The 57,475-nt window shown below is 55.5% G+C and carries 54 protein-coding genes and 1 riboswitch (2 of these 55 only partly in view); of the genes, 21 read left to right on the top strand and 33 right to left on the bottom strand.

The window, feature by feature from the left end; all coding sequences use genetic code 11:
* Together ABIE64_RS15565 and ABIE64_RS15570 are read left to right on the top strand one after the other, a co-directional pair.
* A protein-coding gene (locus ABIE64_RS15565; RefSeq protein WP_354377908.1) for an aldo/keto reductase crosses the window boundary here: on the top strand, positions 1–853 show its 3' portion. It extends 86 nt beyond the left edge of the window; only the last 853 of its 939 coding nucleotides appear in the window; its start codon lies beyond the left edge, outside the window; its stop codon occupies positions 851–853.
* Entirely contained in the window at positions 853–1,560 is a 708-nt protein-coding gene (locus ABIE64_RS15570) for a DUF6064 family protein (RefSeq protein ID WP_354377909.1), read from the top strand. The genes ABIE64_RS15565 and ABIE64_RS15570 overlap by 1 nt, the downstream gene beginning before the upstream one ends.
* Here ABIE64_RS15570 and ABIE64_RS15575 read toward each other — a convergent pair.
* From ABIE64_RS15575 to ABIE64_RS15585, 3 genes are all read right to left on the bottom strand, one after another.
* On the bottom strand, positions 1,557–2,210 hold the full coding sequence (locus tag ABIE64_RS15575) for a LysE family translocator (RefSeq protein WP_354377910.1): 654 nt from the start codon (positions 2,208–2,210) through the stop codon (positions 1,557–1,559). The two genes, ABIE64_RS15570 and ABIE64_RS15575, sit on opposite strands and share 4 nt — an antisense overlap.
* Before the next feature lie 146 nt (positions 2,211–2,356).
* A complete protein-coding gene (locus ABIE64_RS15580; protein WP_037989480.1) occupies positions 2,357–3,043 on the bottom strand; it encodes a DsbA family oxidoreductase in 687 nt (228 codons plus the stop codon).
* A gap of 228 nt (positions 3,044–3,271) precedes the next feature.
* Positions 3,272–3,532 (bottom strand): hypothetical protein, encoded by a 261-nt coding sequence (locus ABIE64_RS15585; protein ID WP_037989561.1) that lies wholly within the window; start codon positions 3,530–3,532, stop codon positions 3,272–3,274.
* Between the two features lie 281 nt (positions 3,533–3,813).
* On the opposite strand from ABIE64_RS15585, the gene cimA reads away from it, so the two are divergent.
* Entirely contained in the window at positions 3,814–5,427 is a 1,614-nt protein-coding gene (cimA, locus tag ABIE64_RS15590) for a citramalate synthase (protein ID WP_503012854.1), read from the top strand.
* Between the two features lie 58 nt (positions 5,428–5,485).
* On the opposite strand, the gene ABIE64_RS15595 is transcribed toward cimA, so the two are convergent.
* The 5 genes from ABIE64_RS15595 to ABIE64_RS15615 all read right to left on the bottom strand — a co-directional run bounded on the left by ABIE64_RS15595 (position 5,486) and on the right by ABIE64_RS15615 (position 10,166).
* On the bottom strand, positions 5,486–5,992 hold the full coding sequence (locus ABIE64_RS15595) for a hypothetical protein (protein WP_071239394.1): 507 nt from the start codon (positions 5,990–5,992) through the stop codon (positions 5,486–5,488).
* A 4-nt stretch (positions 5,993–5,996) separates the two neighbouring features.
* Positions 5,997–7,235, bottom strand: coding sequence for an agmatinase family protein (locus tag ABIE64_RS15600; RefSeq protein WP_071239393.1), 1,239 nt, complete (start codon positions 7,233–7,235; stop codon positions 5,997–5,999).
* 55 nt (positions 7,236–7,290) lie between these two features.
* Positions 7,291–8,109, bottom strand: coding sequence for an ABC transporter ATP-binding protein (locus ABIE64_RS15605; RefSeq protein WP_354377912.1), 819 nt, complete (start codon positions 8,107–8,109; stop codon positions 7,291–7,293).
* Positions 8,109–8,930 (bottom strand): ABC transporter permease, encoded by an 822-nt coding sequence (locus ABIE64_RS15610; protein ID WP_071239391.1) that lies wholly within the window; start codon positions 8,928–8,930, stop codon positions 8,109–8,111. Before ABIE64_RS15610 ends, ABIE64_RS15605 begins: the two co-directional genes overlap by 1 nt.
* Before the next feature lie 165 nt (positions 8,931–9,095).
* Positions 9,096–10,166, bottom strand: coding sequence for a putative urea ABC transporter substrate-binding protein (locus ABIE64_RS15615; protein WP_354377913.1), 1,071 nt, complete (start codon positions 10,164–10,166; stop codon positions 9,096–9,098).
* 106 nt (positions 10,167–10,272) lie between these two features.
* A riboswitch (guanidine-I (ykkC/yxkD leader) is annotated at positions 10,273–10,380 on the bottom strand.
* A 298-nt stretch (positions 10,381–10,678) separates the two neighbouring features.
* Between ABIE64_RS15615 and ABIE64_RS15620 the strand changes: the two genes are divergently transcribed.
* The 3 genes from ABIE64_RS15620 to rpsD all read left to right on the top strand — a co-directional run bounded on the left by ABIE64_RS15620 (position 10,679) and on the right by rpsD (position 14,717).
* Positions 10,679–11,470, top strand: coding sequence for an RNA methyltransferase (locus ABIE64_RS15620; RefSeq protein ID WP_083379280.1), 792 nt, complete (start codon positions 10,679–10,681; stop codon positions 11,468–11,470).
* A 313-nt stretch (positions 11,471–11,783) separates the two neighbouring features.
* Positions 11,784–13,883 (top strand): methyl-accepting chemotaxis protein, encoded by a 2,100-nt coding sequence (locus ABIE64_RS15625; protein ID WP_007091301.1) that lies wholly within the window; start codon positions 11,784–11,786, stop codon positions 13,881–13,883.
* 216 nt (positions 13,884–14,099) lie between these two features.
* Positions 14,100–14,717 carry a 30S ribosomal protein S4 gene (gene rpsD / locus ABIE64_RS15630; protein WP_007091302.1) on the top strand — a complete coding sequence of 206 codons (618 nt, stop codon included), beginning with the start codon at positions 14,100–14,102 and terminating at the stop codon, positions 14,715–14,717.
* 143 nt (positions 14,718–14,860) lie between these two features.
* Here rpsD and ABIE64_RS15635 read toward each other — a convergent pair whose 3' ends face one another.
* The 4 genes from ABIE64_RS15635 to ABIE64_RS15650 form a co-directional block, all read right to left on the bottom strand.
* A complete protein-coding gene (locus ABIE64_RS15635; RefSeq protein WP_354377914.1) occupies positions 14,861–17,065 on the bottom strand; it encodes a mechanosensitive ion channel family protein in 2,205 nt (734 codons plus the stop codon).
* A gap of 206 nt (positions 17,066–17,271) precedes the next feature.
* A complete protein-coding gene (gene grxD, locus ABIE64_RS15640; RefSeq protein ID WP_007091305.1) occupies positions 17,272–17,607 on the bottom strand; it encodes a Grx4 family monothiol glutaredoxin in 336 nt (111 codons plus the stop codon).
* A gap of 97 nt (positions 17,608–17,704) precedes the next feature.
* A complete protein-coding gene (gene rarD, locus ABIE64_RS15645; protein WP_063094773.1) occupies positions 17,705–18,613 on the bottom strand; it encodes an EamA family transporter RarD in 909 nt (302 codons plus the stop codon).
* Between the two features lie 235 nt (positions 18,614–18,848).
* Complete coding sequence (locus ABIE64_RS15650; protein WP_354377915.1) at positions 18,849–19,082, bottom strand: BolA family protein; 234 nt, start codon at positions 19,080–19,082, stop codon at positions 18,849–18,851.
* A 329-nt stretch (positions 19,083–19,411) separates the two neighbouring features.
* Between ABIE64_RS15650 and ABIE64_RS15655 the strand changes: the two genes are divergently transcribed.
* Both ABIE64_RS15655 and ABIE64_RS15660 read left to right on the top strand, forming a co-directional pair.
* The gene (locus tag ABIE64_RS15655) at positions 19,412–19,624 is read left to right on the top strand and encodes a hypothetical protein (protein WP_354377916.1); all 213 of its coding nucleotides are present in this window, start codon (positions 19,412–19,414) and stop codon (positions 19,622–19,624) included.
* A 90-nt stretch (positions 19,625–19,714) separates the two neighbouring features.
* Entirely contained in the window at positions 19,715–20,104 is a 390-nt protein-coding gene (locus ABIE64_RS15660; RefSeq protein ID WP_354377917.1) for a GIY-YIG nuclease family protein, read from the top strand.
* Here the strand turns inward: ABIE64_RS15660 and ABIE64_RS15665 are convergent.
* From ABIE64_RS15665 to ABIE64_RS15680, 4 genes are all read right to left on the bottom strand, one after another.
* On the bottom strand, positions 20,101–21,237 hold the full coding sequence (locus tag ABIE64_RS15665; RefSeq protein ID WP_354377918.1) for an FAD-dependent monooxygenase: 1,137 nt from the start codon (positions 21,235–21,237) through the stop codon (positions 20,101–20,103). The two genes, ABIE64_RS15660 and ABIE64_RS15665, sit on opposite strands and share 4 nt — an antisense overlap.
* A 35-nt stretch (positions 21,238–21,272) precedes the next feature.
* A complete protein-coding gene (moaA, locus tag ABIE64_RS15670; protein ID WP_007091311.1) occupies positions 21,273–22,271 on the bottom strand; it encodes a GTP 3',8-cyclase MoaA in 999 nt (332 codons plus the stop codon).
* 200 nt (positions 22,272–22,471) lie between these two features.
* On the bottom strand, positions 22,472–23,305 hold the full coding sequence (locus tag ABIE64_RS15675; RefSeq protein ID WP_063094765.1) for a hypothetical protein: 834 nt from the start codon (positions 23,303–23,305) through the stop codon (positions 22,472–22,474).
* Positions 23,306–23,455: 150 nt separating this feature from the next.
* Entirely contained in the window at positions 23,456–23,641 is a 186-nt protein-coding gene (locus ABIE64_RS15680) for a DUF3553 domain-containing protein (RefSeq protein ID WP_007091313.1), read from the bottom strand.
* Positions 23,642–23,957: 316 nt separating this feature from the next.
* On the opposite strand from ABIE64_RS15680, the gene ABIE64_RS15685 reads away from it, so the two are divergent.
* The 6 genes from ABIE64_RS15685 (at position 23,958) to ABIE64_RS15710 (ending at position 31,506) form a co-directional block, all read left to right on the top strand.
* The gene (locus ABIE64_RS15685; RefSeq protein WP_110252634.1) at positions 23,958–24,572 is read left to right on the top strand and encodes a histidine phosphotransferase family protein; all 615 of its coding nucleotides are present in this window, start codon (positions 23,958–23,960) and stop codon (positions 24,570–24,572) included.
* Between the two features lie 143 nt (positions 24,573–24,715).
* Positions 24,716–27,409 (top strand): hybrid sensor histidine kinase/response regulator, encoded by a 2,694-nt coding sequence (locus tag ABIE64_RS15690; protein ID WP_354377919.1) that lies wholly within the window; start codon positions 24,716–24,718, stop codon positions 27,407–27,409.
* Between the two features lie 16 nt (positions 27,410–27,425).
* Positions 27,426–27,932: a chemotaxis protein CheW gene (locus ABIE64_RS15695; RefSeq protein WP_007091316.1), complete on the top strand. Its 507-nt coding sequence runs from the start codon at positions 27,426–27,428 to the stop codon at positions 27,930–27,932.
* An 84-nt stretch (positions 27,933–28,016) separates the two neighbouring features.
* Positions 28,017–28,382 carry a response regulator gene (locus tag ABIE64_RS15700; protein WP_007091317.1) on the top strand — a complete coding sequence of 122 codons (366 nt, stop codon included), beginning with the start codon at positions 28,017–28,019 and terminating at the stop codon, positions 28,380–28,382.
* Between the two features lie 70 nt (positions 28,383–28,452).
* The gene (locus ABIE64_RS15705; protein WP_354377920.1) at positions 28,453–30,174 is read left to right on the top strand and encodes a chemotaxis protein CheB; all 1,722 of its coding nucleotides are present in this window, start codon (positions 28,453–28,455) and stop codon (positions 30,172–30,174) included.
* Positions 30,175–30,183: 9 nt separating this feature from the next.
* Positions 30,184–31,506 (top strand): CheR family methyltransferase, encoded by a 1,323-nt coding sequence (locus tag ABIE64_RS15710; RefSeq protein ID WP_354377930.1) that lies wholly within the window; start codon positions 30,184–30,186, stop codon positions 31,504–31,506.
* 112 nt (positions 31,507–31,618) lie between these two features.
* Here the strand turns inward: ABIE64_RS15710 and ctrA are convergent, their stop codons facing one another.
* Positions 31,619–32,317 carry a response regulator transcription factor CtrA gene (gene ctrA, locus ABIE64_RS15715; protein WP_007091320.1) on the bottom strand — a complete coding sequence of 233 codons (699 nt, stop codon included), beginning with the start codon at positions 32,315–32,317 and terminating at the stop codon, positions 31,619–31,621.
* Between the two features lie 401 nt (positions 32,318–32,718).
* On the opposite strand from ctrA, the gene fliI reads away from it, so the two are divergent.
* Positions 32,719–34,218, top strand: coding sequence for a flagellar protein export ATPase FliI (fliI, locus tag ABIE64_RS15720; RefSeq protein WP_071241101.1), 1,500 nt, complete (start codon positions 32,719–32,721; stop codon positions 34,216–34,218).
* A 52-nt stretch (positions 34,219–34,270) separates the two neighbouring features.
* On the top strand, positions 34,271–34,699 hold the full coding sequence (locus tag ABIE64_RS15725) for a flagellar FliJ family protein (protein ID WP_037989518.1): 429 nt from the start codon (positions 34,271–34,273) through the stop codon (positions 34,697–34,699).
* A gap of 6 nt (positions 34,700–34,705) precedes the next feature.
* Here the strand turns inward: ABIE64_RS15725 and ABIE64_RS15730 are convergent, their stop codons facing one another.
* Together ABIE64_RS15730 and ABIE64_RS15735 are read right to left on the bottom strand one after the other, a co-directional pair.
* Positions 34,706–35,185, bottom strand: coding sequence for a YbaK/EbsC family protein (locus tag ABIE64_RS15730; protein WP_071241100.1), 480 nt, complete (start codon positions 35,183–35,185; stop codon positions 34,706–34,708).
* Positions 35,182–35,919, bottom strand: coding sequence for a TerC family protein (locus tag ABIE64_RS15735; RefSeq protein ID WP_071241099.1), 738 nt, complete (start codon positions 35,917–35,919; stop codon positions 35,182–35,184). Before ABIE64_RS15735 ends, ABIE64_RS15730 begins: the two co-directional genes overlap by 4 nt.
* A 206-nt stretch (positions 35,920–36,125) precedes the next feature.
* Here ABIE64_RS15735 and ABIE64_RS15740 point away from each other — a divergent pair, with 206 nt between their 5' ends.
* The 4 genes from ABIE64_RS15740 (at position 36,126) to ABIE64_RS15755 (ending at position 40,434) form a co-directional block, all read left to right on the top strand.
* On the top strand, positions 36,126–37,355 hold the full coding sequence (locus ABIE64_RS15740) for an ABC transporter substrate-binding protein (protein ID WP_071241098.1): 1,230 nt from the start codon (positions 36,126–36,128) through the stop codon (positions 37,353–37,355).
* 6 nt (positions 37,356–37,361) lie between these two features.
* A complete protein-coding gene (locus ABIE64_RS15745) occupies positions 37,362–39,047 on the top strand; it encodes an ABC transporter permease (RefSeq protein ID WP_354377921.1) in 1,686 nt (561 codons plus the stop codon).
* 7 nt (positions 39,048–39,054) lie between these two features.
* Positions 39,055–39,744, top strand: a complete 690-nt coding sequence (locus tag ABIE64_RS15750; RefSeq protein WP_007091327.1) for an ATP-binding cassette domain-containing protein — start codon at positions 39,055–39,057, stop codon at positions 39,742–39,744.
* Positions 39,745–39,879: 135 nt separating this feature from the next.
* Positions 39,880–40,434, top strand: coding sequence for a prolyl hydroxylase family protein (locus tag ABIE64_RS15755; RefSeq protein ID WP_007091328.1), 555 nt, complete (start codon positions 39,880–39,882; stop codon positions 40,432–40,434).
* A 47-nt stretch (positions 40,435–40,481) separates the two neighbouring features.
* Here the strand turns inward: ABIE64_RS15755 and ABIE64_RS15760 are convergent, their stop codons facing one another.
* Positions 40,482–41,000 carry an Lrp/AsnC family transcriptional regulator gene (locus tag ABIE64_RS15760; RefSeq protein WP_007091329.1) on the bottom strand — a complete coding sequence of 173 codons (519 nt, stop codon included), beginning with the start codon at positions 40,998–41,000 and terminating at the stop codon, positions 40,482–40,484.
* Between the two features lie 86 nt (positions 41,001–41,086).
* Here ABIE64_RS15760 and ABIE64_RS15765 point away from each other — a divergent pair, with 86 nt between their 5' ends.
* Positions 41,087–41,473, top strand: coding sequence for a RidA family protein (locus ABIE64_RS15765; protein WP_007091330.1), 387 nt, complete (start codon positions 41,087–41,089; stop codon positions 41,471–41,473).
* 8 nt (positions 41,474–41,481) lie between these two features.
* Here the strand turns inward: ABIE64_RS15765 and ABIE64_RS15770 are convergent, their stop codons facing one another.
* The 13 genes from ABIE64_RS15770 to ABIE64_RS15830 all read right to left on the bottom strand — a co-directional run.
* The gene (locus tag ABIE64_RS15770) at positions 41,482–41,883 is read right to left on the bottom strand and encodes a hypothetical protein (protein ID WP_007091331.1); all 402 of its coding nucleotides are present in this window, start codon (positions 41,881–41,883) and stop codon (positions 41,482–41,484) included.
* 98 nt (positions 41,884–41,981) lie between these two features.
* Complete coding sequence (locus tag ABIE64_RS15775) at positions 41,982–43,592, bottom strand: hypothetical protein (RefSeq protein ID WP_354377922.1); 1,611 nt, start codon at positions 43,590–43,592, stop codon at positions 41,982–41,984.
* A 4-nt stretch (positions 43,593–43,596) separates the two neighbouring features.
* Positions 43,597–44,385, bottom strand: a complete 789-nt coding sequence (locus ABIE64_RS15780) for a MinD/ParA family protein (RefSeq protein ID WP_037989531.1) — start codon at positions 44,383–44,385, stop codon at positions 43,597–43,599.
* A complete protein-coding gene (locus ABIE64_RS15785) occupies positions 44,382–45,368 on the bottom strand; it encodes a flagellar biosynthesis protein FlhF (protein ID WP_354377923.1) in 987 nt (328 codons plus the stop codon). Before ABIE64_RS15785 ends, ABIE64_RS15780 begins: the two co-directional genes overlap by 4 nt.
* Positions 45,369–45,392: 24 nt before the next feature.
* On the bottom strand, positions 45,393–47,549 hold the full coding sequence (flhA, locus tag ABIE64_RS15790; RefSeq protein WP_007091335.1) for a flagellar biosynthesis protein FlhA: 2,157 nt from the start codon (positions 47,547–47,549) through the stop codon (positions 45,393–45,395).
* An 85-nt stretch (positions 47,550–47,634) separates the two neighbouring features.
* Positions 47,635–49,218: a sigma-54-dependent transcriptional regulator gene (locus ABIE64_RS15795; protein WP_354377924.1), complete on the bottom strand. Its 1,584-nt coding sequence runs from the start codon at positions 49,216–49,218 to the stop codon at positions 47,635–47,637.
* Positions 49,219–49,276: 58 nt separating this feature from the next.
* Complete coding sequence (locus ABIE64_RS15800) at positions 49,277–50,071, bottom strand: motility protein A (RefSeq protein WP_007091337.1); 795 nt, start codon at positions 50,069–50,071, stop codon at positions 49,277–49,279.
* A 22-nt stretch (positions 50,072–50,093) separates the two neighbouring features.
* Positions 50,094–50,456 carry a flagellar motor switch protein FliN gene (fliN, locus tag ABIE64_RS15805; RefSeq protein WP_007091338.1) on the bottom strand — a complete coding sequence of 121 codons (363 nt, stop codon included), beginning with the start codon at positions 50,454–50,456 and terminating at the stop codon, positions 50,094–50,096.
* A complete protein-coding gene (locus tag ABIE64_RS15810; RefSeq protein WP_071241093.1) occupies positions 50,446–51,636 on the bottom strand; it encodes a FliH/SctL family protein in 1,191 nt (396 codons plus the stop codon). Before ABIE64_RS15810 ends, fliN begins: the two co-directional genes overlap by 11 nt.
* An 81-nt stretch (positions 51,637–51,717) precedes the next feature.
* Positions 51,718–53,370: a flagellar basal-body MS-ring/collar protein FliF gene (fliF, locus tag ABIE64_RS15815; protein ID WP_083379450.1), complete on the bottom strand. Its 1,653-nt coding sequence runs from the start codon at positions 53,368–53,370 to the stop codon at positions 51,718–51,720.
* A 311-nt stretch (positions 53,371–53,681) separates the two neighbouring features.
* Complete coding sequence (locus ABIE64_RS15820; RefSeq protein WP_071241092.1) at positions 53,682–55,394, bottom strand: flagellar hook protein FlgE; 1,713 nt, start codon at positions 55,392–55,394, stop codon at positions 53,682–53,684.
* A gap of 51 nt (positions 55,395–55,445) precedes the next feature.
* Complete coding sequence (locus ABIE64_RS15825) at positions 55,446–56,219, bottom strand: flagellar hook assembly protein FlgD (protein ID WP_063095162.1); 774 nt, start codon at positions 56,217–56,219, stop codon at positions 55,446–55,448.
* Positions 56,220–56,240: 21 nt separating this feature from the next.
* Positions 56,241–57,475: the 3' portion of a flagellar hook-length control protein FliK gene (locus tag ABIE64_RS15830; RefSeq protein ID WP_071241091.1), read on the bottom strand. 382 nt of this gene lie beyond the right edge of the window; the window shows 1,235 of its 1,617 coding nt (coding positions 383–1,617); the start codon falls outside the window, past its right edge — the gene reads right to left on this strand; its stop codon occupies positions 56,241–56,243.

Below are 57,475 nucleotides of genomic sequence, written 5' to 3' on the forward strand. Positions count from 1 at the left end.
GGCGCAAACGCTTGATAATCGCAAGATCCCCGATGTGATCAAAAAGCCGATCCCGTCCAGTGGTGAAATGATCCCGGCGGTCGGTCTGGGCAGCTGGATCACGTTTAATGTCGGGAATGATCCGGTTTTGCGCGATCAGTGCGCCAATGTCATGCAGGCGTTTTTTGACGGGGGCGGACGCATGATCGACAGCTCGCCGATGTATGGATCATCCCAGGAGGTGATCGGTTACGGGCTTGATAAACTGGGCGCGCGCGACCGGGTATTTTCCACCGACAAGGTCTGGACTTCAGATGATGGTGCCGAACAGATCGCGCAAACATCCGAGCACTGGAACATCGAAAAATTTGACCTGTTGCAGGTTCATAATCTGGTGGGGATCAACGACAACCTGCCGCTTCTGTTTGATATGAAGGATGCCGGACGGCTGCGTTATGTCGGGGTGACGACATCGCATGGCAGGCGGACCGATGATTTGATGGCGTTGATGAAAAACACGCCGCTTGATTTCGTACAGGTCACCTATAACCCGGCGGATCGCAAGGTCGAGGATTACCTTTTACCGCTGGCCGAGGAACGCGGCATTGCCGTGATCGTCAATCGACCGTTTCGCGGTGGCAGTCTGATTGACCGCTTAGAAGGTGAAAAGCTTCCCGATTTTGCCGTCGAGATCGCAGCAAAAAGCTGGGCGCAGCTGATCCTGAAATATCTGATATCTCACCCGGCGGTAACCTGCCCGATCCCGGCAACCACGCAACCGATGCACGCCATGGAAAACATGCAGGCGGCCACCGGCCCGATGCCCGATGACGACATGCGCCAACGTATTGCTGCCGTGATCGGGGTCCTGTGATGAGCGAATGGTGGAGCTACAGTCTGGCAGATTTTCTGCTGTTTTCGCCGCGCGTTTATTACCGGCTGTTTGAAACGCTGAATACCACGTGGTGGCTGGCTGTGAGTGCCGCACTGGTCGCGGGGATGATAACATTTGGTCTTTCCATCCGGCATGGCAATCGCGGCAACCGGGTGGCGCTTGTTCTGCTGGCGATGATCTGGGGCTGGGTGAGTGCAGGTTTCCTTTGGTATTATTACCAGCCGATCAACTGGCTAATCCCGTATTCCATTCCGGCCTTTATTACCGAGGCATTGTTGATGGTGATGTTTGCCGCGCGCCGGATGCCTTTGCGGTTTGGCTGGCGCGGTGATTTTTCCTGCATTGCCGGGGTAGTGATGATCGCGATTGCGATTTTCGTCTATCCCTTTGTCGGCTTGATCGAAGGACGCGACCTGATACAGGCGGAACTGTTTGGCAGTGCTGCCGATCCGACGGCCATCGGGACGCTTGGCTTTATCCTGCTGGCGCGCGGGTCGTGGCGCTGGATTTTATTGCCTGTGCCGATGGCGTGGTGTGTACTGGCGAGCGGCACATTGTGGGTGATGGATCAGGATATCGCGCTGCTGCCATTGATTGCGGTTTGGCTGGCAGTGCTTGCTGGCTGGATGGATCAGAAGAACGGTGTCACCCGCCGGTCATTGCTTGATGCTGGCGCGGATCACTAGCGCCCGGCAAGCAGGCGAATGCCAACCGCGGCAAAGAACACGCCAAGCAAACCATTGATCCAGCGCGCCGCGCGGCGATAAAGCGAAATGGCCGGTGCGGTCGAAAAGGCGGTGGCATAGGCGAAATGCACAAGTGTTGAAATCGTGCCGCAGCCGATTACGATCACCCAGCCCACCCAAATCGGTGTGCCATCGGCAAAGCCGATGGAGATGATGGCAATCCATGTCAGGATTGCCTTGGGATTGGTCAGGTGAAGACCGAGTCCCCGGCCGAAATACCCAACCGACGAGATGGCTTTATCGTCGCGCGCAATGGCATCACTGGCCGGTTGCACAGGGCGGAATGCAGAACGAAAGGCTTTGAAAGCCATCCACAAAAGATAAATCCCGCCGGCAATACGAATGACGGTCATGGCATCAGCCCAGCTTGCCAGAAGGGCAGAAAGGCCGGTCAGGGTCAGAATGCCAATGCAAAGCGATCCGGCCCCGATCCCGATGGCAAAGCAATGACCGGCACGGCGCCCGCGTTCAAGTGAGACCCCCATCAGACCCAGCAAGGCAGGGCCGGGGCTGATCAGGCCCATCAGAAGGGCCGCGTAGGCCAGAAATATTCCCGGCAGATAAGGGGCGATATCGGCAAAGTCGATCATAGGGCGATCCTTTGTCAAACATGGTGGCAAACATGCCGTGGTGGCGGCATGAAAACTGTACGCCCCGGTTGTAGTTCTGTCGAGAATGCAAAAGCCCCGGTGCTAGAGGCAACCGGGACTTTGGATGATCATATCCGATGACGGTATCAGTCGTCAAAAATGACTTCGTCGTCGGCAACCTCGACCTGACGGGCGATTTCGGACAAGGCCTGTTCGAAAACCTCGGGCGGATGGCCGCCGGAAATGGCGTATTTACCGTTCACGACATAGGTTGGAACCGATGAAATACCGGCATTGCGGAATTCTTCTTCTTCGGCGCGGACTTCCTTGGCGAACATATCGCTGCCAAGAATTTCGTCTGCCTTTTCCGGTGAAAGGCCAACTTCCTCGGCGGCGCGTTTAAGAACACCGTGTTCGCCGGGGTTTTCGCCCTCCTGAAAATAGGCGCGGAACAGGGCCAGTTTCAGTTCGGTCTGTTTGCCTTCTTTGCCCGCCCAATAGAGCATCCGGTGCGCATCAAAGGTATTGTAGATGCGGCTGTCGGAGCTAAAGCGGATGTCAAAGCCGACATTCTCGCCCATCATCGAAATACGGTCGCGGTTTTCCGCACTTTGATCCGGGGTCAGACCGTATTTTTCCTTGATATGTTCTGACAGGTTCTGCCCTTCCGGACCCATATCCGGATTCAGTTCAAACGGGTGCCAGCGCAGCTTGATGTCGACCTGACCGTCAAGGCGTTCCATCGCCTGTTCAAGGTTTTTATAGCCGATGATGCACCAGGGGCAGACAACGTCGGAGACGATATCGATCTGCATCGGGATGCCGTTGCTCATGAATTGTGCCTTGTCTTATGAATATCTGGATGGCCCAGACATAAGCGCTATGGAGCCAAACGCAAGGACAGATATGCAGGGCGGCAAAAGAAACGGCCTGTCCGGGGGAGACAGGCCGTCATATGTGCAACAACTCGGCGGGGGGAGGTCGATCAACGATCTAATCCGAGTTTCGGGGTGTGCACGTGGGACGCTTCTGATGGCAGCGCGGCCAACAGGGTGCGAATTTCAATCCATGCCTTCGATATTCTGGCGACGGGCGTTGTCGACCATATATTCGGCAAAGGTTTCAAGAGTGGGACAGGACCAGTCAGCCGCCATTTTCTCGCCGTCGCGTTCCCATTGACCGTACCACCGGTCATCAGGTTCGAGAAAAATCGTATAGGCGGCGAAACGGTCAGACGCCGTCCAGCTGTTTTTGCCTGCACGGTGCCATGTCAGACCCGCAAGCAGCATAACGTCAAAATCTTCGGCGGCTTTTAGTGCCATTTTGGTGTCCCCATCCATGTGAAGCCCGAAGAAATGGGGGGTGTATTCCCGGTCGCCTCACAATGTATGGTAGAGTTAATCACTACTACCATACCTTTACAACCATTCAGGGGGACAGGTTTGCTATCCTAAAGGTGGGTAATTACGCGATTTCGGGCAAAAAGCAGCGCATAATTGGCATGTCTTGTAATGCGGTTGCGTAAATGACGGTTTTGCGGCAATTTGCCAGACCGCCCGGCAACCGCCGGAACAAGACAAGATCGATCAGTTTTGGAATGAATATGTCAGACAAGCGCGTCTATCTATACGACAGTACCTTGCGCGACGGGCAGCAGACCCAGGGCGTGGATTTTTCGGCAGCGGACAAAACCGCAATTGCCAAGGCGCTGGACGAGCTGTCGATTGACTATATTGAAGGCGGCTGGCCAGGCGCAAACCCCACCGATGACGCATTCTTTGCCAATCCGCCGAAACTTAAAAATTCGAAACTGACCGCCTTTGGCATGACACGGCGCGCAGGGCGTTCGGCATCCAATGATCCGGGGCTGACAACGTTGGCCCAAAGCGCGCCAATTGTTTGCATGGTCGGAAAAAGCTGGGATTTTCAGGTGACCGAGGCGCTCGGGATCGAGCTTTCGGAGAACCTTGCGATGATTTCGGAATCCATCGCACATCTCAAAAGCCAGGTTTCCGAGGTCATGTTCGATGCCGAGCATTTCTTTGACGGTTACAAGGCCAATCGCGATTATGCCCTTGCCGCGATCAACGCCGCCTATGAGGCCGGTGCGCGCTGGGTTGTCCTTTGCGATACCAATGGCGGCACCCTGCCCGACGAGATTTTCGACATTGTCACCGATGTTTGTTCCCATGTTCCGGGCGGAAATGTCGGTATTCACTGCCATAACGACACCGAGAATGCGGTGGCGAACTCGTTGGCGGCGGTCCGGGCCGGTGTGCGCCAGGTGCAGGGTACGTTGAATGGTCTGGGCGAGCGGTGCGGCAATGCCAACCTGATTTCGATCATCCCGACCCTGATGCTGAAGATGGGATATGACGTCGGCATTTCGCATGAACAACTGACCCATCTGCGCCGTATTTCGCACATTCTTGATGAACGCCTTAACCGCGAACCGACCCGCCAAGCGGCCTATGTCGGGGATAGCGCCTTTGCGCACAAGGGTGGGTTGCATGTTTCAGCCGTGGAAAAGAACCCGGCCTGTTACGAGCATATCGAGCCGGAGCTTGTAGGAAACCAGCGTCATATCCTTGTTTCGGATCAGGCGGGGCGTTCAAATATTCTGGCCCGGTTCCGAGAAATCGGGGTTGAGGTCGATCCAAAATCCGATGCGGTCGGCAAGCTTGTCGAAGCGGTCAAGCAGCGCGAATTTGATGGTTATGCCTATGACGGTGCCGAGGCCAGTTTTGAACTTCTGGCGCGCAAGGCACTGGGAGAACTTGACCGTTATTTCCGTGTGACATCCTTCCGCGTGATTGACGAACGCCGCTGGGTGGATGAGCAGGACGAACAGGTCATCACCATGTCCGAGGCCACTGTCAAGGTTGTGGTCGGTGATGGACAGTTCATGTCCGTGGCCGAGGGCAACGGTCCGGTCAACGCGCTTGATGCCGCATTGCGCAAGGTGCTTCTGACCGTGCCGGAATATGTCGAAGCCGTGCAGCAGATCGAACTGATCGACTATAAGGTCCGCATCATAACGCGTGGCGATGGTACGCGCGCGGTCACCCGCGTCATGATCGAAAGCCGCGATGCGGATGGCAATAGTTGGTCAACGGTGGGGGTTTCCACCAACATTATCGAGGCGTCCTACAACGCGCTTCGGGATTCGATCACCTATAAACTGTTCAAGTCCGGTGTGCGCAGCCAGCATGCGTGACGGTTGGTTCAGGCGATAAAATGGCAAAGGGCGCGTTTTGATCCGCGCCCTTTGACGTTTAGCTATGACGGTGATGCGGGTGGTCATGACTTTGATCGTGATGATCGTGTCCATGTTTGTGCCCATGCCCAAAGCGTGCGGCCATGAAGCTTAGCAGGTCGATATCGGCCCGTTCGGTCATCGACACATAGGTGAATGTCATGGTTTCGCGTTCCTTGATCATGCTGCCGGGGAACGGCAGATAGGCCAGTTCGCGGGTAGCAAAGGCCGGGCAGGCGGTGCCGATTTGCCAGTTGGTTGTGATTTTGGCATCGACCAGATGCATGGTCAGGCCATCCTTGCCGATCTTTTGAAACGGGATATCGGCAAGGCGAAGGTAGCTTGCCTTGTCATCGGCTTTGCGGAAGCCTTCGACGAAGCTTGAGGACAGGACCTGTAATTCCTCGGCATGATCGGCGTCGCTTTGGCCGTGGACATGGGAATGCAGGTGATCGTGGTCCGGGGCGTGATTATGCCCCGGTCCGTGAGAATGGTTGTGGCCGTTATCGTGATGATCATGGGGCATCTGGTTACTCCACGTCCGGGCCGGCGGGGATGGTGACCGGTTTGTCGATGATGCCGCGATGCGATCCCATTTTGCCATGTGACACCAGTGTACCCAGCACATCGACAATCACGCGCGTTGCCAGCAGGGCGGTAATGTCCGAGCAATCATAGGGCGGCGAAACTTCAACGACTTCAAGGCCGCAAATTCCCTCTGCCGCGACAAGCGATACAAGCTCCAATGCCTCGCGCGGCAGGAAACCGCCAGGTTCGGGCCAGCCGGTGCCCGGAACGAAACCGCAATCGACACTGTCGATATCAAACGAGATATAGACAGCATCCGCATCCTTCCATGCCAGTTCAAGCGCGCGCGCGGCGGTTTCGGCCAGTCCAAGTTCCTCGACATCGCGCATGGTGAAGATGTTGGTATTGCGATTGCGTGCAACTTCGACCCCTTCGCGCGGCACCTGCCAGCCGCCAATGCCGACCTGCACAAGGTTCACCGCTGGAACATTTACCAGATCGGTGGCATGGAACCACGGCGTGGTGTGCATGCGTTCATCAAGGTCTTTTTCCTGAATGTCGATATGGCGGTCGAAATGCACGATGCCGATACGTTTGGATGTGCATTGCGCAATGCCACGCACGCACGGGAAGCCGATGGAATGATCGCCGCCGATCATGATCGGAAGTGCGCCGCTGGATGCAACGTGGCTGACGGCGCGCGTAATCTGATCAAAGGTCTTTTCGATATTGGCCGGGATGGTGAAAACATCACCTACATCGCAAAGCGTCATCTGTTCGCGAAGATCGACCCCCATTTCATAGTTATAGGGCGTGTAAAGGGCGGATATTTTGCGAACCCCCTGCGGGCCGAAACGCGTACCGGGGCGGTATGTGGTTCCGCCATCAAACGGGATGCCGATGACCGCCGCGTCGTAGGCACCGACCTTGGTGACGTCTTCGATATAGGGTGCCTTCAGAAACGTGTTGATCCCGGCATAATGGGGCAGTTCGCCCCGGGCAAAGGTCGGAATTGATTTATCTGTCAGGCAATCGGACCCGGTCAAACCCATGCGAAGCGCCCACTGCTTTTCCTTTTCCCAAGCGGCTGATGGCAGCAGGGCTTCTTTTTCCGCCGATTTCCAACCACGCAATTGCAGCTTGTCGAAATTCGGGTGGTGGTGACGGGTTGTGGCGGGGGCGGGCAATGTTCCGGCCACGCGATGTCGGCGGACATTTTGGGGGGCAAAGAAATCGCGCATGGTTGTTTCCTTTGGGTTGCGTCAGTCTTTGTTGGGTTGGCTTTCGGGTTTGAAATCAGGGAACCGGCGCGGTCGCCATCAGGGCGGCCGAGAAATTCATGCCGTCGGTTTCATCGGTTTCGCCATTGGCACCGGGAAGCGGTGCGGCAGGCAGGTCAATCGGCAGGTCGTATGTGATGGTCGCGCCATAGGCCTCTGGCGCGTGCGGATCATCGCGCAGCTTGTCAAATACCAGCATCCGGCTGCCGAGTTTGAAGGCCTCGTGGATGTCGTGCGTGACCATGAAGATCGTCATGTCATGCGCCTTCCAGAGGTCCAGCAGCAATTCATGCATGTCATTGCGAATACCCGGATCAAGCGCGCCAAATGGCTCGTCCAGCAACAGCACGCTGGGTTTCATTGTCAGGGCCTGAGCAATGGCAAGGCGTTGCTGCATGCCGCCCGAAAGCTGACTTGGATATTTGTTGGCCGCTGGTGACAGGCCGATGGTTTCAAGCAGTTCGGCAACATCATCGCGGGCCTTTTTGCGCGCGCGGCCAAACAGGCGCCCGGTCAGTTTGCGGGCGGCAAATTCCGCGCCGATGATCAGGTTTTCAGCAACGGTCAGATGCGGAAAAACCGAATAGCGTTGAAAGACAATGCCGCGATCAGGGGTGGGTTGTTGCGGCAGTGGTGCGCCATCCATCAGGATATCGCCGCTGCTTGGCATTTCCTGGGACAGCAGCATGCGTAAAAAGGTCGATTTGCCACAGCCCGATGCCCCGACCAGCGTGCAAAACGCCCCGGCTTCGATATCCAGATTGATGCGTTCAAGTACCGGATATTCGCCGTAAGACTTGGTCAGGTTGCGGATCATGAATTTCGGGTCGCGCATCACAGGCTATCCCCCGAAAGGTGGTTCCAAGGGAAAGCCTTGCGCGATGCCATCAACAGCAACCGGTCAAGAATAAAGGCCAGAAGCGTGATCCAGGCGACATAAGGCAGGATTACATCCATCGCGAGGTAACGACGCACCAGAAAGATGCGATAGCCAAGGCCGCTGGTTGATGCGATGGCCTCGGCCGAAATCAGAAAAATCCATGCCGGGACAAGGCCAAGCCGGATGGCGGTGATCAGTTTTGGCATGACTTGCGGCAAAACCACACGCGAGATCATTTGCCAGGTCGAGGCGCCCAGCGTTTCGGCCTTGATGATCAGTTCGCGCGGGATATCCATCACCGCCTGCGCGATGGTCCTGATCATGACCGGGGCGGTGCCAATCGCGATCAGCATTACCTTGGAAGTCTCGCCCAATCCGAAAATGATGAACAGGATCGGCAGGATGGTGATTGGAGGGATCAGGGACAGGGTGGCGACAAAGGGTGCCAGACCGCGCCTGATATGCGGAATGAAGCCGATGGAAATGCCAAGCCCGATGGCAAGCAGGGTGGAAATGAAAATGCCGACCGCAAGGCGCGACAGGCTATCGATCGTATCAAGCCACAGAAGGTAATCGCCCGACCGTTTGTCGGCCTCGAACCCCATGCGCCAGATCGCATCCCCCATGCTGCCAAGCGACGGCAAAAGCTTGTCGGCCGGATTATCGATCCGGCGCAGATGGCTTGCGATGGCATAGGCCCCGATCAAAAGCGCAAACGGGATCGAGCCCAGCAATATGGCTGCGCGCCGGGAAAGGGTGCGATTGATGATACGCATGGCCGTCACCTTGCAATTGCAAAAACGGGGCAGTGGTCAAGACGGGTAAAAATCTGAAAGGTCGGCCATCCGAACCTGATGCAACTGGTGCAACGAATGTTACAAGGCCGGATGGCCGACAGAGTTAATCAGCGAAGCGCTTGGTGGCGTGGCTAATACACGGTTTCAAAGCTCGCCCTTGGCGGCCATCTCCATATAGGTCGTGTCAAATTTCAGCTTCACATTGGCGCTATCGCCATAGATGCTGCCATCCGGGAAGCTGACGCCGACGAATTCCGGGCTTGGTGCGCCTTCACCAAGGATGCCCTTGTCGAACAGGAATTCGGCGACGAATTTCATGGTTTCGGGAAGCTCGGCTGATTTGGTGAATTCAACGGCCTTGTCCGGGGTAAAGAACATCGCCGTGCTGGCAAGCTGGGCATCGTATCCGGCAAGATCGGTGCCTGATGCTTCGGCCATGGCAGTTCGCGCGGCAATGCCTTCGTCGGTGTCGGATGCCATGATGCCCATCAATTCATACCATGCGCCAACCAGTGCCTTGCCGAATGCTGGATTGTCGGCAAGGGTTTCGGTGTTGACCATCATGATATCGATGATTTCGCCGGGGATACCCGCACTATCAAAGACGAGTGTCGCGTTATCGTTGGCGGCAATTTCCGACAGAAGCGGGTTCCATGTCACCACCGATGTCACATCGTCGGTGGCATAGGTCGCGATCATGTCGGCGTCGGATGTATTCACGACCGTGACGTCCTGTTCGGACAGGCCGACCTTTTCAAGCGCACGCGCCAGCAGGTAATGGGAAACGGAAAGTTCAACCAGATTGACGTTTTGCCCCTTGATGGCGGCAAGGTCAGTTGCGTTTTTCAGGATGATGCCGTCATTGCCGTTGGAATAATCGCCAACAATCAGGGCGGTGGTATCAATCCCGCCACCGGCCGGGATCGAAAGCGCGTCCATATTGGTCATTGAGCAGCCGTCATATTCGCCAGCGGTGTATTGGTTGATCGATTCAACGTAATCGTTGATCTGCACGATATCGACCGAGATGTCGTATTTGTCGGCCCATTTTTTCATGATGCCGCTATCTTGCAGATACCCCCACGGCATCCAACCGACATAGATCGACCAGCAGACTTTGAAATCGGACTTTTGTTCAGCGTGGGCGGGTAGGGAGGCCAAAGAGGCAGAAAGGACGGCGGCAAACGAAAGTGTTTTGAAAAACGTCTTTAACATGTGTGCGCTCCTGCTTGTTTTGCGGATCACTTCGGATCAGTCAATTCAAGAAAGGCTCTTGCACACAAACCGGGAGAAGGCTTGTGCGCGACAAACCTGTGCAGTTGTCTCCCGGGATTTTGGCCCGCCGTGTCACCGGCCTATGAAACGTTGACCGGTTTGCGCCTCTTGGACCAGCATTCCTTTCGGAACCGGAACCCTAGGCGCGCTGCACACTCAAACAGAAGCAATGCATATGCCAGTCACCTGAAATACGTCTTTGGATGTTGGTAATGCTATGGAAATAAAGGATAATGCTGATGTTCGTGACGCTGCCTGTTGCGCGAAATGCGTATATGCAGTGCACAAATTTTGATTAAAAAATGACCATAAAAATAAATATGATCAAAAATAATGCATCTTCCGTGCGTGTAATGTGTGCTGGCATCGTGCATTGGCTTTTGGTAAAGAAACGCCAATATTGACGGGCATGCCCGCACTTTACCCCATGCAAAGACCGGAGAATTCAAGCGATGAGCGACGTCGCAGACGCGGCTATGCCGGATGGCGCAAGACCCGAAACCGGCGGTATCGCCAATCCGCCTGTCATCATCCTGATCGAACCGCAGCTTGGCGACAATATCGGCAAGGCGGCGCGCGCCATGCTCAATTGCGGTTTGGTTGACTTGCGCCTTGTGCGGCCGCGTGATGGCTGGCCCAATGAACGGGCGACGGCCAATGCATCGGGTGCCGATATTGTCATCGACAATACCAAGGTGTTCGAGCGCGAAGAAGACGCGCTGGCGGATCTGAACCGGGTTTATGTGACGACCGCGCGGACGCGCGACGCGATCAAGCCGGTTTTTACCCCAAAGGGACTGGCACCTGAAATGCGCGCCAATGTCGCGCAGGGGGAAAAGGTCGGCGTGATGTTCGGGCCGGAACGCACCGGTGTGCGCAACGAACATATTTCGATGGCCGATGCGGTCGTGACCGTGCCGCTGAACCCGGGCTTCACATCGCTTAACCTTGCGCAGGCTGTGCTGCTGATCGGGTATGAATGGTGGCAGGCCGGTGTCGATGTGCCCGATTACCAGATGATGATGAACGATACCTTCCCGGCAACCCGGGACGAGTTGGATCGTTTGTTCGAACATCTCGAGGCGGAACTGGATAATTCCGGTTTCTTCCGGGTCGAGGCAAAACGCCCGAATATGGCACGCAATATCCGCAATATTTTCAACCGCGCCAACCTGACCCACCAGGAAGTTCAGACACTTCGCGGCATGATCGTCGCGATGCGGGGCGGTAAGCACAAGCCATAGCTGCATGTCTGCTTCTGCGCAGATTGGTACACAACACCCGCCGATTTTGGCGGGTGTTGTTGTTTGGGGTACTTTCAATATTCAGCCGGCAGCTTGGTGCTGCCCCGTGAGCCGCGACCGGCTCTGTGTGAATTTTTTTAGACAATTGTAATAATGTAAGGCGATTTGTAATTGTAGTTACAAAATTATCCGTGACATCGCCTGTTTTCCCGACCTATCCTTGAGTCTGGGGTTCATAACACAATCTTATAAGAGATGGGTCACCCGGACGGGGGTTCAGAGGTTTCTCAAATGTTTGAGCATTGGGGTGGGTATGAAGGGATTTCTAAATCTTTCGGTCAAGGTTCAGCTGCTGATTTCGATGGCGGCACTTGCGTTTTCTGCAGTTGCGGTGGTTTTGCTGGTTACGCAATCTTCGTCATTTGATGCCATTCACAAGGTGTCAGTCGAACAGGCGCGCGAGCAGGCTTATCGATATGCCAATTCGGTTTCGGAGGAATTGAATATTCCGGCGGAAGCCGTTCGTTCGACAGCCTCGGCGCTAAAAGGCATGGTTGCGGCAGGTAAGCCTGACCGCGAAGTTGCCGGTGAAATCATTTCCGAATTACTGCGCCAGCATCCCGGGATTGTCGGCAGTGGAACGGTGTGGGAACCGAACGCCTTTGACGGTGCCGATAGCAGCAACGCCAATGTGGCAGGCAGCGATGATGCCGGTCGGTTTGTGCCCTATTTCTATCGTGATGCATCGGGCAAGATCGCGTTTGAACCGCTGATCGGGTTTGAAACGCCGGGGGATGGCGATTGGTGGTTGGTTCCCCGTGACGAACGACGTGAAACCATTGTCGAACCTTATGTCTATCCCGTGAACAATGTCGACGTGTTAATGACAACCATCAGTGCGCCGGTATTTGAGGGGGAACCGGGCAGTAAGGTGATTGGTGGCGTAACCGTCGATCTGGCGCTTGAAACGCTGCAGGGCATTATCGACCAGATTGCCTTGCCCGAGAGTGGTATGGCTACCCTGATTTCAGAAGGGGGCTATGTTGTCGCACACAGTGCCAAGGATCGGGTTGGGCAGAATATCAGCGATATTGATCCGGCACTGGCACCGGTCCTGGAAAGTATTGGCAAAGGTGAGGCTTTTGGTCGTGAAATGAAGCTCGGTGCCGATAGTGCGTCTTACTATGTCACCTTTACACCGATATCGATTGGCAAAACGGGTACGAACTGGGCATTGGGTACGGCGATCCCGATGAAAGCTATTCTGGCAGAGGCAAATAACCAGCTTTATATCGCCCTCGTCGTCGCGGCTGTTGCAGTTCTTGCGGTTGCGATTATCGCCTTTTGGCTTGGCGGTGCGTTGGGGCGTCCGGTGTTGCGGATGACCGAACGGATGAATGCGCTGGCGCAGAATGATGTCGATGTCGAGATTCCCTATACTGATCGTTCGAACGAGTTTGGCCGCATGGCACAGGCCGTTGCGGTGTTTCGGGAGAATGCCGTACGTGTTCGCAATGCCGAGGCCGAAAAACTTAAGGCCGATCATGTGGCCGAGGAAAGGCGCCGTGCCCAGTTGAACGAGCTTGCAGACTCGTTTGAAAGTTCTGTTGGAGGAGTGGTCGGCTCGGTGAGCAATGCAGCGGATCGTTTGTCGTCGTCTTCCGGGGTCATGAACCAGATCGCTGTTGACACGCGATCACAGGCCGCAGCGGTGAATGCAGCAGCCGAAGAAGCATCCAATAATGTACAGACTGTGGCTTCCGCGACCGAGGAGCTGTCTGCGTCGATCCGTGAAATTTCGTCGCAGGTTGCGCAATCAAACGAAATTGCGGGCAATGCCGTAGAAGAAGCCAACAGAACAAACCAGTTGATCGGTGGTCTTGCCGATGCGGCGGAAAAGATCGGCGATGTTGTAACCCTGATTCAGGATATTGCGTCGCAGACAAATCTTCTGGCGCTGAATGCGACAATCGAGGCTGCGCGTGCCGGGGATGCTGGCAAGGGCTTTGCGGTTGTCGCAAATGAGGTCAAGAATCTTGCCAGTCAGACCGCGCGTGCAACAGACGATATTTCCGGTCAGATTGGCGGTATTCAGGGGGCAACCCGGGATGCGGTCGAGGCGATTGGCGGGATCACTGAAACCATCGGTCGCATCAGCGAAATCGCATCGACGATTGCGGCCGCTGTTGAACAGCAGGGGGCGGCGACCGAAGAAATCGCGCGCAACGTCGGGCAGGCGGCACAGGGCACGACCGAGGTTACGTCAACGATCGGACAGGTGACGGCATCGACCGGCAAAGTTGGCGAATCTGCAAGTGATGTTGCAAGTGCTGCTGAGGAACTGACCGGGCAGGCTGCAAGCTTGCGTCAGCAGGTCGAGCAATTCCTGCGAGATATTCGGGCAGGCGTCTGATTTTGCATTGAAAATCGGCTAAACGGTTATCAGGGGCACTCGGGTTGGGAAACCCGGGTGCCTTTTCGTTTGACTCTGCGGTCTTGATCTCTATATTGCGCCTCACTTCCGAGAAAGTGGGGCGAAACAGGTGTTTTCGTCCCCGTTCCTGTTTGGGTTAACCGACACAGGAAACTATCGGGACAATAAAGTGATCTTAAAAAAGAGAGTTACAAAATGTCGAAACGTATTGCTGCAAAGCATAAGATTGACCGCCGCCTTGGCGTGAACCTTTGGGGCCGTGCAAAATCGCCGCTGAACAAGCGCGAATATGCACCGGGCATGCACGGCGCGACCCGCCGTAAAAAGCCGACCGATTACGGCACCCAGCTGTTCGCCAAACAGCAACTTAAAGGCTATTACGGTTCCATCTCCGAGAAACAGTTCCTGCGTTACTACAAAGAAGCATCGCGTCGTCCGGGCGATACTTCCGAAACGCTGGTCGGTATTCTCGAGACCCGTCTTGATGCTGTTATCTACCGCATGAAATTCGTTCCGACCGTGTTCGCAGCGCGTCAGTTCGTTAACCACGGCCACATTCTTGTCAACGGCAAGAAAGTCACCATTCCTTCTTACCTCGTTAAAGAAGGCGACGTTGTTGAAGTCAAACCGGCTTCGCGCGAAATCCCGATGGTTATGGAAGCTGCCAACCTGAACGAACGCGACGTTCCGGAATATCTTGACGTTGACGCGAAGGCCTTCAAAGGCACCTTCGTTCGCGTTCCGAAATTCGCAGAAATTCCGTACCCGGTTCAGATGCAGCCGAACCTGGTCGTCGAATTCTACTCGCGTTAATCCTTATCGGATTTCGCGAAGACGAACACAAAACGCCCGCTGGAAACAGCGGGCGTTTTGCTTTGTCGTCCCGTATGAAAAAGCTCGGTACGGTTTGCTGTGCGGGGCTTTTGATTTTGGATCGTGCAAAAGGTTTTGAATTCTTATCCTTTTGGCGGAACGATCTGTTCGGACGCCTGTTGGGCGGCGGCAGCAATGGCCTCTTTCTTTTGTTCTGGTGTGGCGTCGTCAGGCACATCGACCTTCACATTGCGCGATGCCATGTGGATGCCGTTTTCCTTGAACATCGCCAGAACGCTTTGATAGACGGTTTTGCGGATGGTGAATTGTTCGCCGGGCTTGGCGGTATATTTAAGCCCGATCACCATGTTGAATTCTTCCATCCGGCGCACGCCCTGAGATTTCAGCGGTTCGATAAAGCTGTCACCGATCAGCGGATCTTCAAGCAGTTCGGCAGAAAGCTTTTTGACCAGCTTCTTGATCTTGTTGACGTCGGTTTCAAACGGCACACGGAATTCAAGTTTGACGATCACCCAGTCGCGGCTGTGATTGATGATCGATTTGATTGCGCCAAAGGGCACGGTTTGCAGGGGGCCACGATGATGGCGCAACTGCATCGACCGGATCGAGATATTTTCAACCCGTCCGCGCAGATTATCGACTTCGATATATTCGCCAAGCCGGAAGGCATCATCAAGCAGGAAGAAAACCCCTGCGACAACGTCGCGTACGAGCGCCTGACTGCCAAAGCCGATGGCAAGGCCAACAACGCCAGCACCGGCAATCAGCGGGCCGATATCAACCCCAAGGGCGGACAATGTCACCATCACCACCATGATGACGATGACGGTCAGCGCGAAGTTTTTCAAAAGCGGTAACAGGGTTTCAATCCGCGATAATCCGGTGCCGCCCCCTTCGCCGTCGCCATGTCCGCCGCCCGCGCCGCTTTGGCTCATGCGCTCGTCAAGGAACGCCTTGATCAGGGACCAGACCAGATCGGCGATCAGCAGGATCATGATGATCTCGGTCGAGGCATCAAGCGCACGCGCGATGATCCCGGCATCTTCGGCAAGCGCAAGTCGATCAAATCCCCAGATACGCCAGAAACTGGCAAGAACAAAGACGATGGCAAGTAACCGCACACCGCGTTTCAGAACCGGGGTAAAGACCGGAAGGTCCGGCTGAACAGGTTTGAATTCTTCCCCGGCTTCAATTGTCGCTGCTTCGGCGCGGGCATTGATGGCATCTGCTTTGGTCTCGGCCATTCTGGATTTTTTGCGATGCTGGCTTTCGATGATGCTGCGTAAAATCACATCAAACAGGCAGGCAATGCCAATCGCCAGCAGGAACTTCATGAAACGGTCTGCCGCCAGAATGGTCGTCGCGCCGAGTGCCACCAGATAGGCGCAAACAATGACGGGCCATAAACGGGCAAGCGATACGGGCAGGGCAATCTTTTCAACTGTGCCCGTGAGTCGGTGAGTGGCGAAATAACGCGCCAGCGAAACCGTCGCGATGCAAAACGCCAGAACACTGATCACGACCGCGATATCAAAAAGAATGATGTCGCCATGGACCATTGCCGGTGACTGCCGGAAAACCCCGGCCAGTGCAAAGGCAAATAATGACACGCCACTTGCGATGGTGATGGTACGTGCCAGTGTCGCTGCGGTCTGCGGATCGACATCGATCATCCGAAGGCCTTCAGCCTGCGGCGCAAACAGGAATTGCAGCACGATCATGACAAGACGCAGAGCAAAGAACGCGGCGAGCATCGACAGAAGCGCTCCCTTCATCAGGGGCGGCCAGTCAAAAATCATGAAAGCACCGATTGAGCCGATGGCAAAGACCGTCAAAGACAGCAGCGACAGGACGGATAAAAGCACCATCTGACGCAGTCGGTCGAAAAATCGGGTGGGGTGTTGTGCTTCAAGATAACTACAGAGCGGGGCAGCAGCCCGGCGATACAGAAATTCGACGATCAATCCGACACCGACAAAGATCACGGTAAACAGCGCAAGGCGCATCAGCCCCCTGCGGCCGATATCTGATGACAGAAAATCGCCGGTTTGTGCCATTTCATCGGGAAAGGTTTCAAGGCCGGTAATCGTATCTGCAATCTGTTCGCGGGTTCGCGCCACCCCGGAATCAAGGAAGTCGTAATAGCTGAAGGTCGTTTCAGCCGTATCGGACAAGGCATCATCGGACGGATCGGTTGTTTCCGTGGTCTGTTCTTCGTTTTGAGCGGCCATTGTAGCCAAGGCAGGCTGTGCATGTGCCCAGTCTGGCATACCCGTCACAAGCAGCCAGAGGCCGAAACACATCAGGATCTTTGTTGTGATTTTCATAATGTCCCGCCCAAAGCCCTGTTCGTAAAAACGAATTCCTTTTTGCAAGCATGGTACAGCCAAACAGGGGTGTTAAGGAATGGTTTTACAGCATCGACCCATATGCATGCAGGGATTGAGGCAATAAAAAACGCGCCGGGCATCTGCGCGGCGCGTTTTAAATCATCGGGTGTCAGACCGGTTCGGGTTTGCGTCATCCGCCTTGATCAGGCAGCGACAGCAACGCCCTTGTCTTTGAGGTGCTGGGCCAGTTCGCCCGAGGCATACATTTCACGAACGATGTCGCAACCGCCAACGAATTCGCCTTTGACGTAAAGCTGCGGAATGGTCGGCCAGTTCGAGAAGTCCTTGATGCCCTGACGGATTGCCGGGTCGACCAGAACGTTGATGTCCTTGAAAGGCGCGCCGAGTTCGGCAAGGACCTGAACGACTGCGGCCGAGAAACCGCATTGCGGGAACATCGAGGTGCCCTTCATGAACAGAACGACGTCGTTATCGTTGATGTCTTTCTGGATGCGATCAAAAACCGGATTGTCGGTCATGTTGGTTGTCCTTGGCTGCAAAGGCGGCGATCTCTCTGCCGCGATATTTCAGGTTATGGTTTTATGGCCGAAGATATGGCTGGAAGGGGCGGTTCTGTCAACTCTTGCGGCGTAATTGCCGTGCAGTCCGCAAATTATCCCAGGTGAAAATGCCAAGTCCGATCCAGACCAGCGCGTAAGTTATCATATGCGCCTGGGTAAAAGTTTCGCCGAGCAAGAGAACCGCAACAAAGAACTGGATCGTCGGATTCAGATACTGCATCAGGCCAAGCGCGGAAAATTTCATGTTCCGGGCAGCAAAGGCAAACAGCACCAGCGGAATGGTTGTGACAGCGCCCAGCGACACCAGCAGGGCATCATGGCCAATCCCCAGATTGGTGAAGGCCATGGTGCCCGATGCATTCAGCCAGACCAGATAGCCAAATGCCACCGGCGACAGCAGCAGGCATTCGACAAACAGACCGGCAATCGGATCGGCCGGAACAAATTTGCGGATGACGCCATAAAAGCCGAACAGCAACGACAGGCTAAGCGCAATCCACGGCAGTGATCCGAAAAACACCAGAAGGTTCAGAACCCCGGCAAAGCAGATCAGTACCGAGACGATCTGAATGCGATTAAGCTTCTCGCCAAAGAAGATGCGACCAAGGATCAGCATGATCAGCGGCATGATGTAATAGCCAAGGCTGGCTTCAAGCGCATGTCCGATATGAACCGACCAGATATAGATCACCCAGTTCCCGGCGATCAGCAGGCTGCTTATGAATAACAGTCCCATGGTGCGCCTAGACGACAGCAGGTCCCACAATCGCGCACGACGTTTCAGGACAAAAACCAGTGTCAATGTCAGGATCGCCGACCATAGGATGCGATGGGCGAGAATTTCAAACGGGCTCGCGAAATCGATGATTTTGAAATAGAAGCCCAGAAAGCCCCAGATGACAAAGGCACCAAGCCCCGCTAGCGGTCCGGCACCGATCAAAGCCGGTTTTTGGGATGAGGACATCGTTATTGAACCATGGTCATTTTGTGGGGCCAAACGGCAGGTGCCCGATGGGCGGAACGATATTCAAGCCTGAACCGGAGCGGAAACCCGGATATTGATCCGGGTTCGAATACGGGTAGTCATTCTGGTCTGGGTCGGGAATTATCAAGGGCACCGAAGCTGATCGGTGCCCGTAATTTTCTGGCGGCCTTGCAAGGATGGTGGCAAACGCAAGGCGGCCCCGTGCGGCTGGAACTTATTCCGGTGCGGAAGTCTGAAGCGCAAGGGCGTGCAGGTCACCGCCCATTTTGCCTTTGAGGGCCGAATAGATCATCTGGTGCTGCATCACGCGGGTTTTACCGCGGAAGGACTCGGACACAACGATTGCCGCATAATGATCGCCATCACCGCGAAGGTCCTCGATGCGGACCTGTGCATCGGGAAGGGCTTCCTTGATCATCGCTTCGATTTCGTGGGCTTCCATGGCCATGGCGCTAATTCCTTATAATTGGTCGAATACCCTTGCGCCCTGTTTGGCGCATTCATCCGGGTGCCCGGCGATATTTGTTAATTCTGGTATATGTTGTCCCTGTAGGGGCTGTCAATTTCTGCAAGCGGTAATGCGCTTCGCGCGGTCAAAGATATGGTGGTGCTTGTGTTTTGCGGCACATTGCGCTACGAAATGCGCGGTTGCACACACCGGCCGTTCGCGGGGCTTTGGCTCATGGTAAAGTGATGCAGACGATTTTATCGGTTCCCCGTCTTCTTGTGACGTCGGACCGGCAATGCGGACACCCGGCCTCCTGTCAGGAGACGAAAATGACCCAACCCGTTCATAACCTGCCCGAAAAGCCTGAACTGACACCGGTCGAGCTTGCCGATTTTGCGAAAATTGCATCGGGCGATCCGGCGGAAATGCTTAAGCAGCAGGCAAAGCGCCTGCGCAAGGCACTGGCCAGCCGTAAGATGACGGTTTCCCACACCGGAACCCGTGCTTGCCAATGGCACGCGCGGCCCCGGTCTTTCGGTTGATCTGCTGCTGTGACTTTGACGCGGCTTGTTGCTGACATAAATGATGAAACCCTCCGGCAGCTTCCCAAAGTTGCCGGAGCCTACATTCTCGTGATTGATCTTTCTGCTGATCTGGTTTTACGGAACAAACGCTTCGCCGGGGCCATCCTGCGCCGGGGCACTTATCTTTATTGCGGTTCTGCCAACGGACCGGGTGGCATTGCGGCCCGTGTCAAACGTCATTGCCGGACGGAGAAAAAACAGCATTGGCATGTCGATGAACTGACCAACGGCACCGGGCACGTGGTTGCGATGCTTGTCATGCCTGATGGGGGTGAATGCGATTTGCGTGCTGCTTTGGGTATGGTGCCGGGCATTTCCATTCCGATTGCCGGGTTTGGTAGTTCGGATTGCGCGCGTTGCCCTGCACATCTGCTGGCGGCGGAAAGCCATGCCGTTGGCATGACGGCAATCGAGCAGGTCCGAAAGGCGTTCACCTAGTCCTTGCGGTTGCCTGCCATGCCGTCAATCAGCGGACGGAAGCCCGATGCAACAATCTTCGAGCCGATCCTGCGCATAAGGGTATTGCGCAACCAGACACCGGTCTTGCCGCGGATTTTGGCGAAACCCATGCGTTGCAGGGATTGTTGCTGGACCCAGTGTGCTTCGGGCAGTCGGGCGGCCTGCCAGTCGGCAAGCGCGGTTGTGATATCGGATTGCGCGCGAAAGGCATTGGCCAGTGCCAAGCTATCCTTGATCGATTGCGTTGCCCCCTGTGCCATGGTCGGAAGGGTGCCATGTGCCGCATCCCCGATCAGGGCCACACGCCCGGCAACCCATTCGGGCATGACCATTTGCTGAAGACGGCCTTCGTGAATGACCGTGTCCGTTCCGATTGTGCCTAGCATATCGCGCACCGATCCATCAAACCGGGCAAAATGGGCGGCAAGCTCGCTTGTCGGCAAGTCGTGTATTCTTTCGCCCGGATCATAGGTGCTGGCATAGATATAAAATCGGCTATCCCCCACCGGCATCACCAGAATAACCTGCCCGTGACCGATGATGAATTTGGGCGCTGTCAGGCCGAAGGGATAATCCGTGATCCAGCGCCAGCAGATATAACCGGTCGGCTGCGGGACATGTTCCGGGCCAAAAACCAGGCGTCGAACGGCTGAATTGATCCCGTCCGCACCGATCACAAGATCAAAGCTACCGGTCGTGCCGTCAGTAAAACGAACCTGTGCCTGATCGGGTGCGTTACTGATGTCGGATACGGAAAGACCAAACCGGATGGTCGGTGTTGTCAGTTTGGCGCACAGGATTTCGTGAAAGTCGCTGCGGGTCAGGGCCTGAAATGTCGGCCAGCCGAGCTGTTTGGTTTCAAGTGCAAACAGTTTCCGGTCACGATGATCGAAATAATCCAGTCGTGGAAAGGCACAGGATTTGTCGGCAACATCCTGATCAATGCCAAGGTCCCGAAGGGCCGTCACCGCATTGCCGGGCAGGTGCAACCCCGCCCCGGTGGGTTTCCAGCCATCAAGGGTTTCGGCAATCGTAATGTCATGTCCGTCGCCTTGCAGGGCAATGGCCGCAGACAAACCGGCGATGCCGCCGCCGACAATCAGAATGTTCATTTTATGCCTGTAACTGGAATGGGGTGATGTTCGGATCAGCCGCCCGTCATGCTCATATGGCGACCGACTGCGGGTTTCTGGCCCTTGCGGTCGATGACGAAATCATGGCCCTTGGGTTTCAGTAGCATGGCTTCGTCAAGTAGACGGTCAAGGGTTTCGGGCGCGCCCGAGCGGAGGGCCGCGCGCAGATCAACGTGGTCTTCCTGACCAAGGCACATGTAAAGCGTACCGGTACAGGTCACGCGCACGCGGTTGCAGCCCTCACAGAAATTATGGGTAAGCGGTGTTATGAAACCAAGACGCCCGCCGGTTTCGGCCACCGTGACATAGCGCGCCGGGCCGGGGGTGACATATTCGGACGGGATCAGAGTATATTCCTGTTCCAGCCGTTCACGAACGGCGGTCAGCGGCAGATATTGATCTGTGCGATCCCCGTCAATATCGCCAAGCGGCATGGTTTCAATCAGGCAAAGATCAAAGCCTTCCTTGCCGCACCAGGCGACAAGACGGGAAATTTCGTCTTCGTTGAAATTGCGAAGGGCGACCGTGTTGATCTTGATCTTGAGTCCTGCCTGTTTGGCAGCCTCAAGCCCGCTTAGCACCTGTTCAAGGCGGCCACGGCGGGTGATTTCGGCGAATTTCTGATGATCAAGGCTATCAAGCGAGATGTTGAGCCGTTTGACGCCAAGACGTGCCAGATCATCGGCGTAGGTCGCAAGCTGGCTGCCATTGGTCGTCATGGTAAGTTCGTCAAGCGCACCGGATTTAAGATGACGCGACAAATCCCTGATCAGGTCCATGATGCCACGGCGCACCAGTGGCTCGCCCCCGGTCAAGCGCAGTTTGCGTACACCGCGCGCAATGAAGGCCGAACAGAGCTGATCGAGTTCTTCAAGTGTCAGGACTTCGGATTTTGGCAGAAAGATCATGCTTTCGGCCATGCAATAGGTGCAGCGGAAGTCACAGCGATCCGTCACCGATACCCGAAGGTACGATACATGGCGGCCATATTTGTCAATCAGCGGTCTGGTCATGGCGGCGGCGCTTGTTTCTGTTTATTGGTCTGGAAACGCTATGTAGTGCGCAAGTTCGACTTTCGCACAGGGGGGATTGATTTGGCCACCCCGATTTGTAATGAAATCATCACCTTTCCGTCAGATGACATCAGAAAAACCGCGGGAAATATCCGCCGCGGTGTTTCTATCTGTCAGGAAATTCAGGAATTATCGAATGCCTATTCCCAGTTTTCGGCTTCGCGGATGTGGAGGGTCGCGACGTCGCGATCAAGCGATGCCATGACATTGCGTAGCGTCTCGACATTCTCGCTGCCAAGCTTGGCAACCAGTTCGGCCGAACGTTCCGGCTTGGACAGGGCGGAACGTACATCGCGGAACAGGGCGCGCAGCAATCGCACACAATGTTCCTCGGTAAAGGTCCATGCATGATCGCCATGCGGCATGTTGTCATTGACCAACTGGATCATCCAGTTTTTACGCCGCTCGTAATCCTTGAAATGCAGGGCCATGCGCGAGAAGACCAGATTAAGCCGATTGGCGACCTGTGGCTCTTCGGCAAGGTGATCCCAGTAATCTGTCGGATCTCGCAATTCATCTTCTTCGTCGGCATGCTGTTCAATGATGGTCTGTATTTCGCCATCGATTTCCTGCAGCATATCCATGCCAACCATCATGCGGATGACCTTGAAGAAGGGTTGCAGGATTTCGCGCGACAGTGCCCCATGTTCCAGATCGCCCGCTTCGCGGCCTTCAAGCTGATGGGCAAAACGGCTGACCAGAAGGCGGCCCAGCGGATCGTGGCGGACAGCGGCATTCTGGCGGGTCTTGACGGTATCAAGATCGGCTTCAAGCGTCATCCATGCTGCGTCAAACAGCTTATTCTGCCCGCGCAATGTTTCCAGCGCGCTTGAAATCTGTTCGGCGCTGATGGTGCCGCCATGCGCCTTGGCCTGTTCGATGAGGCCGGCGGCAAATTGTTCGAGTACGGCGAATGCGGCGGAGTGGTGACGCTGTTTGAAGCTGTCCCGCGGTGGTTTGACGATTGCAATCATTTACCCGTTCCGACCTTGTTATCATTTAAATCAGATCACCGGATTGATTCGCCCGGTAGCCGATGGATGCGATCTTGCGTATCAAATTCCGTCAAGACGCCGAATTATTCAATCTTTTCATTTCAGCAAGTTCCGTGCCATCGCAGGCGGTTATTCATAGCCGACGGCAGCCTCGACAATTTCAAGCACGACATGACGTGGGCGGATGATCTGGCGTCCGGCTTCTTCGAAATTTACGGCGATCCTGTCGCCGTCTACCGCCTGAATGCGACCAAGGCCCCAGTCGGGCTGGCCAGGATGGCGGACAATGGTGCCAGGTGTGAGCAGAAAATCCATGATCAAGCTCTTTTGTCTGATGTTGGTCTTTTTAATATAGTCAGGCAATAGGCCCGGAACAAATAATGCGCAATGATGACAGTCACATCTTTTGAGGCCCGTCGATGATGGGCAAAATTTGCCGGTCTGCAAATGCGGCAAAAATCCGCAGGTTAAAGAAGGTTTTAACACATCAGGCTGCAATCTGGGCGCGGTTTACACCGACCGTGATTCGATCATGTCCCAAATATCGACCGGGCGGCCAGATGTGAGCCACGTATTGTTTTGGGGAAGCAGTGCGGACCTGTTGAACAGAATTCTTGGAGATACCCGTTACATGGAACAGGACAGAGCAGTGGAACTGATCCTGATCGAGCTGATCAGTTCGCGCATTTGCCACGACCTTGTCGGGCCTGTGGGGGCTGTGAATGCCGGTGCCGAACTGATGGGTGAGGCCGGTGTTGCCGATGACGAGGCACTTGCGCTGATGCGCAAAAGCGGGCTTGAGGCCGCGCGCCGGTTGCAATTGTTCCGTCTGGCATTCGGGCGCGCCGGCAACAGTGTTGACACAAAATCCATGCGCGATGCGGTTGCTCAGAGTTTCGAGGCCGAAGGCAAGGTGACCCTTCTGTGGGATCAAACTGGAATTGGAATTGATCCAGCTCATGGAAGGCTTGTGCTCAATATGGTGATGTTGGCCCGTGAAGCTTTGCCGTTTGGTGGGGATATTGTTGTTACCTGCGAATCCGGGGGGCGGATTTCGGTCAATGCAACCGGAAAACGTGCCGCGTTTCGCCCCGATGTGGAAAATGTCATGAAAAATGAAGTGGCCCCGGAACAGCTTGATCCCCGGACCGTACATGGCTTTTTCCTGCGAAATCTTGCGCATCGGACCGGTGGTGCGCTTTCAGTCTTGCAAGAGGACGGAAATGTTGCATTGATCTATGATTAAAAAAAACACATGCGGGTCTGGTAATACGGTGTGCTAGGTTCTACGTAAGTAACGGATTGAACGTGTGTTTCGCGCACTGGTCGTGGGGATGGGCGTTCCGGTTCCGGCAAACAGTATGATTGTCGGAGATGTGGAGGGGGTTTATGGACGATCTTTTAAGTGAATTTCTGACAGAGACTTCGGAGAGCCTTTCGACGCTTGACGTCGAGCTGGTCAAACTGGAGCAGAATCCGAACGATCCGGATATTCTGTCGAATATTTTCCGCCTGGTGCATACCATCAAGGGGACATGCGGATTTCTTGGTTTGCCGCGACTGGAAGCAGTTGCGCATGCCGGTGAAAACGTGCTTGGCAAGATCCGTGATGGCGAACTGGTTGTAACACCGGATGCGGTGACGCTTGTTCTTGAATCCATTGATACGATCAAATATCTGCTGAGCGAGCTTGAGCAGAATGAAACCGAACCGGATGGCAATGATGCCGATCTGATCGCGCGTCTTAACCATTTTGCCGATACCGGTACGATTATGGGCGGCAGCGCCGCACCGGCAGCCGCCCCGGTCGAGGAAGAAGTCGCCGAAGAAGTGCCGATGACCGATGATGAGCGGTTGCAGGCAATTTTCGATGCAACCGAAGTCGACCCGGATATTCAGGAGCCGGAACCTGCTCCTGCGCCCGAGAAACCCGCACCGGCAGCCGCCCCGCCCGCAGCAGCAAAGTCGCAGGCAGTTGCCCCGGCCAAGGCCGCTGCGTCCGAGGGGCCAAAGGCCGAAGCGCAGCGTGGCGAGGCCAAGGAAAGTTCTGTCGCGGCTCAGACGATCCGTGTGAACGTCGAGCTGCTTGAAAACCTTATGACCCTGGTTTCCGAGCTTGTTCTGACCCGTAACCAGCTGTTGCAGATGGTTCGCGGCAAGGATGACAGCGAATTTACAGTTCCCTTGCAGCGCCTGTCGCACATCACTACCGACCTTCAGGAAGGTGTGATGAAAACGCGTATGCAGCCGATTGGCAACGCTTGGGCGAAACTGCCGCGTATTGTTCGCGACCTTGCGCTTGAGATGAACAAGAAAATCGATCTGCAGATGATCGGTGCCGATACGGAACTTGACCGTCAGGTGCTTGAACTCATCAAGGATCCGCTGACCCACATGGTCCGTAACTCTGCCGACCATGGTCTTGAAGATATTCCGGGGCGTCGTGAAGCTGGCAAGCCGGAAACCGGTACGGTTACGCTGAATGCCTATCACGAAGGCGGTCACATCATCATCGAGATTTCCGACGATGGCCGCGGTCTCAATATCGAACGGATCAAGGCCAAGGCGATTGCCAACGGTCTTGCAACCGAAAGCGATCTTGACGGCATGGCGGATTCGCAAATCCACCAGTTCATCTTCAAGGCCGGTTTCTCGACCGCCGAAAAGGTGACCTCGGTTTCTGGGCGTGGTGTCGGCATGGACGTGGTCCGTACCAACATCGAAAAAATCGGTGGTACGGTTGAACTGAAATCGGTCGAAGGCCGTGGTTCGACCTTTATCATCAAAATCCCGCTCACCCTTGCCATCGTTTCGGCACTGATCGTTGAAAGTGGCGGCGAACGTTTCGCCATTCCGCAGATCAGCGTTCTGGAATTGGTCCGGGCTTCAAGCAATTCCGATCATTCGATCGAACGCATCCACGATACGCCTGTCCTGCGTCTGCGCAACCGTCTGCTGCCGCTTGTCACGCTCAAGAAAATTCTTGGTCTTGATGACGGCGAAACAACGGTCGATGACGTGGATGAAGAAGCCTTCATCGTCGTCACCCAGGTTGGGACCTATTCGTTCGGTATCATCGTTGACCGAGTGTTCGACACCGAGGAAATCGTGGTTAAACCGGTCGCACCGATCCTGCGTGACCTGTCTCTGTTCTCGGGGAACACCATCCTTGGCGACGGTAGCGTGATCATGATCCTGGATCCGAACGGCATTGCGACCCGCACCGGCGAAATCACCGTTGGTGGTTCGCAGGGGGTCGAAAGCAAGGCGCGCTCCGATACCGGTGATCGCGAAACGACGTCCATGCTGGTCTTCCGGGCTGGCGGTGCAGAAGTTCGTGCCGTACCGCTGGCACTGGTTGCCCGCCTCGAAGAAATCGATGTCGAAAACATCGAATATTCGAACGGTCGTCCGCTGGTTCAGTATCGTGGCAAGCTGATGCCGCTGGTCTTCATTGATGGTTCCTATCAGATGAAAGCCGAAGGCCGTCAGCCGACCCTGGTCTTCCAGGATCGCGAACGGACCATGGGCCTTGTGGTTGACGAAATTGTCGATATCGTCGATGACGTCCTTAATGTCGAACTGACAGCCGATCAGGATGGTCTGGTCGGGTCTGCGGTGATCGACGGCAAGGCAACCGATCTGATTGATGCTGGCTACTATCTTGAACTGGCGTTCTCGGACTGGTTTGGTCATGAGGATACCGGCGGTGAGAAAAAGCGTGTGCTTCTGGTAGATGACAGCCCGTTCTTCCGTAACCTTCTCACACCGATGCTGTCGGTGTCCGGTTTCCGTGTCATTGCGGTCGAGAATGCCGAGCAGGCGCTTGATCTTAAAAATCGCGGTGAAATGTTCGACGCGATCATCAGTGATATCGAAATGCCGGGCATGAACGGCTTCGAATTTGCCGAAAGCCTGCAGAATGATGAACATTGGGGTGATACCCCGATCATCGCGCTGTCCTCGCACACCAGCGAGGAAGACTTCGAACGGGGTCGTCAGGTTGGCTTTAGCGACTATGTCGCGAAATTCGATCGAGATGCGCTGGTATCAACGCTGATCCAGACGCTGAGCGCAGTGTAAATCGGGGAAAAGTCCAATGAGCGATAAAAAGGCACTCGTCCCGAGCAAAGAACAGAGCACGGCCCTTGACCTTGGCGGGGCGACGAAGGATTTCGTTACCGCCTATATCGGCAAGCAGTTGTTCGGTATTCCGGTTCTGACGGTTCAGGATGTTCTTGGTCCGCAGCGCATCACGCGCATTCCGCTGGCTCCGCCCGAAGTGGCAGGGTCGCTGAACCTGCGTGGGCGCATTGTTACGGCGATTGATGTTCGCAAACGTCTAGGGCTTCGTGAACGCGAAGACGACGTGCCGGGCATGAGCATAGTGGTCGATCAGGGCGGTGAGCTGTACAGCCTGATGGTCGATCAGGTCGGAGAAGTTCTGAGCGTTCCGCAAAAAGCGTTCGAGCAGAACCCTGCAACGCTCGATCCGCGCTGGCGCGAATTTTCCGATGGCATTTTCCGGCTCGACAAGAAGCTTCTTGTCATTCTGGATGTGACCCGTCTGCTTGATTTCACGGTTTCTGTGAAACAGGCTGGCTAGCTATGTTAGTCTGTACCGGGTGCAAAATGCATCCGGTACAATGCCGGTTTTGGCTTAACGATCTAATTTGCGAGAAGGAAGTCGATGAAGAGTTGTCTCGTCGTCGATGATTCGAAAGTCATCAGAATGGTGGCACGCCGTATCCTGGAAGAAATAGGATTTGCGGTCATTGAGGCTGTGGATGGGCAGGAGGCAATTGATCGATGCCTTGAAGCCATGCCAGATGCGGTGTTGCTTGATTGGAACATGCCGGTGAAAAGCGGGATTGATTTCCTGCGGGAACTGCGCGCAGCCCCTGGTGGTGATGAGCCCGTCGTCGTGTTCTGCACTACAGAAAACGATCTCGAGCATATCCAGGAGGCCATCACGGCCGGTGCGAACGAGTACATCATGAAACCGTTCGACAGCGAGATCATCCAGGCAAAATTTGAGCAGGTGGGTCTGATTTAAGGTTCCTGTCAGCGTCGCTGTGCATTTGCCTTGGTTTTTGGTCCGGTTGCTCTAACGGGAACGTCGGTACGTGGAAGACACGCCAATTCATCCACCCTATAAAGTCCTGATTGTCGACGATTCCGCAATCGTGCGTGGTCTGGTAACACGCATGTTGCAGGAAGACGACGATATCGAGGTCGTCGGTTCTGTTGCCAATGGCGAAGACGCGCTTGGCGTCATGCGTCAGGAGATTGGTATCGAAGCGGTCGTTCTCGACATTGAAATGCCCGTCATGGATGGTCTGACGGCATTGCCCAAGCTGCTTGAAATCGATCCGACGGTTCGCGTGATCATGGCATCGACCCTGACCAAGCGAAACGCCGATATCAGTTTTCAGGCCATGACACTGGGGGCTGTGGACTACATTCCCAAACCGTCCTCGGCCAAGGACCTTAATGTTGGCGAAGGCTTCCGGGCCGAGTTGCTCGACAAGGTCAAGGCCTGGGCTGAACAGCGTCGCAAGATGCTGGGGGCGGATCAGGCACGGCTTGAAGAAATCCATGAAGAACAGGTCGTCGTTGGCGATGCGGATACCGCCGAACGGCATGAAGAGTTGCCGGAATCTGCTGCACCGGAAGATGACGCCTCCGCAACAGAAAAGCCCGCTGGGGATGCTCCGGCGCCGTTCCGGGCCGAACTGTCGGCGGAGCATCAGATATTGCAAAAGCCCGGCCGGGTTCAGCGCAAACGGTTCACCGCTGAACTGCGCCCGCGTCCGACGCACCAGCCCGGTCGTCTTGGCCCGATGTCGACCCGCCCGATGCCTCAGCCTCAACATCCTCAGCACTTGCAGCCGGTATCCCCGGCACAGGGGCAGGGTAAAGAAGGCGGGGCCACGACCATTAACCGTGATGCGGCTACACAAACAACCAACATGCCTGCGCGCGATCCGGGTCGTCTGATCCGCGAGGCGGCAATCGCAGCCGGTGATGCCAAGGCGACAGGCGCGAATGTCAAACCGTCAACCCGCCAGACATCGGGCGGTGCTGTTGGTGGTGGGGCAGTGGCGCGAAATGCGCCGGTCAAACAGGCACCACAACGTGCCGCCCCGGCCGCACGCAGTCCAGCCGCCGTGGCGGCAGTGCGTGCCAAGGCGCCGACCGGTGCCGCTGCACCGGCGCCGGCAAAACGGGTGATCACGGGCGGACAGATCAGTCTGCTTCCCGAAAAACGGCTTAATGTCGAAGCGATTGCCATCGGAAGTTCGACCGGTGGTCCACAGGCCCTGTTCGAGGTTCTGCGTGGTCTTGCCGGTGTGCGTCAGCCGATTTTCATTACCCAGCATATGCCTGCGACTTTTACCACGATCCTCGCCGAACACATCACCCGCCTGACCGGGCTTAAATGTCAGGAAGGCCAGACGGGCATGCAAATTCAGGGCGGACAGGTTTACCTTGCCCCCGGTGATTACCACATGGTGATAGAGGGCCGTGGCAACAGCAGGAAAATTGTTCTGAACCAGAACCCGCCAGAAAACTTCTGTCGTCCGTCGGTTGATCCGATGCTCCGCAGCCTTGTGGAAAGCTACGGTGGTAATATACTCACGGCTATCCTTACAGGTATGGGACAGGATGGTATGCTGGGTGGGCGTGCTGTCGTGGGTGCCGGGGGGATGGTTGTTGCACAGGACGAACAGACAAGCGTTGTATGGGGAATGCCCGGTGCCGCGGCACATGCAGGCATTTGTTCGGCGGTTCTCCCCGTGGGTGGCATCGCGGCCTATATCAAAAAATTTGCAGGGGGTCGTTAAGCCGAGATGATGAGGCCGGAAGACTTCGATTTCGTCAGCAGACTTATAAAGTCAAAATCCGGGCTCGTTCTGAGCCAGGACAAGACATATCTGCTCGAAAGCCGGCTGATGCCGATTGCACGCAAGCGCGGGCTTAAGGACCTGACCGAGCTGATCGCGGCATTGCGCGCCGGTGACCGCGTGCTTGTCGAGGAAGTCGTCGATGCGATGACAACCAATGAAAGTTTCTTCTTCCGCGATACCAAGCCGTTTGACCAGTTCCGGCATGTCGTTCTGCCGCACATGATCAAGGAGCGCGCGTCAAAGCGCCATCTGCGCATCTGGTGTGCGGCGGCGTCTTCGGGGCAGGAACCCTATTCGCTGGCGATGATCCTTGAAGATTTCAAATCCCAGCTTTCCGGCTGGCGGGTTGAAATTATCGGAACCGACATTTCGCGCGAAATCCTGACCAAGGCGCGTGCTGGTTTGTATTCCCAGTTTGAAGTTCAAAGGGGACTTCCGATCCAGCTTCTGGTCAAATATTTCCAGAAGAAAGAAGACCAGTGGCAAATCTCGCAGGAAATCCGCTCCAAGGTTCAATACAAGGAATTCAACCTGCTTGAGGATTTCCGGCCGCTGGGTCAGTTCGATATCGTCTATTGCCGCAACGTTCTGATTTATTTTGATCAGCCAACCAAGACAGATGTGCTGGCGCGTATATCGGCATTGATGCCCGATGATGGCTTCCTGTTCCTTGGCGGGGCGGAAACGGTTCTTGGGATTTCCGACAAGTTCAAACCGCTTGCGCGTCAACGCGGCATCTATCAGTTGAACCGTCCGGGGGCGCCGGATGTCGATGTTTCAGCACTTGAGAAAATTCAGGCGGGTGCCAGTGCGGCGGCTGGGGCGGCGAGTGGTACCGCGACAGGCGGTTTCGCGTTTCCCAAGCCGAAACATATGCAAACTGCCACCGGTGGTACGACCGCCAGTGCAGGTGCCGGAGCCACAACCCCGCCGCGTCCCGGGCTTTCGACCGGAACCACGGCACGCCCCACGACCCCAACGGGCACCGGCACAGCAGCCCGTCCGTCAACAACGGGAACAACCGGGACTACCGGCAGCACATATTCACGTCCTTCAACCGGCACTACCGGGACGGCGGGATCAACTGGGACGGCTGGATCGACATATCGCCGTCCCCTGGGCACAACAGGCACCGCTGGTTCAAGCGGCACGGGCAGCACTCCGCCCGCAAGGCCGTCAACCGGAACCGGCAGCACGGGCAGCGGAACAACCCGCCCGTCCACGACCTTTGATCGGTCGCGCTTTGGCAAGCCGGAAGACAAGAAATAGAAATCAGGATGGTTGCCGTGTAACGCGCACCCGCCAAAAGCAAAACGCCCCGACGATCCATCGGGGCGTTTTTGACTTCGTGCGCAGCGGAACGCGATAAAGTTCGTTGCGTTCAGGCGGCAGCACTACTGTTTACATCCGGATCGCGCAGGACATAGCCCCGGCCCCAGACTGTATGGATGTAGTTGTCACCCTTGGTGGCTGACTGGATTTTCTTGCGCAGCTTGCACACGAAAACGTCAATGATCTTGAGCTCCGGCTCGTCCATACCACCATAGAGATGGTTCAGGAACATTTCCTTGGTCAATGTCGTGCCCTTGCGCAGCGACAGCAATTCAAGGATGCCATATTCCTTGCCGGTCAGATGCAGCGGCGATCCATCAACATCAACCGTGCGTGCATCAAGGTTCACATTCAGTCTGCCGGTGGCAATCATCGATTGTGCGTGGCCGCGCGACCGGCGAACGATCGCCTGAATGCGTGCCAGCAGTTCAACCTTGTCAAACGGCTTGGTCAGATAGTCATCCGCGCCAAAACCAAGGCCTTTGACCTTGTCTTCGGTTTCGGTCAACCCCGACAGGATAAGCACCGGGGTTTCAACGCGTGCGTCGCGCAAACGTCTGAGAACTTCATAGCCGTCGATGTCCGGCAGCATGAGATCCAGAAGAATAATATCGTAGTCATACAATTTACCGATCTCGAGGCCATCTTCCCCAAGATCCGTGGTGTCGACAACCATGCCCTCCGATTTCAGCATCAACTCGATGCTGTCAGCAGTGGCGTTGTCATCTTCGACAAGCAGCACCCGCATGTTCCGCTCCGTTACCGTGTTCCGCAAAAAATCCGTGTTAATCCGGCTAATTTCGACAAGCGCCCCAACGATTGCCGTGTGGAATTTTATTCCATTCCGTTAACGATACGTTGCTTTGCGACTCGTGGCAAGCAGGCGAGTCGCATGTTGTTAACTTTTTTTCATCGATAAAGGCAGATGGTGCGGGGAATGTGAAGTTTCCCAACGGTTTGCGCCGTTAACGACCATGACTGCCGATACCGGATTTTTAATGGCAATTCCGCATATACGGGTTTTTAATACCGTTTATGCCACTTATATCTGGTGCGACGCGGTCGAATTTGCCACCCTTTGACATGGGACTGCGATAAAATTCCCGATCGCATCACATATCGGAACCCATCAAACAGAAAAGCGCAAACGTGTTCCAGATTGGCCGAAATATTGTCGCCGAACTTCGCCGCATTCCGGATTACCGGACTGTCGGGCGGGTAACCGCTGTTCTTGGCCTGCTGGTTGAAATTGGCGGGGTCGAAGGGGCGCTTTCGGTGGGGGATCGTTGCAAGGTCAAACGCCGTGATGGTGTGGCCGTAATTTGCGAAGTTGTTGGTTTCCGGAATGAACGAGCACTTTTGATGCCGTTCGGGATGCTTGATGGCATCGGGATTGGCTGTGAAGTCGAACTGGCCGACACCCAACCACAGGTCTATCCCGATGAAAGCTGGCTGGGGCGTGTGGTCAATGCGTTCGGCCAGCCGGTCGATGGCAAGGGTCCGCTGACCGAAGGACCGACACCATACCCGATCCGCAATGCACCGCCATCGGCCCATTCGCGCCAGCGTGTGGCGGGGAAGATTGATCTGGGTGTGCGGGCGATGAATACCTTTCTCACCTGCTGCCGGGGGCAGCGTATGGGCATATTTGCCGGGTCCGGGGTTGGTAAATCCAGTTTGCTGTCGATGATGACCCGCCATACGACATCCGATGTTTCGGTTGTCGGCCTGATCGGTGAACGTGGCCGCGAAGCCCGCGAATTCATCGAAGACGATCTGGGCGAAGAAGGCCTTCGCAGGTCTGTTGTCGTGGTTGCCACGTCGGACGAGCCGCCATTGATGCGACGTCAGGCTGCCTATATGACCATGGCGCTGTCGGAATTCTTCCGCGATACCGGGCGTGACGTGCTGTGTATGATGGATTCTGTGACCCGTTTTGCCATGGCGCAACGCGAAATCAGCCTTTCGGTCGGCGAACCACCCGCGTCAAAGGGCTATACCCCGACGGTGTTTGCCGAATTGCCGCGCCTTCTGGAACGTGCCGGGCCGGGCGGGCCGGGGCAGGGATCGGTGACCGGCCTGTTTACCGTTCTGGTCGACGGGGATGATCATAACGAACCGATTTCCGATGCGGTGCGTGGTATTCTTGATGGCCACGTCGTGCTGGACCGCGCAATCGCCGAACAGGGTCGGTATCCGGCGATCAATATCCTGCGCAGTGTTTCGCGTACCATGCCCGGATGTAATAGCGAGTATGAAAACCAGATCGTTTCGCGCGCCCGTCAGCTGCTGGCAACCTATGAAGACATGGCGGAACTGATCCGTCTGGGGGCCTATCGTCTGGGAACGGATCCCAAGGTGGACGAAGCCATTCATTACTTCCCGCTGATCGAGGAATTCCTCAAACAGCGTAAAACCGAATGTACCCGGCTGGCCGATGGTTATGCAGAATTGGCACGTCGTCTTGATCTGACACCCGCCCAACAGGAAGTCCCGGATGCAGGTGGCCAACCGGCAGCCAACCCGCAGGGCGCAACCGTTATGGAACGCAACCGGCTTCGCCCGCAGGTCAATAGCCGTTCAACCGCGACGAATGCGGGTAATGATCTGAATGCGGCCAAACGTGCGCTTCGCCGCGATCAGCAGTAATCACATGATCATGCTGATGCCGCATCCGCCATATTTCAGGTAACTGACCGCGATGGCCAAGGATTTCAAAACACTGATCCGTATGCGCAAATGGGCGCTGGATGATAAACGCCGCGAACTTGGCGAAATGCAGGGCATACTGACCAATCTTCTGGCGGAAAAGGATGCGCTTGAAAAGGCCGTGATAGCCGAGCAGAAGGTTGCCGCCGAAAACCCCGAACTGGCCGGTTTTGCCTATGGCCCCTTTGCCAGTGCCGTCGTGTTCGAGCGCGAAGCACTGGTAAAGCGGATCGCAGAACAGGAAGCCAAAATCGACGCGTTCCGCGATGAGGTCGCGGATGCGTTCAAGGCCGTCAAGACCGCGGAAATCGCCGAACGCAACCGTGTCGAAGCAGAACGCGCCGAAGAAGATCGCAAGGAACAGGCCGAACTTGATGAAATCGGTGCACGTTCGGCAACGCGTGATGACGGTCTGATCTAAGCCTGATCAGGCTGAAATATCCACACCCGTGTCAACACCCGTCACCGCGCGAAGTTCATCTGGCATCAGGGAAAACACGGTTTTGGGTGTGCCCGCGGCCAGCCAGATTATCTTTTTCGCAAGCAGCTTTTCATCAATCATGGTCTCGACCGGGCCGACATGTCCAAAGGGCGGAACACCGCCGATGGCGTAACCGGTATGGGTACGGACTTCGTTGGCATCTGCCTTGCGGATATCAAGGCCAAGCAGATGGGCAACCTTGGTTTCATCTACCCGGTCGGCACCGTTCATGATGATCAGTACCGGTTTGTTGCCTTCGGTCATGAAAACCAGTGATTTGCCGATATCACTGACATCGCAACCAATAGCCGCCGCGGCATCCGCGGCCGACCGTGTGCCATCAGGGAATTCGAGAACCTTGACATGGCCAAGGTGGTGATTGTTGAAGGCGTTCTGCAGGCACGAGGGCGGTGAAACCTGTTTCATTTGGCTGCTCCCAGCTCTTTGGCTTTGCGTTTACGTTTCTGATTGATCAGATTGAGCGTCTCGACACCCAGGCTGAATGCCATGGCGAAGTAAATGTAACCTTTTGGAACATGGATTTCGACACCGTCAAGCAGCAGCACAAACCCCACCAGAATCAGGAAGGCCAGCGCCAGAATTTTGACCGACGGGTGCTTTTCGACAAAATCGCTGATGGTGCCGGCTGCTGCCAGCATGACGAGAACCGACAGGACAACCGCGATCATCATGATCGAAAGATGATCAACCAGTCCAACCGCCGTAATCACGCTGTCGAGCGAGAATATCATATCAAGCAGCATGATCTGGGTGATGGTCATCGCAAAACTCGACATGATCTTGCCGGGGCCGTGTTCTTCGGGTTCGTCAATTGTATGGTGAATTTCCTTGGACGCCTTGGCGATCAGGAACAGGCCACCGATAATCAGAATAAGGTCACGTCCGCTGACTTCCTGCCCGAAGGCGGCAAACAGCGGGGCGGTCAATTCCATCACCCAGGCGATACAGGCCAGAAGCACAAGCCGCATGCCCATCGCCCCGATAAGGCCGATGCGGCGAGCCGATTTCTGTTGATTTTTCGGGAGTTTGGAAACAATCACCGACAAGAAAACGATGTTATCGATGCCCAGTACGATCTCAAGCGCGGTCAAAGTCGCAAGCCCCATCCACATATGCGGATCTGTGACCCATTCAAACATGATCTTTTCGTTCCTATGTCACGGGTGCCAAAACCATCGGCAGAGATTAAGCCCAGACACCTGCCATCTAACGCAAGCGTGAATTGATTTTAGACTGCCAAGATTGGAAAAATGATGGCAACAAAAACAGACAGGTATCGCCGATGGTGCCAGATTGCTTCAATCAGGTAGTATTGACCGGCCCTTCAGCAACAAGGATTTCCAGTATGCGCGCTTTTTTCGCCGGTCTGAGCATCGTCACAGGCCTTGCAATGGCCATGGTATCGATGCCCGCAAAAGCCGACCCGGCCCCCGATATCGGCAATTGGCAGTCCGTTCTTGATCAGGCGCGCGGCCAGACCGTGTATTTTCATGCCTGGGGTGGGGAGCCGCGCATCAATGATTATATCGCGTGGGCGGGTGCCCAGGTGCAGGAGCGATACGGTGTGAATGTGGTACAGGTGAAACTTTCCGACACGGCCGATGCAGTGGCAAAGGTGTTGTCGGAAAAGACGGCTGGCGTCGATGATGGCGGGGCGGTCGATATGATCTGGCTGAATGGTGAAAACTTTGCCGCCATGAAACGCAATGACCTTCTGTTTGGGCCGTGGGCCGAACAGACGCCGAATTTTGCCTATGTCGATGTCGAAGGCAAGCCAACCGTAATCAACGATTTCACGGTTCCGACCATGGGCTTTGAAGCGCCGTGGGGTATGGCGCAGGTCAGCTTCTATTATGACACCGCACGCCTTGATAGCGTACCGAAGTCAGCCCAAGCCTTGCTTGAATGGCTGGTCAAACATCCGGGGCGCTTCACCTATCCCCAGCCACCGAATTATATGGGCTCGACCTTTCTGAAACAAATCCTGACCGAGCTGGTTGAGGATCCGAAAGTTCTGCAACAGCCCGCCAATGAAACGGACGCCAAAAAGGTTCTGGCACCTCTTTGGGGATATCTCGAAGACTTGCAACCGCTATTGTGGCGCAACGGGCAGGCCTATCCGCAAAATGGTGCCTCGCTACGTACGATGATGGCCGATAACCAGATCGATATCGCGTTTTCGTTTAGCTCGGGCGAAGTCTCATCGGCAATCGAGGCGATGGAACTGCCCGATACAGTGCGATCCTATGTGTTTGACAAGGGTACGCTTGGCAACACCAACTTCGTTGCCATCCCCTATAACGCATCGGCCAAGGCCGGGGCGGTTGTGCTGGCCGATTTCCTGATGTCACCCGAAGCCCAACTGCGCAAACAGGACCCGCAATACTGGGGAGCTGATACGGTACTGGCGATGGATAAATTGCCAGAAGACATGCAAAAGGCCTTTGCCGATCTGGATCTTGGCATTGCGTCTCTGTCGCCTTCCGAACGTGGCACGGTTCTGCCGGAACCGCATCCAAGCTGGATGGAACTGGTTGAAACAGAATGGCAGAAGCGCTACGGCGTGGTGCAATAAGCCCAAATGCTCCGGCTTTTCCCGGCTTTTACCCTTATCCTGATGATCGGCCCGGTCTGTGCCGGGCTGATCGGGACGATATTACCGGCATTCGGGTATCTTCCGGCGCTTGGCGGCGATGTAATATCGATTGATCCTTGGCGGGATTTGATCAATCAGCCGGGGCTTGGCATTTCGATCCGGTTGTCATTGATCAATGGTTTGATCGCAACACTGATCTCGTTTCTGGTTGTCATACTATTTTGCGCCGCATGGCAGGGAACGCGGATTTTTGGCGTCATGCAACGCCTGTTGTCCCCGATCCTCTCAGTGCCACATGCAGCCGCGGCCTTTGGGCTGGCTTTTCTGATTGCACCAACTGGCTGGATCGTTCGGGCGGTCGCGCCGCTTGCCGGATGGGAACGTCCACCCGATATTGTGACCTTGCAGGACCCGTTGGGGATTGCCCTGATTGCCGGGCTGGTTGCCAAGGAAATTCCGTTTTTATTGTTGATGACGCTGGCGGCCCTGCCGCAGGCAGATGCCGACCGGACGCGGCAGGTGGTCTTGACACTTGGATATGGTCGCGTGGTTGGCTGGTTTAAAGCCGTTCTGCCACAGGTCTATCCGCAAATCCGTTTGCCGACATTGGCGGTGCTGGCCTATTCGACCTCGGTCGTTGATGTCGCGATGATCCTTGGCCCAACAACACCCGCACCGCTGGCGGTGCGTATTCTTGGTTGGCTATCCGATCCAGACCTGTCGCGTCGTTTTCTGGCCTCTGCCGGGGCCATGTTGCAATTTTTCCTTGTAATGATCGCGATGGCGATCTGGTGGGGTGGGGAAAAGCTTGTGGCGTGGTGGGGGCATGTCTGGGCCGAAGGCGGCATGCGCGGGCGACGCGATGATACCGTTCGAAGCTTTGCCGCCGGGACGGCAATCCTCTCGGCGGCTGCCGTGTTTCTGGGCCTGGCAAGTCTTCTGGTCTGGAGCTTTGCCGGGTACTGGTCCTTTCCGGAGTTTCTGCCGCGCAGTTTCAGTCTGCGTCTTTGGATGCGCGAATATGACATGTTAGGTGCGGCACTTTGGACCACACTGATGATTGCGGTTCTCTCGGTCGGGGTTGCGATTACCCTGGTTCTGGGATGTCTTGAAAACGAAACCCGCCGGTTTCAATATCCGGGGCAGGGGGCGATGTTATTGATTTATCTGCCGCTTTTGATGCCGCAAATCAGCTTCATGTTCGGGCTTCAGGTGTTTTTTACCGGTATCGGGCTGGAACGAACGTTGATTTCCGTGGTGATCGTTCATCTGATCTTTGTTCTGCCCTATATCTTTCTATCGCTTGCCGATCCGTTTCGCGCCCTTGATCCGCGATATTTGCAAACTGCCTTATGCCTTGGTGCATCACCGGCACGGTTATTCTGGTTGGTGCGCCTACCATTATTGACCCGCGCGGTTCTGACCGCCTTTGCGGTCGGCATTGCGGTCAGTGTCGGGCAGTATCTGCCAACCCTTCTGATCGGGGCTGGGCGGTTTGCCACCGTCACGACCGAGGCGGTGGCACTGGCATCGGGCGGCGACCGACGGATGATCGGAATTTACGGGCTGTTGCAAATGATCCTGCCCTTTGCCGGTTTTGCCCTCGCCCTTCTGATCCCGGCGGTTTTATTCCGCCACCGGCGCGGCATGGGAAACCGAAACAGGATATGATCAGCCGATGAACAGCACACAAACCAATAACAGCACCCTCGCCCCCGCCACTGCCAAAGGTCTTGAATTACGCCGGGTTTCCATTCGCCTCAATGGGCGTGTGCTGGTTGATATCGATACCATCATCAAATCGGGCGAGATCGTGACGCTGATGGGGCCGAGCGGCTCGGGAAAATCCAGTCTGCTGGCCTATATTTGCGGAACCTTGCCGGTGGGCGGAACCGCCGGATTTGAGGTCAGCGGGCAGGTTGTCCTGAATGGCCGGGGGCTGGATGGTTTGGCACCACAGGATCGCCATGTCGGTATCCTGTTTCAGGATGATCTTCTGTTTCCGCATTTATCGGTTGGCGGCAATCTGGCGTTTGCCCTGCCATCAAGTGTTCGGGGGCGGTTAGAACGCAGAACGCGTATCGAGGACGCGCTGGAAAGTGCGGGGCTTGGTGGTTTTGCCAACCGTGATCCGGCGACATTGTCCGGCGGGCAGCGTGCGCGTGTCGCCCTGATGCGGGTGTTGCTGTCCGAGCCCGGCGCACTTTTGCTCGATGAACCTTTTTCAAAGCTTGATACCGAGTTACGGGATCAGATCAGGACATTTGTTTTTGAACAGGCGCGGTTGCGTGGTTTGCCAACTCTGATGGTGACCCATGATCCCGATGACGGGGCGGCAGCCGACGGCAGGATCGTAAATCCGGTATAGCATGCACGCGGTTCTTGCATGATTTTCGCGCTGGTCAATCGGTGCGTTTGGTCCTAAGAGAAGCGCACCGCAAAGAATTGTCTTGGGCCCGAAACACGAAATCAAAGGCCCATGCGGCATTGGAGAATGTCGTGAATGTTTCCAGAAGAAATGTATGCGATCGTCCCGGATGCGCTTGATCGTGCAACCTGTGATCGACTGATTGACGGATTTTCGCAAAAACTTGACGATGGTGGCCTTGTTCAGGGCCAGTCGGCAAGCCATATCCGCCGGTCACAGATCACCTGGTTTAACGAGACCCAGGAACCGGCCGTCATGCGCCGGATCGTTGACATGGTTGCGGATGTAAACCGCAATGTGTTTGATTTTTCTTTGTCGGAATTCGCCGAAGATGCACAGATTGCCTGCTATGCTGGGGATCAGCGCGGTCACTATGACTGGCACAGCGACGTTGGCGCATCCGATATTGCACGCCGTCGCAAACTGACCATGGTGATCCAGCTATCCGAACCCGACCAGTATGAAGGCGGTTTGTTGCAGCTAAACCCGGCGGGGCATGTTTTTGATGCGCCGATGGAACGTGGCACGGCGATCTTTTTCCCGAGCTTCGTTCTGCACCGCGTCGCCCCGACGACAGCGGGCCTGCGTTATTCCCTTACCCAATGGGTGCATGGAACGCCGTTTCGTTAAGGCCACAAAAATAGGCTTTCCCGAAGTTCTTGCATGGCATCCGATTGTTATTCGGGCGGTATTGTTATTTCAGGCCAGTCCTGGGTGACTTCTGCCTGTATCGTGCGTTCCAGATATGTAGATAAAACCACATAGCTGCGCGTGGTTTTAACTCCTCGAAGAATATAAAGCTGTGAAAGCAAAACCTCCAGTGCATGGGCGTCTGTAGTGCGCACTTTCAAGATCACGCTGGTATCGCCCGCAACGGAATGAATTTCTTCAACTTCCGGGAAGTTGGCTATTTTCATCATCCGCTCGCTTTTTCCCCAGCCATCGGTATCTACATGTACAAAGGAAACCATAGGTTTGCCGATGGCCGGGCCGTTTAAAATTGCCGACATACGCTCAATGATGCCGTGACGGCGGAGGCGTTTGACCCGTTCATGCACAGCAGGAGCCGATAAGCCGACGATTCGTCCTAGTTCGGCATAGGTTTGTGACGAGTCTTCGACAAGCGCGCCTAATATTCTTCGGTCAAATGTATCGAGCTGCTGCCCCGGTAAATTATTTTGCTGAAGATTATTCATAATTAACCATGTTCCGTAATTTGTCTCTTTTGCCAAATTAAATACTGCATATTCTTCAATTTCTGAACATTAGAAAGGACAAGCAAATGCAGATGCAACAGTGTAACCCGTCAGGGAAAATTTATCCGGCAACATCAGATTATGTTCATGCGATGAAGATTAACGGACTGAACAGTATTTTGTTTGTCAGTGGAACAATGGGGCTTCGTCTTGATGGCGTGCCCGGCGCTGATATCGACGAGCAACTCGTTCTAGTATGGAAAAATATCAAGGCTATTCTCGCCGATGCGGGAATGTCGATTAATAATGTTGTAAGAACGACCAGCTATCTGCGTGATCCTGCTTATACGCATGCCAATCAGGAGGCACGCGTTAAGGCCCTTAACGGTCGTGTTGTTCCAACCACAACAATCGTAGCACAAACATTAAGTGCGGGCTGGTTGGTGGAAATTGAGGTGATCGCCTGTGTGTGAAGTCTGGATCAATACCGTTCCAACCGGTCCAGAAGGCGTGGGTTGTGCCATTTCGGCTGCCGGTCTTCGAGTGCGGCTTCGTGGTGCTGGACGCTGGCATTGTCGGCCTTTTGCTTGTCAAGGCGCAGATTGATCCAGCGCGGAATGATTTCGTTGTTGAAATCTTCCATGAGAAGCACGGCTGCGGTTTCGAAATTATCAAACGGGATACGCGCGATTTCGGCGAAATATTCCGCAAGGCAATCGGGTTTTATGATCAGGCGGTCCGGGACATAACGCAGGGTCATACGGGCCGGAAACACGGTTTCGCATCCGCTCAGTTCGCTTTGCAACGTCACGACATAATCAAGCTGTGCACCGGGATTATGTTCTGTCAGCAACAGGTTTCGACGTTCAAATATTTCCAGCATCAGGCCTACCTGCGTTTATTCGTTTGATAATCAAGATTACCCCCGCCTTTCGGGAACGAAAAGGCTTCTTTTCCGGGTCAGGTGGGGCGAATGGCCGCTTATGCGTCAATCCCGCGATGCCGGTTGACAACTGCTTCGTTGACCGGCGGGGCAATTTCAACAAAGCGCGAGCCATCCTGAAAAATCAGATGCCCCTTGTAGCCGGAGATTTGCAAAGCCTCGCGGAAGATGCCGCGAATATCGTCGCGATTATCAGATTGCAGTGGATTTTCAGTGCGCACGATCAAATCGAACTTGCTGTCTTCGCCTTTGACCAGACCGTCAAGCTGGGTGTGGCCGACTTCGCTGAAAGACAGGTCGAGCAGAAAGCGCGTGCCGGGTTCTTCCCTTTCGCCTTTCTCGTTTTCGTCGTCGCCATGTCGCCATGCCAGACGAACCTGTTCGATGCGTTCCCCCATCTGAAATGGCATCGGCATCACACGCCAGCCATCCGGGCGTTCGTCGGCGGCCATGCCCCGCAATCTGCTGAAATCGCCTTCGAGCTTTTTAAGGATATCGTCGCCGTTCCCGTCAATCGATGACAGGCTGTTGCTGGCGCGATCCCCCAACCAGCCGCGTGCTGTTCCCCCGGGGCCGGTCATGGCGGCAAAAAAGAACATCATCGTGGTGGTCAGTTTCGGTCCGGCCTGCGGAATATTGTTCAGAAGCGCCGCCGCCGCGCCCGGATCGTGTTGTGCCAGTGCGGTCACCGCCTGCTGCAAACTGCCCCAGTCACGTGACAGGGCGGCGTTCTGCCCGCGTGCAATCAATTCTGCCTCTGTCATCGGAGGGGCTTGAGTGCCGCGTCCGGCGGCGGTATTGGCATCGACACTAAACGACAGGGTCGCACCAACCGGGGCTGGAACCGGCAATTTGATGCCAACAACACCGGCAGATGTGCGAAGGGCGGTAAAGCCGTTCGGCAACATCCGGGCTTCTGCGCTATCGGGTGGCAGAACCGTCCCGGTCAGCACCAGCGGGGTTGCTGTTCCGGCCGCACCTGTACCGCCTGCGACAACCTGACCTGAGATACCCGCACCCGATGGCGTTCCCAGCGCGCCGCCGGTTGTTATAGCGGGCGGCATGGTGCCGGTTGCATTCATGTTGGTAATTTGGGCGGCCTTGCCGGCACTGACGGCACCCTGACCGACAAAGATAACCTGTGTCTGGCTTCCGGCGGGTAACTGACTGCCATTGGGCAGGGTCAGGCTGCTTGTTGTGATGGCGTTAAAGGCTTGGCCGGGGATCAGAACGTTGCCATTGATCCCGGTGGTCGGCAATCCGCCGCCAGTTCCGGTTGTGCCCGGTGTCAGCGTTTGCGGCAGCACCTGAAGGCGAAGGGCGGCTGCGGGATCGCTGCCCTGCTGCGGCTGTCCCTGGGGCATGATCCGCACCCAAAGAAAGTCCCCCAGATTGGCTGGAAGGGGTGTTGGCAGTTTTATATTAACCTGCCCCAGACTGGTCAGAAGGGTCAGTTCATTACCCGAACGCGACTGAACGGACGCCTGAATCAGGCTTTCGACCGGCAGTTTGGCAATGGCATTGGCGACCTGCTGGGCAGCACTGACCTGAGAAGGCGGCTGTGGTGTACCCGATGCCCCGCCGGCCGTCGCACCGCCCTGACCGCCAACGGCAGTGCCTGGTGTTACGGCTTGTGGCGGGAGAGTCATGGCGTCAGCCCTCCAGCAGCTTTTGCGTGATCGCTTCCATATCGTGGGCGGCATCGCAATTGGGATGGCGCATCAGAAGCGGGGTCTGTGACCGAATGCATTCGGAAACACGCGGATCGGCACGCACAACACCCAGAAGCGGCGGGCTGATTTTCAGGAAACCTTCGCAGGCTTTAAGAAGCTTGTTGTAGATCGCCTCGCCTTCCTTGCGGTCCTTGGCCATATTGACCACCACCCGGATATCGGTTTTGGGCCGCGCCATATGTGTGACTTTGATAAAGGCATAGGCATCGGTTAGCGATGTCGGATCACCGTTGGTGATGACAATCACCGTATTGGCAAGGCTGGTCATCTGACGCACACCCTGATCAACACCCGCGCCAAGGTCGATCAGGACCTTGTCGTAACTTTTACCGGTCTGGATCAAATCGTCCGATAAGGCCTGAAGACGGGTCACGGGCAGATTGGCAAGACTGCCCGATCCGCTGCGCCCGGCAATGATATCAAAGCCGCCATCGGGGAAGGGGGTCACGGCATCGCGCAAACCGATCCGTCCGGAAATGACCCCGCCCAGATCATGTTTGGGCATCAGGCCAAGTTGGATGTCGATGTTGGCAAGGCCAAGATCACCATCAAACAACAGGGCTTTTTTGCCTTCGCGCACCAGCGAATGGGTCAGGGTAATGGCAAACCAGGTCTTGCCCACGCCCCCCTTGCCAGATGCGATGGCAAGGACGTTGCGGCCTTTGGCGCGCGGAGCAGTTTTGGATACTTCATCAGACTTGGCAGTCATTTCACGACCTCGGAGAAACTCGGTTTCGCGTTCTCGGCGCGATGGGACGGTATCAGAAGTTTGGCCAGGGCGACGGGGCTTATTGCGGTTAGACCGTCTGCGACCTGGGCCGTCATACTGACATTGCAAAGGGAAAGATTTCCTGAATCTGCACCGTATAACGCGCCGCCAAGGCGCGATGCAACATCCAGTCGGGAAATCACCATGCGCGCAACGCCGCAATCGGCAAAGGCATTGGCGATATCGGCACATTCGTCGGCATCAATCCCGGCGGGATTGACCAGTACGGGTTCGCTTGGCACAACGGACATGAAATCGCCCAGTGCCTTGATGTCGGCATCGACATAGGGATTGCAGCTTGCCGTGTCGACCAGAACCATGTCGGCATCCCGCATACGGGCAAACTGGGCTTTGAATTCTTCGGGTGTTTTGACCAGGGACAGATTGATGTTCAGGATACGGGTGAATGCCTCAAGCTGGGCAACACCGCCTGCGCGTTTGTAATCGGTGGTCAGAACCGCGACTTTTCGCTTTTTCATCACCGCACGGGCAGCAGTTTTGGCAACCGCCAGCGTTTTGCCGCAACCGGGCGGGCCGACAAAGGCCAAGGCACGCGGCGTGTTTTTTTCCGGCAACGGCGAAAAATCAAAAATCTCGTCCAGTGCCGATGCCAGTAATTGCTGTGCGGTAGTGGCACCCCTTTCGCGGCCCATAAGATCACAAAGCCGCAAACGCAGCCGTTCGGGCAGATTATGACGGAGAAGGGCCTCTTGTGCGTGATCAAACAGTTCCTGATGACCCGGAGGGCCTTGATCCGCGATATCGAAATCCATATCCGGATCACGATCAAGGGCCGCGGTCAGCCGCACGCCCGTGCCCGGGATATCCTGGGTCGATACGATAATGGCATCCGATCCCATATGCTCTTTGACCAGTGCCATCGCCTCGGTCATGGTCGGGGCGCTGAACGTCTTAAGGCGCATATGCTGTCCCCTCGCAACGGATCATCATATCTGCCCCATGGTTTTGAGTTGGGCCTTGGGATGGATTTCGTTTTGCGACATGACAACCGTGGTGGGCCGGAACCGTTCGACAATGGATCGGACATAAGGACGAATGCCGGGACTGGTCAAAAGAACCGGGCTTTCGCCCATCATGCCAAGTCGCTCGAACGTGGTGCGAACCTTGTTGATGAATTCCTGAAGCTGGCTTGGCGGGATCGAAAGTTGCTTTTCCTCGCCAGAGCCAACCAGACTTTCGGCAAATATCTGTTCCCACTGCGGTGACAGGGTCACCAGCGGGATCACGCCATCATGGTTGGTATTCACATCCGACAACTGTCGTGCCAGGCGGGATCGCACATGTTCGGTCATGAAGGTCGGATTACGCGTAAAGGCGGTGGATTCCGCAATCCCTTCAAGGATGGTCGGCAGATCGCGGATCGATATGCGTTCGGTCAGAAGGTTTTGCAGAACGCGCTGAACCCCGCCAACGGAAACCTGACCCGGTACAATGTCCTCGACCAGTTTTTTCTGGTCGTCGTCGAGCTCGTCCAGAAGCTTCTGGGTTTCGGCATAGGACAGAAGTTCGGGCATGTGGTCCTTGATCACCTCGGTAATATGGGTGGTGATCACGGTTTGCGGATCAACAACGGTATAGCCACGGAACATGGCTTCTTCCTTCATGCCCTGTTCGATCCACATGGCCGGCAGGTTGAAGGTCGGTTCCATGGTTTTTTCACCGGCAAGGGTGATTTCCTCGCCGCGCGGATCCATCACCAGCAGCATGTTGGGACGAAGGTCGCCACGGCCTGCCTCGATTTCCTTGACGCGCAGAACATAGGTGTTGGCGGGAAGCTGCATATTGTCCTGAATACGGACACTGGGCATGACAAAGCCCATATCGGTCGCCAGCTGACGGCGTAGTGCCTTGATCTGATCGGTCAGTTTCTGGCCTCGTTCGGTGCTGATCAGCGACAGCAGGCCATATCCCAGTTCAAGCCGCACATAATCCATGCGAAGCGCATTGGCGATCGGTTCTTCGGGTGGCGGGCCTGCGGCATCGGCGGCGGTCTGGGCTTCTTCCATCTGGGCGTTGGCGGCGGCTTCTTTCTGTTTTCGGCCCAAATGCCACGCAAGATAGCCCAGCACAATCGCCAGACCAAGGAACCAGACCATCGGAATGCCCGGCAAAAGCGACATGCCGGCCATCATCGCCGAGGCAACACCAAGAGCTGCGGGGTAATTGCTTACCTGTCCGAAAACGGCCTTTTCAGTTGCGCCGTCAAGGCCGCCCTTGGTGACAAGAAGGCCAGCGGCCGTCGAGACGATCAGGGCGGGAATCTGCGACACCAGACCATCGCCAACAGTCAGGATCGTGTAGGTTTCAGTGGCTTCGGCCAGTGATAGGCCCATCTGGGCGGTGCCGATAATAATGCCGCCGATCACGTTGATGAAGGTAATCAGGATACCTGCAACCGCATCACCGCGGACGAATTTGGATGCACCATCCATGGAACCGAAGAACGAGCTTTCGTCTTCCAGTTCCTTGCGGCGTGCCTTGGCCTGCGCTTCGTTGATCAGACCCGATGACAGATCGGCGTCAATCGCCATCTGTTTACCGGGCATGGCATCAAGGGTGAAACGTGCAGCGACTTCGGCGATACGACCGGAACCCTTGGTGATAACCACAAAGTTGATGATCACAAGGATGGCAAAAACAATAATCCCGATCACGAAATTGCCCGAGATCAGGAAACTGCCGAATGCCTCGATCACCGCACCGGCAGCATGGGTGCCCTCGTGTCCATGGCCCAGAATCAGACGCGTGGTTGCAATGTTTAGCGCCAGTCGAAGCGACGTCGCGACCAGCAGGATCATCGGAAAAGAGTTGAATTCCAACGGTTTCTGGATGAATAGCGACGTCATCAGGATCAGCACCGAGAAGCTGATCGACAGGGCGAGCAGGAAGTCGAGCAGCCAGGGCGGCATTGGGAACATCATGACCACAAGGATCAGGATGAAGCCAAGCGCCATGGCGATATCGCCACGTTTCATGGCCGACCGGACGCGTGACTGGATACCAGCCATATTCAGGCCGCCTGCGCTTTGGGGGCCTTGCGACCCGTCAGATCCTGCCGGTGTGATGTCTCGACCGTCGGCCATGTTGACTTCTGGTTACCCTATGTTGCGCGATCCCGGGAATGCATCCCTTCTTCTGATATGGGGTGCACCGGTCGTTTTGTAATAATCAGTCCTGACCATTGCCAGGTTGCGGCACGGCAAGGCCTTCGTCGGTATATTGACGAAGCTTGTTGCGCAGTGTGCGGATCGAAATGCCCAGAATGTTTGCCGCATGGGTGCGGTTGCCAAAGCAATGTTTCAGCGTATCGATGATCAGATCGCGTTCGACATCTGCAACCGTGCGACCGACCAGGGCTGCCGTGACCGATGAATCCGCGTTGGTTTGATCGGCGCTATCCGCATCATGGTCGATCGGTGCTGCCGGGCAGGGTGCTGCATAATCGTCGTGATGACCAGGGAGCGGGGCAGGTGCATGTGGTGTCTGCTGTGCCGGGGGAACCGGACGATAGGCCGCACCACCATAAGCCGCATTGGCATTGGCATAGGCCGAACTTGCGCGGGACGGCGCACTGGGGGCTGGCTGCGAAGGAGCCGGGGCAGGTGCCGCTGCTTCGGGGGGCGGAGCAGACTGCCAGCCCGGTTCGCTACTTCCGGCACCCGAAAGCATGATGGCTTCAGGGCCGATTTCCGTCGGACCGGCAATCAGGACGGCGCGGTGCATGGTATTTTCAAGTTCGCGAACATTGCCACGCCAATGATGGCTACGCAAACGCGTGATTGCCAGCGGGCTGATCGGGCGGATCGGCACATCGTTGGCTTCGGAATATTTTTTAACAAAGAATTCCGCCAGAACCGGAATATCGTCAGGCCGTTCGCGCAGCGAAGGAATATCGAGATTGACGACGTTCAGGCGGAAATAAAGATCTTCACGGAAGTTGCCCGCATTGACTTCGGCCTCAAGATTGCGGTTCGAGGTCGCGAGAATACGGACATCGACCTTGACCGGGCTTTTACCGCCCAGACGGTCGATTTCCTTTTCCTGAATGGCGCGCAGCAGCTTTGCCTGAAGGCGGACATCCATTTCGCTGATTTCATCAAGCAAAAGGGTACCGCCATTGGCTTCTTCAAACTTTCCGATGCGTCGGGCCTGTGCGCCGGTAAACGCACCTTTTTCGTGGCCAAACAGTTCGGATTCAAGAAGGTTGTCGGGAATCGCGGCACAGTTCACGGCAACGAATGGTTTGTCCGCCCGGTTGGATTTACGATGAACAAAGCGCGATATGATTTCCTTGCCGGTACCGCTTTCGCCCGTAATCAGGATGGAGGCGGAACTGTTGGCGACCTGGGTTGCGAGACGAAGGGTTTCTGCCATGCGGGCATCGCGATGGATCAGGGCATGGCTTTCTTCGGTAACGGCCTCGAAGATGGCGGCAATCAGGTCGGCTTCGGGGGGCAGGGGGATGAATTCCTGGGCACCGGCCTTGATGGCATTGACCGCACCATTGACGTCATTGCCGATGCCACACGCGACAACCGGTACATTGATCCGTTCACGATGCATGGCTTCGATCAAGGCCGCGACATCAAGGGTGATGTCGGCCATGACCAGATCGATCCGGTTGCCTGCGCGCAGGATATTCAGCGATGTTGTGACACTTTCGGCCAACTGGACTGTTGCGCCGCGTGCCATCGCGATCTTGCTGGCTGCGCCGATCTGACCGCCCAGTCCACCAACGATCAATACCTGCATAGTCTCATCTCTTTCCGCTTCGTTCCCAATGGCAATTTCAATTGGCGGGTTTCACCGATCAATCGAAATAGCTGACCCGTTTTGACGGGGGCAGGATGGAGTTGATCAGCATTTCCAGACGACGGGGGTTTTCCTGTCGCCCGATGGAGACGGCCCCCACCATATAGACCGAATTCAAAAGTTCTTCTTCGCCCGAGTTGCGTTCAAGTTTGGCAGCAAGCGGCATAAAAACCATGTTTGCCAGAACAGCACCATAGAAAGTCGTCAGAAGTGCAACTGCCATGGACGGCCCGATCGAGGACGGATCATCAAGGTTGCCCAGCATCTGCACCAGACCGATCAATGTCCCGATCAGCCCCATGGCCGGCGCGATATCGCCAGCCTTTTTCATGATGTTCGCACCTTTCTGGTGGCGACCGATGGTGGCGTTCATGTCCTTGCGCATGATGGCTTCGACTTCTTCGGGTGGTGTGCCATCGACGACAAGCGACAGTCCCTTCCAAAGATATTCCTCGCTTTGCAGACTGTCGAGATGCCCCTGAAGCGACAGGACCCCGCCCTTGCGGGCGATTTCAGCCAGTTGCAGGATTTGCAGGGCAGCATCGGCAGGGTTGCGCGATTTGTGGAAAATCGTGCGCATCAGAACCTTGCCAGCCCCCAGGAATTCGCCCAGCGCAAAACACACAGCGGTAATCGCAGCCGTGCCGCCGATCACGATCAGAACGGATGGAATATCAATAAATGCCCCGGGCGATCCCCCCAATACGATCGCCGCGATAATAAGTGCGAAGCCAATAGCCAGCCCCGCAACCGTCGCGATATCAAACGACGTTTTAGTCCCCCCGTCCGCCATACCCGCTCATCCTCTCAAAAGACTAGTTTTTCTCGGACTTGATGATTTCCGTCATGGTTACCCCCAGACGGTCTTCGACAACCACCACTTCGCCGCGTGCGACCAGACGGTTGTTTACATAAATATCAATAGCTTCCCCAACCTTGCGGTCAAGCTCTACGACTGCACCACGCCCCAGTTTTAGCAACTGGCTTACCTGCATGGTTGCTTTTCCAAGGACTGCCGAAACCTGAACGGGAATGTCGTAAACCGCTTCGAGATCCTTGGATGTCTTCATGGCATCGCTGCCGATCTCGGCGGCGGCCAGAAGTTCGGTACCTTCGCCCTCTAGCTCGATATCATCATTATCGAGTTCCGAGAGTTCAAGATCGTCATCATCGGCCATTTTCGTCTCCTGATCCTTGAGCTTCCTGCGTCACATCGGCTTCTGTTTCGTCCCGGGTATCGGGTTTACGATCTTCCTGCAACGGGTTCCCATCCTGTTGTCGCGGATCGCTTTTCTCCTCATCCCGGATCTGAGTGTGCGACGCATCATCCTGGGGGGATGTTGGCATATTAACCTGTTCTGTGCCATGACCTTCTTCGATCTGGCCTGTCGGTTGACCGGCTTGGTGTGATCCGGTTCCACCATCCCCGATATGATTATCACCTGTCGGGGCGGCCTGCATTTCGGAAGTATCAGGTTCTGTCGCATCGGTTGGTGTCAAATCATGCCCCGAAACGGTTGTTTCCGGTTTCGTCGACGGGGTTTCTGGACTTGCCGGGCGGGGGGCGGGCGGAAGGTCGGCAAGCCGGGTGTTCTGGACATCAGGATCGCCCATGTCATTTTCTTCAAACTCATGCTCGTCGCTATGATTTTGAAGAACACGTTCGACGATATCGTTGATTTCGGCCCAGATGCGTTTGGTTTCCCGCACAGCCGTTCCGTCACCCCACGATACATGGCAGTCACCCAGATCAATATCGGGCTCGCCAACAACCGCGACCTTACCCGAGAAACCCCGCGACTGTGCGATTTTTTCAACACTTTCGGAAACCATGTCGCTGATATCGGGGTGGACCTGAACGATCACCTTGGGAACATCGAACAGATTGGCAAGGCACTGACGGACTATGCTTTCGATTTCAGTCAGTTCGAACTGTTTTGACCAGGCTGGGGCGATTTTGCGCATGATGCCGACGGCAACATGAATGGCATCCTCGTTGATGCGGGCATTGGCGCGTTTCTGCTGCTCGTCAATTTGCGCAAGTTTTTCGGCAAGTCGTGCGGACGTATCTGTCAAAGCTTGTTGCAGGGATGACTGGATTTCCGCGCGGCCTTGCTCGACACCGCGCGCAAAGCCTTCTGCGTCGGCGGCCTCGCGCGCAGCTGCCTCGGCCTCTGCAATCATCTGGGCGGCCTGTTCTTCGGTATAAACCGCCGGAGGCGGAGGCGGGGCTTCGTCCTCTTTCTTCTTTTTCTTTTTGCCCAGAGAATAATGTTCATCATCCGAACCGGACGAACGAATGACGTTATCGGCATCATCGAAACTGAGCGAGAATTTGAATTTTTCAATGGCCGTCATATCGAACCGCTGGTTTGATTTGTGCGACAAGCAGGCCGGTGGCCTTATGCCAACCTGCCCATGAATGAACCTTCAGGCATATCAGGTTTCCTGATAAAGCCAGTTGCGAATGATCGACAGGGCCTCTTCCGGGTGCTTTTCGACAATTTCACCAATTTTCTTGACCGAAGATGCTTTAACCCGGCCCTCGACCATCGACAGGTTGATCAGTTCTTCGCCTTCATCACTCATCCCCGGCGCCATCGGTACGGGGGATGGGCCTGTCAATGCGGGGGTGCCGTCTGCGGACATGTCTTCAGACAGCAACTGGCGCTGTGCCATGTCGGCAGCACTTGGTAGTGTTTCGAACGCACGGGTCAGCAGCGGTCGAACCACCAGCAGGATCACGAGGATCGCGACAATCGCCAGCACCAGCATTTCTGCGATGCGGAAGATTTCAGCCTTATCAAGACCAAGGAATGTTTCGACAGCTTCATCCGCGAAGAGGTCTGCTGTATCGGCAAATCTCATATTGATCACTTCGACCTGATCACTGCGCGCCGGGTCATAACCGATTGCGCTACGAACGAGGGCCGCAATCTTTTCCAGATCTTCAGGCGAGCGCTCCTGATAAAGCCGTTCGCCGTTTTCATCTGTTGTGTAGGTGCCATCGACCAGAACCGCCACAGTCACACGCGAAATTTCGCCGATTTCCTTGACCTTGGTGGTCGTGGTTTTGGAAATCTCGTAATTGACAGTTTCCTCGGAACGGGTTTCCTGACTGTTGGTGCCTGCACCCTGTGCTCCACCAAGATTGGGATCCGGAAGATTGTTTTGCAGCGTAACCGGGTCTGCACCCTCTGTCTCGCTGTTGGTCGAGTTTTCATCAATCGTCTGGCTAGAGCGCACCACCCGTTCGTCGGGATTAAATCGCTCGTCCGCTGTCGTCACCTTGTTGAAGTCCATTTCGACCGACACCTCGGCACGAACTTCGCCATAGCCAAGGGACCGGGAAAGAAGATCTTCGATCGTGTTGCGCAGACGCGTTTCGTTGCGGATGCGCATCTCATCTGCGGTCTGGGTCAGGAAGGTTGAAGATTGTTCTTCACCCTGACCACGCGCCAGAAGACGACCGCGTTCATCAATGATGGAAACCTTGCTTGGTGTCAGCTGGGGAATAGCCGCAGCAACAAGATGCTGGATCGCTATAACCTGTTCGGGTTTAAGTTCCCCACCGGCCATTTTAACTGCAATTGATGCGCTGGCTTCCTGGGTCTCGCGCGAGAACATCTGACGTTTGGGCAAAACCAGATGTACACGGGCCTGTTGAACGGACTGTATGGAGGCTATGGTACGGGCCAATTCGCCCTCAAGGGCGCGAACATGGTTAATGTTCTGTTCGAAACTTGTTGCACCAAGGCCGCTGCCACTATCGAACACTTCGTACCCGACGGAGCCGCCGGTCGGCAACCCGCTTTCCGCCATTGACAGGCGCATGCGATTGACCTGATCGGCGGGAACAAGAATTTCGGTGCCGTTATTCAGAAGCTGGTAGGAAACCTGCTGTTCTTCGAGACGGTTGACGATCTGGCTCGCATCCGCCGGGTTCAGATCACGATATAGCAACTCCATATTCGGTGCCGAAACACGCAGAATAAGGAATGCAAAAAACACAAGCAGCAACACCCCGACGCCACTGATTGCCATCAGGCGTGTCGGTCCAAGACCTTTAAGCGTTTGCAATAAACCGCCCACGTTCGACTGCTCCGGATCGATTGTTACCACTGTCCCCAATACCGGCAGATGTCCGCACAATAGCTACCAGTATCATCAACGAATAGAAGCGCATATTGAAGAACAGGTTAACAACCGGCAATTATTGCCCAGTAATGTGTTCAAAATTCGCCAGCGATTTGAATCATTTGAATCTTTGGCGCGTTCAATCTGCTGCCCCCTATGTAGGTATTCTGTTCCCAAAAAAGAAGCCCGGCTGAAAAAAGCCGGGCGAGTCCCTGTAAACATGCAGTGCATCGGGGCAGGAAAACCGCCCCGATGGCCTCAATCAATTACTGTTTGATACGGATCAGCTCGCTGAGCATTTCATCGGTCGTGGTGATCGTCTTGGTGTTTGCCGAGTAGGCGCGCTGGGTCACGATCATGTTTGTGAACTCCTCGGCAAGGTCGACGTTCGACGATTCAAGCGCGGATGCCACAACGTTACCTGCACCATTCAGACCCGGCTCACGCAGCAGATAGTCACCCGATTCACGTGTCTGGCGATAAACGTTGCCAGTATGGTTTTCCATCTCGTCAGGTGCCTCGAAGGTGGCGATCGCCAGTTTGTAAATCGGGCGTTTTACGCCGTTGGCAAATTCGACCTGAAGGAAGCCATCTTCGGTAAAGCCATAGTTAACCATCGAACCTGCCTGCGCACCGTTCTGGTTAATGAAGCGGGTGTCATACTCCACGAGGTTACCGTTCGAGTCCGAACCTGCACCAAACTGCGTGATACCGTTCGTCAGGCCAACTGTACCGAGATCAATTGTGATCTGGTTCGCATTTGAACCATTGCTCCAGTTAACAGCAATATCCTGATCCACTAGATTTGTTGTTCCGGCATTATCGGTAAAGGTCCGCAGGCTACCATCACCGTTAAAGGTAATGATACCGGACTGGATCAATCCGTTAGGATGAAGGGTCGGATCAAGTTCGTCCGCACCAGTGCTGCCTGTCAGTTCAAACCCCCAGCGGTTTTGGCCGAGTTTGATAACCTGCAATTCGACAACATGTGCCGAGCCAAGGGAATCATAGATTGTCACGGGCATCCTGTTGTTTTCAGCAACAGCTCCTGACGCCAGATTACCTCCTGTATAGGTTGCTGCCAGTGTCGCCGGGAACGGGCCTGTAAAGCCAAGGGCGGTCAGAGGGGTGTTGTTGTTGTTGGTAATCACAACATCCTGATCGGCAAACGAACCGTTAATGGTCAGGGTATCGTTGGCACCGGTTGTGGTGGCCGTCGCACTGACGCCCGTCACCGCGCTGATTTTTGTCGCGATGTCTGCCAGCGTATCCGTGCCGGTTATCGTTATTGTCGTGGTGGTACCGTTATAGGTGATATCAAAAGAGTCACCGGCGGCAATACCGGCCTGACCGGCAAGGGCAGCCGTCCCGTTGATGCCCAACGTTGTCGAAACATTCGACCCACCGGTCAGCGGTGTTTCGTTGGCATTGAGGTTTGCCCCGAACTCGATGGTTGTGGTTGACGCCGCTGCTGTCAGGATCGAGTTGATATCAAGAACCTGCAAATCAGAGATCGCCGAACTGTTCGACGTCGTTGCCGTTCCGGTCGGGTCAAGAAGACCACCGTTACGATCCGTCGCCCAACCCTGAACGTAATATCCGGCGGTATTGCGCAGATAGCCGTCATCATCCGGTTTGAAATCACCTGCACGTGTGAAGAAAATCTCGTTGTCTGAACCGGGAGTATTCGTATCACGGACAACAAAGAAACCATCACCGGAAATTGCTGCGGCTGTATTTGACGAGGTCGCCTGCAACAGGCCCTGTTTGCTGATCAGGGCCGTCGGATGGAACCGCACACCACCAGGGGTGTAACGGGTGTTGGTCGCAGATTCCGTGACAAGCGTTGAAAAACGCCCGACGGTACCCTTGTAACCAACCGTGTTGAGGTTCGAGATGTTATCCGAAATGACGCCCAGGTTTTGCGACTGGGCATTCAGGCCGGATACACCGGAAATCATAGCACCAAAAAGGCTCATTGTATTTCTCCTGCACCTACAGGGTGTTGATCAAAATCCGGATGAAAGCCCTCAGGCTGCTTCGTCCTGTTCGTCTGTTCCGGCATTATTGTTGTCGCCGGTTTCGGTTCCGGTATCCGTGCTGTTCGCGCCAAGTTTGACGTTGGTCAGCGTTCCGAACGGTACAGAAACGTCACCGATACGCAGATAAATATCGTCATCACCAATATCGACGCTGTCGACATTGCCAATGATGCCAATCGCCATCGAGGCCGGTTTACCTTTTTCGTCCTTGAACGTATCACCGTTGGCTGCCATCGGTTTAAGCACGAGGGTATAAGCACCTTCGGCCTGCGCGACGCCGCTATTGTTTTTGCCATCCCAGGTAAAGTTCTGGAGGCCGGAAATGTCGGTGAGATCTTCGGAATAAACCGTCTTGCCGTCTTGATCCTGAACCTGCAATTGCAGGCGCGGAACTTCTGGCGAGATGTTGTATTTGTATTTGAGCTCGCCACCCTCTTCGAGCCAGTTGGTATCACCAACAGCCTCGATTTCTGCCCCGACATAGGACAGGGCGGAAAGCTGACGCTGCTGGCTTTGCATCGCAAGCAGGTTTTCAAGGTTCTTGTTGCTCTGGATTCCTTGCTCCACCTGGGCGAACTGGCTGAGCTGGTCGGTGAATTTGTCACTTTCCATCGGCGAGGTCGGATCCTGGTTCTTGAGCTGGGTAGTCAACAGCGTCAGGAACGTGTCGAAGTTCTGGGCCAACTGGCTGGCGGAGCTGCTGGAGGCAGCATTTGTATTGTTTCCTGCCACGCCAATATTGGTAGTTGATGAAACGGTCATGGTCCTGTTCCCCTACCTTTCCTAAATCCGGATATCAACGAGGCCGTTGGGATTTATCCCATAGCCAATCGCGACATGCTCAGCGAGCTCGGCACCACTCATGACATCGCCTTCATCAGGCATGCTGCCAGAATTGTTTGCCATTCTGGATTGGCCGTTGCCTTCTTGGCTTTGGCCGCCTTCGTTCCTGTGCTCGAAGGTGAAACTTTGGCTGTCTGCGTTCAGGCCAGCATCCTTGAGCGCCTGTTGCAGAGCACGTGAATCCTGACGGAGCATGTCGAGTGTTTCGCGTGTATCGGCCTGAATGACGCCCTGAACACGGCCATCATGGCTGATTTCAAGTTTCACATCGACCCGCCCCAAATGTTCGGGGCGCAGTTGAACCGAAATTTTGTCCACACCCTCGCTGGCGGCATTGCGGATATGAACCGCGACCTGCTGTTGCACCTGCTGGGCGGGGGCGCTGCGCGCCGTATGCGCGGTTTGCCCGGCAGAATTGCCTTGGGTCAGGTTGCTGTTGCCGGTAAGCGTTCCATTGGCTGTCTGACTTGTACTTTCGCCTGATCCGGTTGCATTGATGGTTGTTGCTGCATTACCGGTCGTTGCGGTCTGTGCCTGTACGCCTGGTTGCATATTCGGCACATTTGCCGCAGCAGCCATTGCCTGCTGAGCGGCCTGACTGGTGCCGTTCGCAGCCGTCGCATTACCCGTCGAAGCAGGGTTTTGCTGAGCCGCGCTGCTGTTTGCGTTCGCAGCACTGGTGCTGGTGCCCGAGTTCTCTGTTTTTGTGCCGGATTTTCTATTACCTTCGCCGCTCATGGCATCAACGACCTTGGCGATAAAGCTGTCATTGTCGTCGGCAGCGGAGCCGGTTCCATCCAGACCGTTAAGAGCAGATTTTGCCGTTGCACCCGCTGCGGGTTGCGACAGGGCGGTGGAATTCATCAATCCGTCGGTAGTGCCCTCGGCATTCTGCGCCGGATTTGCTGAAACAGGCTGAGCCGTTGTTTCTGCGACTCCCGTCGCTGTTCGCGTAACCGTACTTCCAGATGTTTGCGGGGGAGCAGCCGGATTGATAGCGGGTACCGCGACCATATTCGGATCAATCGTCTGCTCATCTTGCGAAGCAGGATCTGCAGAAGCGACGGTTTCGTCTTTCACCTTCGCAGGCTGATCGGCATTGGCCGCTTCTTCATTCTGCCCGCCAGAAGCTTCTTTGGGATCATTCGTTGGTGCCGTTTTGGTTTCATCCAGAT

This window comes from Thalassospira sp. MBR-102 (assembly GCF_040549275.1).
In the GTDB taxonomy this organism is placed as follows: Bacteria; Pseudomonadota; Alphaproteobacteria; order Rhodospirillales; family Thalassospiraceae; genus Thalassospira; species Thalassospira xiamenensis.

Excerpts from the sequence above, each read along its gene's own strand:
- ABIE64_RS15800 (WP_007091337.1), bottom strand. The coding sequence starts at position 50,071 with ATGGCGGACGGGGGGACTAAAACGTCGTTTGATATCGCGACGGTTGCG.
- ABIE64_RS15665 (WP_354377918.1), bottom strand. The coding sequence starts at position 21,237 with ATGAACATTCTGATTGTCGGCGGCGGCATCGCCGGTTTGTCTGCGGCC.
- ABIE64_RS15765 (WP_007091330.1), top strand. The coding sequence starts at position 41,087 with ATGCAGATGCAACAGTGTAACCCGTCAGGGAAAATTTATCCGGCAACA.
- ABIE64_RS15615 (WP_354377913.1), bottom strand. The coding sequence starts at position 10,166 with ATGTTAAAGACGTTTTTCAAAACACTTTCGTTTGCCGCCGTCCTTTCT.
- cimA (WP_503012854.1), top strand. The coding sequence starts at position 3,814 with ATGTCAGACAAGCGCGTCTATCTATACGACAGTACCTTGCGCGACGGG.
- ABIE64_RS15625 (WP_007091301.1), top strand. The coding sequence starts at position 11,784 with ATGAAGGGATTTCTAAATCTTTCGGTCAAGGTTCAGCTGCTGATTTCG.
- ABIE64_RS15775 (WP_354377922.1), bottom strand. The coding sequence starts at position 43,592 with ATGACTCTCCCGCCACAAGCCGTAACACCAGGCACTGCCGTTGGCGGT.
- ABIE64_RS15675 (WP_063094765.1), bottom strand. The coding sequence starts at position 23,305 with ATGATTGCAATCGTCAAACCACCGCGGGACAGCTTCAAACAGCGTCAC.
- ABIE64_RS15575 (WP_354377910.1), bottom strand. The coding sequence starts at position 2,210 with ATGATCGACTTTGCCGATATCGCCCCTTATCTGCCGGGAATATTTCTG.
- ABIE64_RS15685 (WP_110252634.1), top strand. The coding sequence starts at position 23,958 with ATGGAACAGGACAGAGCAGTGGAACTGATCCTGATCGAGCTGATCAGT.
- ABIE64_RS15745 (WP_354377921.1), top strand. The coding sequence starts at position 37,362 with ATGCTCCGGCTTTTCCCGGCTTTTACCCTTATCCTGATGATCGGCCCG.
- ABIE64_RS15750 (WP_007091327.1), top strand. The coding sequence starts at position 39,055 with ATGAACAGCACACAAACCAATAACAGCACCCTCGCCCCCGCCACTGCC.
- ABIE64_RS15655 (WP_354377916.1), top strand. The coding sequence starts at position 19,412 with ATGACCCAACCCGTTCATAACCTGCCCGAAAAGCCTGAACTGACACCG.
- ABIE64_RS15650 (WP_354377915.1), bottom strand. The coding sequence starts at position 19,082 with ATGGCCATGGAAGCCCACGAAATCGAAGCGATGATCAAGGAAGCCCTT.
- ABIE64_RS15695 (WP_007091316.1), top strand. The coding sequence starts at position 27,426 with ATGAGCGATAAAAAGGCACTCGTCCCGAGCAAAGAACAGAGCACGGCC.
- ABIE64_RS15780 (WP_037989531.1), bottom strand. The coding sequence starts at position 44,385 with ATGACTGCCAAGTCTGATGAAGTATCCAAAACTGCTCCGCGCGCCAAA.
- ABIE64_RS15635 (WP_354377914.1), bottom strand. The coding sequence starts at position 17,065 with ATGAAAATCACAACAAAGATCCTGATGTGTTTCGGCCTCTGGCTGCTT.
- ABIE64_RS15795 (WP_354377924.1), bottom strand. The coding sequence starts at position 49,218 with ATGCAGGTATTGATCGTTGGTGGACTGGGCGGTCAGATCGGCGCAGCC.
- ABIE64_RS15595 (WP_071239394.1), bottom strand. The coding sequence starts at position 5,992 with ATGCCCCATGATCATCACGATAACGGCCACAACCATTCTCACGGACCG.
- ABIE64_RS15810 (WP_071241093.1), bottom strand. The coding sequence starts at position 51,636 with ATGACGGCCATTGAAAAATTCAAATTCTCGCTCAGTTTCGATGATGCC.
- ABIE64_RS15600 (WP_071239393.1), bottom strand. The coding sequence starts at position 7,235 with ATGCGCGATTTCTTTGCCCCCCAAAATGTCCGCCGACATCGCGTGGCC.
- ABIE64_RS15605 (WP_354377912.1), bottom strand. The coding sequence starts at position 8,109 with ATGCGCGACCCGAAATTCATGATCCGCAACCTGACCAAGTCTTACGGC.
- ABIE64_RS15760 (WP_007091329.1), bottom strand. The coding sequence starts at position 41,000 with ATGAATAATCTTCAGCAAAATAATTTACCGGGGCAGCAGCTCGATACA.
- grxD (WP_007091305.1), bottom strand. The coding sequence starts at position 17,607 with ATGACCGACAATCCGGTTTTTGATCGCATCCAGAAAGACATCAACGAT.
- ABIE64_RS15690 (WP_354377919.1), top strand. The coding sequence starts at position 24,716 with ATGGACGATCTTTTAAGTGAATTTCTGACAGAGACTTCGGAGAGCCTT.
- ABIE64_RS15570 (WP_354377909.1), top strand. The coding sequence starts at position 853 with ATGAGCGAATGGTGGAGCTACAGTCTGGCAGATTTTCTGCTGTTTTCG.
- ABIE64_RS15785 (WP_354377923.1), bottom strand. The coding sequence starts at position 45,368 with ATGCGCCTTAAGACGTTCAGCGCCCCGACCATGACCGAGGCGATGGCA.
- ABIE64_RS15825 (WP_063095162.1), bottom strand. The coding sequence starts at position 56,219 with ATGACCGTTTCATCAACTACCAATATTGGCGTGGCAGGAAACAATACA.
- ABIE64_RS15735 (WP_071241099.1), bottom strand. The coding sequence starts at position 35,919 with ATGTTTGAATGGGTCACAGATCCGCATATGTGGATGGGGCTTGCGACT.
- flhA (WP_007091335.1), bottom strand. The coding sequence starts at position 47,549 with ATGGCCGACGGTCGAGACATCACACCGGCAGGATCTGACGGGTCGCAA.
- ctrA (WP_007091320.1), bottom strand. The coding sequence starts at position 32,317 with ATGCGGGTGCTGCTTGTCGAAGATGACAACGCCACTGCTGACAGCATC.
- ABIE64_RS15610 (WP_071239391.1), bottom strand. The coding sequence starts at position 8,930 with ATGCGTATCATCAATCGCACCCTTTCCCGGCGCGCAGCCATATTGCTG.
- moaA (WP_007091311.1), bottom strand. The coding sequence starts at position 22,271 with ATGACCAGACCGCTGATTGACAAATATGGCCGCCATGTATCGTACCTT.
- ABIE64_RS15620 (WP_083379280.1), top strand. The coding sequence starts at position 10,679 with ATGAGCGACGTCGCAGACGCGGCTATGCCGGATGGCGCAAGACCCGAA.
- ABIE64_RS15725 (WP_037989518.1), top strand. The coding sequence starts at position 34,271 with ATGGCCAAGGATTTCAAAACACTGATCCGTATGCGCAAATGGGCGCTG.
- ABIE64_RS15680 (WP_007091313.1), bottom strand. The coding sequence starts at position 23,641 with ATGGATTTTCTGCTCACACCTGGCACCATTGTCCGCCATCCTGGCCAG.
- ABIE64_RS15580 (WP_037989480.1), bottom strand. The coding sequence starts at position 3,043 with ATGAGCAACGGCATCCCGATGCAGATCGATATCGTCTCCGACGTTGTC.
- rpsD (WP_007091302.1), top strand. The coding sequence starts at position 14,100 with ATGTCGAAACGTATTGCTGCAAAGCATAAGATTGACCGCCGCCTTGGC.
- ABIE64_RS15740 (WP_071241098.1), top strand. The coding sequence starts at position 36,126 with ATGCGCGCTTTTTTCGCCGGTCTGAGCATCGTCACAGGCCTTGCAATG.
- ABIE64_RS15700 (WP_007091317.1), top strand. The coding sequence starts at position 28,017 with ATGAAGAGTTGTCTCGTCGTCGATGATTCGAAAGTCATCAGAATGGTG.
- ABIE64_RS15730 (WP_071241100.1), bottom strand. The coding sequence starts at position 35,185 with ATGAAACAGGTTTCACCGCCCTCGTGCCTGCAGAACGCCTTCAACAAT.
- ABIE64_RS15755 (WP_007091328.1), top strand. The coding sequence starts at position 39,880 with ATGTTTCCAGAAGAAATGTATGCGATCGTCCCGGATGCGCTTGATCGT.
- fliN (WP_007091338.1), bottom strand. The coding sequence starts at position 50,456 with ATGGCCGATGATGACGATCTTGAACTCTCGGAACTCGATAATGATGAT.
- ABIE64_RS15710 (WP_354377930.1), top strand. The coding sequence starts at position 30,184 with ATGAGGCCGGAAGACTTCGATTTCGTCAGCAGACTTATAAAGTCAAAA.
- ABIE64_RS15770 (WP_007091331.1), bottom strand. The coding sequence starts at position 41,883 with ATGCTGGAAATATTTGAACGTCGAAACCTGTTGCTGACAGAACATAAT.
- ABIE64_RS15585 (WP_037989561.1), bottom strand. The coding sequence starts at position 3,532 with ATGGCACTAAAAGCCGCCGAAGATTTTGACGTTATGCTGCTTGCGGGT.
- ABIE64_RS15820 (WP_071241092.1), bottom strand. The coding sequence starts at position 55,394 with ATGAGCCTTTTTGGTGCTATGATTTCCGGTGTATCCGGCCTGAATGCC.
- rarD (WP_063094773.1), bottom strand. The coding sequence starts at position 18,613 with ATGTCCTCATCCCAAAAACCGGCTTTGATCGGTGCCGGACCGCTAGCG.